55 protein-coding genes and 1 pseudogene (1 of these 56 running past the window's edge) are annotated in these 56638 nt (G+C 61.3%); 33 read left to right on the plus strand and 23 right to left on the minus strand.

Annotated features, from left to right (window positions below; genetic code table 11):
* The 3 genes in view from AYR66_RS30065 to AYR66_RS14240 are tightly spaced (at most 21 nt apart) and all read right to left on the minus strand, a layout consistent with a single transcriptional unit that may run on beyond the window.
* Window positions 1-1784, minus strand: partial view of an AMP-binding protein gene (locus AYR66_RS30065; RefSeq protein ID WP_234814910.1) — the 5' portion only. 565 nt of this gene lie to the left of the window's left edge; only the first 1784 of its 2349 coding nucleotides appear in the window; it begins with the start codon at window positions 1782-1784; its stop codon lies off the left edge, out of view.
* A 21-nt stretch (window positions 1785-1805) separates the two neighbouring features.
* Window positions 1806-3056 (minus strand): alpha/beta hydrolase, encoded by a 1251-nt coding sequence (locus AYR66_RS14235; RefSeq protein WP_088708026.1) that lies wholly within the window; start codon window positions 3054-3056, stop codon window positions 1806-1808.
* A 3-nt stretch (window positions 3057-3059) separates the two neighbouring features.
* Window positions 3060-3845 (minus strand): maleate cis-trans isomerase family protein, encoded by a 786-nt coding sequence (locus AYR66_RS14240; protein WP_088708027.1) that lies wholly within the window; start codon window positions 3843-3845, stop codon window positions 3060-3062.
* A 219-nt stretch (window positions 3846-4064) separates the two neighbouring features.
* Here AYR66_RS14240 and AYR66_RS14245 point away from each other — a divergent pair, with 219 nt between their 5' ends.
* Window positions 4065-4988: a LysR family transcriptional regulator gene (locus tag AYR66_RS14245; RefSeq protein ID WP_088708028.1), complete on the plus strand. Its 924-nt coding sequence runs from the start codon at window positions 4065-4067 to the stop codon at window positions 4986-4988.
* Window positions 4989-4990: 2 nt separating this feature from the next.
* On the opposite strand, the gene AYR66_RS14250 is transcribed toward AYR66_RS14245, so the two are convergent.
* Window positions 4991-6073 (minus strand): porin, encoded by a 1083-nt coding sequence (locus AYR66_RS14250; protein WP_088708029.1) that lies wholly within the window; start codon window positions 6071-6073, stop codon window positions 4991-4993.
* A 265-nt stretch (window positions 6074-6338) separates the two neighbouring features.
* On the opposite strand from AYR66_RS14250, the gene AYR66_RS14255 reads away from it, so the two are divergent.
* From AYR66_RS14255 to AYR66_RS14305, 11 genes are all read left to right on the plus strand, one after another.
* Window positions 6339-7430, plus strand: coding sequence for a LacI family DNA-binding transcriptional regulator (locus tag AYR66_RS14255; protein ID WP_088708030.1), 1092 nt, complete (start codon window positions 6339-6341; stop codon window positions 7428-7430).
* A gap of 339 nt (window positions 7431-7769) precedes the next feature.
* Window positions 7770-8831, plus strand: coding sequence for a maleylacetate reductase (locus AYR66_RS14260; protein ID WP_088708031.1), 1062 nt, complete (start codon window positions 7770-7772; stop codon window positions 8829-8831).
* 15 nt (window positions 8832-8846) lie between these two features.
* Window positions 8847-10088, plus strand: a complete 1242-nt coding sequence (locus AYR66_RS14265) for a cystathionine gamma-synthase family protein (RefSeq protein WP_088708032.1) — start codon at window positions 8847-8849, stop codon at window positions 10086-10088.
* A gap of 209 nt (window positions 10089-10297) precedes the next feature.
* Window positions 10298-11200, plus strand: coding sequence for a dioxygenase family protein (locus AYR66_RS14270; RefSeq protein WP_088708033.1), 903 nt, complete (start codon window positions 10298-10300; stop codon window positions 11198-11200).
* Window positions 11201-11223: 23 nt separating this feature from the next.
* A complete protein-coding gene (locus tag AYR66_RS14275; protein ID WP_088708034.1) occupies window positions 11224-11991 on the plus strand; it encodes an SDR family NAD(P)-dependent oxidoreductase in 768 nt (255 codons plus the stop codon).
* Window positions 11992-12020: 29 nt separating this feature from the next.
* A complete protein-coding gene (locus AYR66_RS14280) occupies window positions 12021-12899 on the plus strand; it encodes a beta-keto acid cleavage family enzyme (RefSeq protein WP_088708035.1) in 879 nt (292 codons plus the stop codon).
* Window positions 12896-13456: a gamma carbonic anhydrase family protein gene (locus AYR66_RS14285; RefSeq protein WP_088708036.1), complete on the plus strand. Its 561-nt coding sequence runs from the start codon at window positions 12896-12898 to the stop codon at window positions 13454-13456. The genes AYR66_RS14280 and AYR66_RS14285 overlap by 4 nt, the downstream gene beginning before the upstream one ends.
* Window positions 13453-14430, plus strand: coding sequence for a quinone oxidoreductase family protein (locus tag AYR66_RS14290; RefSeq protein ID WP_088708037.1), 978 nt, complete (start codon window positions 13453-13455; stop codon window positions 14428-14430). The genes AYR66_RS14285 and AYR66_RS14290 overlap by 4 nt, the downstream gene beginning before the upstream one ends.
* The gene (locus AYR66_RS14295; protein WP_088708038.1) at window positions 14427-14777 is read left to right on the plus strand and encodes a cupin domain-containing protein; all 351 of its coding nucleotides are present in this window, start codon (window positions 14427-14429) and stop codon (window positions 14775-14777) included. Before AYR66_RS14290 ends, AYR66_RS14295 begins: the two co-directional genes overlap by 4 nt.
* A gap of 121 nt (window positions 14778-14898) precedes the next feature.
* Window positions 14899-16164 carry a dicarboxylate/amino acid:cation symporter gene (locus AYR66_RS14300; protein WP_088709817.1) on the plus strand — a complete coding sequence of 422 codons (1266 nt, stop codon included), beginning with the start codon at window positions 14899-14901 and terminating at the stop codon, window positions 16162-16164.
* Between the two features lie 69 nt (window positions 16165-16233).
* The gene (locus tag AYR66_RS14305; RefSeq protein WP_088708039.1) at window positions 16234-17907 is read left to right on the plus strand and encodes a methyl-accepting chemotaxis protein; all 1674 of its coding nucleotides are present in this window, start codon (window positions 16234-16236) and stop codon (window positions 17905-17907) included.
* On the opposite strand, the gene AYR66_RS28905 is transcribed toward AYR66_RS14305, so the two are convergent.
* The 5 genes and pseudogenes from AYR66_RS28905 to AYR66_RS14325 form a co-directional block, all read right to left on the minus strand.
* On the minus strand, window positions 17904-18062 hold the full coding sequence (locus tag AYR66_RS28905; protein WP_170942146.1) for a hypothetical protein: 159 nt from the start codon (window positions 18060-18062) through the stop codon (window positions 17904-17906). The genes AYR66_RS14305 and AYR66_RS28905 overlap by 4 nt on opposite strands.
* Before the next feature lie 29 nt (window positions 18063-18091).
* A pseudogene (locus AYR66_RS14310) lies at window positions 18092-19330 on the minus strand (malic enzyme-like NAD(P)-binding protein); the annotation flags it as partial.
* A gap of 102 nt (window positions 19331-19432) precedes the next feature.
* The gene (locus tag AYR66_RS14315) at window positions 19433-20515 is read right to left on the minus strand and encodes a porin (RefSeq protein WP_088709818.1); all 1083 of its coding nucleotides are present in this window, start codon (window positions 20513-20515) and stop codon (window positions 19433-19435) included.
* A 371-nt stretch (window positions 20516-20886) separates the two neighbouring features.
* On the minus strand, window positions 20887-22323 hold the full coding sequence (locus tag AYR66_RS14320; RefSeq protein WP_088708041.1) for a patatin-like phospholipase family protein: 1437 nt from the start codon (window positions 22321-22323) through the stop codon (window positions 20887-20889).
* A gap of 105 nt (window positions 22324-22428) precedes the next feature.
* Complete coding sequence (locus tag AYR66_RS14325) at window positions 22429-22830, minus strand: PilZ domain-containing protein (RefSeq protein WP_170942147.1); 402 nt, start codon at window positions 22828-22830, stop codon at window positions 22429-22431.
* A gap of 514 nt (window positions 22831-23344) precedes the next feature.
* Between AYR66_RS14325 and AYR66_RS14330 the strand changes: the two genes are divergently transcribed.
* The 7 genes from AYR66_RS14330 (at window position 23345) to AYR66_RS14360 (ending at window position 31035) form a co-directional block, all read left to right on the plus strand.
* Window positions 23345-23998, plus strand: coding sequence for a hydrolase (locus AYR66_RS14330; protein ID WP_088708043.1), 654 nt, complete (start codon window positions 23345-23347; stop codon window positions 23996-23998).
* A gap of 23 nt (window positions 23999-24021) precedes the next feature.
* Window positions 24022-24291 carry a DUF1427 family protein gene (locus tag AYR66_RS14335; RefSeq protein WP_088708044.1) on the plus strand — a complete coding sequence of 90 codons (270 nt, stop codon included), beginning with the start codon at window positions 24022-24024 and terminating at the stop codon, window positions 24289-24291.
* Window positions 24292-24318: 27 nt separating this feature from the next.
* The gene (locus AYR66_RS14340) at window positions 24319-26160 is read left to right on the plus strand and encodes an amidohydrolase (protein ID WP_088708045.1); all 1842 of its coding nucleotides are present in this window, start codon (window positions 24319-24321) and stop codon (window positions 26158-26160) included.
* 63 nt (window positions 26161-26223) lie between these two features.
* Window positions 26224-27873 (plus strand): MFS transporter, encoded by a 1650-nt coding sequence (locus AYR66_RS14345; RefSeq protein WP_088708046.1) that lies wholly within the window; start codon window positions 26224-26226, stop codon window positions 27871-27873.
* Between the two features lie 39 nt (window positions 27874-27912).
* A complete protein-coding gene (locus tag AYR66_RS14350) occupies window positions 27913-28305 on the plus strand; it encodes a DoxX family protein (RefSeq protein WP_088708047.1) in 393 nt (130 codons plus the stop codon).
* Window positions 28306-28549: 244 nt separating this feature from the next.
* Window positions 28550-30136: a methyl-accepting chemotaxis protein gene (locus AYR66_RS30425; RefSeq protein ID WP_088708048.1), complete on the plus strand. Its 1587-nt coding sequence runs from the start codon at window positions 28550-28552 to the stop codon at window positions 30134-30136.
* Window positions 30133-31035: a LysR substrate-binding domain-containing protein gene (locus AYR66_RS14360; protein ID WP_088708049.1), complete on the plus strand. Its 903-nt coding sequence runs from the start codon at window positions 30133-30135 to the stop codon at window positions 31033-31035. The genes AYR66_RS30425 and AYR66_RS14360 overlap by 4 nt, the downstream gene beginning before the upstream one ends.
* Before the next feature lie 26 nt (window positions 31036-31061).
* Here AYR66_RS14360 and AYR66_RS14365 read toward each other — a convergent pair whose 3' ends face one another.
* Window positions 31062-32120: an alkene reductase gene (locus AYR66_RS14365; RefSeq protein ID WP_088708050.1), complete on the minus strand. Its 1059-nt coding sequence runs from the start codon at window positions 32118-32120 to the stop codon at window positions 31062-31064.
* A 109-nt stretch (window positions 32121-32229) separates the two neighbouring features.
* Here AYR66_RS14365 and AYR66_RS14370 point away from each other — a divergent pair, with 109 nt between their 5' ends.
* From AYR66_RS14370 to AYR66_RS14385, 4 genes are all read left to right on the plus strand, one after another.
* Window positions 32230-33186 (plus strand): LysR family transcriptional regulator, encoded by a 957-nt coding sequence (locus tag AYR66_RS14370; protein ID WP_088708051.1) that lies wholly within the window; start codon window positions 32230-32232, stop codon window positions 33184-33186.
* A 35-nt stretch (window positions 33187-33221) separates the two neighbouring features.
* Window positions 33222-34091 carry a pirin family protein gene (locus tag AYR66_RS14375; protein WP_088708052.1) on the plus strand — a complete coding sequence of 290 codons (870 nt, stop codon included), beginning with the start codon at window positions 33222-33224 and terminating at the stop codon, window positions 34089-34091.
* A gap of 44 nt (window positions 34092-34135) precedes the next feature.
* A complete protein-coding gene (locus tag AYR66_RS14380) occupies window positions 34136-34762 on the plus strand; it encodes a response regulator (protein WP_088708053.1) in 627 nt (208 codons plus the stop codon).
* A 147-nt stretch (window positions 34763-34909) separates the two neighbouring features.
* Window positions 34910-35899, plus strand: a complete 990-nt coding sequence (locus tag AYR66_RS14385) for a LysR family transcriptional regulator (RefSeq protein ID WP_088708054.1) — start codon at window positions 34910-34912, stop codon at window positions 35897-35899.
* Here AYR66_RS14385 and AYR66_RS14390 read toward each other — a convergent pair.
* From AYR66_RS14390 to AYR66_RS14425, 8 genes are all read right to left on the minus strand, one after another.
* Window positions 35819-37657, minus strand: a complete 1839-nt coding sequence (locus AYR66_RS14390) for a GAF domain-containing sensor histidine kinase (protein WP_170942148.1) — start codon at window positions 37655-37657, stop codon at window positions 35819-35821. The genes AYR66_RS14385 and AYR66_RS14390 overlap by 81 nt on opposite strands.
* A gap of 401 nt (window positions 37658-38058) precedes the next feature.
* Window positions 38059-38775: a sensor histidine kinase gene (locus AYR66_RS14395; RefSeq protein ID WP_170942149.1), complete on the minus strand. Its 717-nt coding sequence runs from the start codon at window positions 38773-38775 to the stop codon at window positions 38059-38061.
* A gap of 76 nt (window positions 38776-38851) precedes the next feature.
* On the minus strand, window positions 38852-39436 hold the full coding sequence (locus tag AYR66_RS14400) for an antibiotic biosynthesis monooxygenase (RefSeq protein WP_088708057.1): 585 nt from the start codon (window positions 39434-39436) through the stop codon (window positions 38852-38854).
* A gap of 4 nt (window positions 39437-39440) precedes the next feature.
* Complete coding sequence (locus tag AYR66_RS14405) at window positions 39441-40106, minus strand: class II aldolase/adducin family protein (RefSeq protein WP_088708058.1); 666 nt, start codon at window positions 40104-40106, stop codon at window positions 39441-39443.
* Window positions 40107-41165, minus strand: a complete 1059-nt coding sequence (gene dmpG / locus AYR66_RS14410; protein ID WP_088708059.1) for a 4-hydroxy-2-oxovalerate aldolase — start codon at window positions 41163-41165, stop codon at window positions 40107-40109. It lies immediately after the preceding gene.
* Window positions 41166-41180: 15 nt separating this feature from the next.
* Window positions 41181-42140 (minus strand): acetaldehyde dehydrogenase (acetylating), encoded by a 960-nt coding sequence (locus AYR66_RS14415; protein WP_088708060.1) that lies wholly within the window; start codon window positions 42138-42140, stop codon window positions 41181-41183.
* Between the two features lie 16 nt (window positions 42141-42156).
* A complete protein-coding gene (locus AYR66_RS14420; RefSeq protein WP_088708061.1) occupies window positions 42157-43029 on the minus strand; it encodes a VOC family protein in 873 nt (290 codons plus the stop codon).
* A 134-nt stretch (window positions 43030-43163) separates the two neighbouring features.
* Window positions 43164-44078, minus strand: coding sequence for a LysR family transcriptional regulator (locus AYR66_RS14425; RefSeq protein WP_088708062.1), 915 nt, complete (start codon window positions 44076-44078; stop codon window positions 43164-43166).
* Between the two features lie 167 nt (window positions 44079-44245).
* Here AYR66_RS14425 and AYR66_RS14430 point away from each other — a divergent pair, with 167 nt between their 5' ends.
* From AYR66_RS14430 to AYR66_RS14445, 4 genes are read left to right on the plus strand one after another with little or no spacing between them, the layout of a single operon-like run.
* Window positions 44246-45724, plus strand: coding sequence for a 2-hydroxymuconic semialdehyde dehydrogenase (locus AYR66_RS14430; protein ID WP_088708063.1), 1479 nt, complete (start codon window positions 44246-44248; stop codon window positions 45722-45724).
* Window positions 45725-45731: 7 nt separating this feature from the next.
* The gene (locus AYR66_RS14435; protein ID WP_088708064.1) at window positions 45732-46520 is read left to right on the plus strand and encodes a fumarylacetoacetate hydrolase family protein; all 789 of its coding nucleotides are present in this window, start codon (window positions 45732-45734) and stop codon (window positions 46518-46520) included.
* A 9-nt stretch (window positions 46521-46529) separates the two neighbouring features.
* Complete coding sequence (dmpH, locus tag AYR66_RS14440; protein ID WP_088708065.1) at window positions 46530-47318, plus strand: 2-oxo-3-hexenedioate decarboxylase; 789 nt, start codon at window positions 46530-46532, stop codon at window positions 47316-47318.
* An 8-nt stretch (window positions 47319-47326) separates the two neighbouring features.
* Complete coding sequence (locus tag AYR66_RS14445; RefSeq protein ID WP_088708066.1) at window positions 47327-47518, plus strand: 4-oxalocrotonate tautomerase; 192 nt, start codon at window positions 47327-47329, stop codon at window positions 47516-47518.
* Window positions 47519-47528: 10 nt separating this feature from the next.
* Here AYR66_RS14445 and AYR66_RS29595 read toward each other — a convergent pair whose 3' ends face one another.
* The 4 genes from AYR66_RS29595 to AYR66_RS14460 form a co-directional block, all read right to left on the minus strand.
* Complete coding sequence (locus AYR66_RS29595; RefSeq protein WP_206047175.1) at window positions 47529-47693, minus strand: hypothetical protein; 165 nt, start codon at window positions 47691-47693, stop codon at window positions 47529-47531.
* A 4-nt stretch (window positions 47694-47697) separates the two neighbouring features.
* A complete protein-coding gene (locus AYR66_RS14450) occupies window positions 47698-48207 on the minus strand; it encodes an HPP family protein (RefSeq protein ID WP_088709819.1) in 510 nt (169 codons plus the stop codon).
* 101 nt (window positions 48208-48308) lie between these two features.
* The gene (locus AYR66_RS14455) at window positions 48309-48878 is read right to left on the minus strand and encodes a TetR/AcrR family transcriptional regulator (protein ID WP_088708067.1); all 570 of its coding nucleotides are present in this window, start codon (window positions 48876-48878) and stop codon (window positions 48309-48311) included.
* A 356-nt stretch (window positions 48879-49234) separates the two neighbouring features.
* On the minus strand, window positions 49235-50134 hold the full coding sequence (locus AYR66_RS14460; RefSeq protein ID WP_088708068.1) for a LysR family transcriptional regulator: 900 nt from the start codon (window positions 50132-50134) through the stop codon (window positions 49235-49237).
* A gap of 135 nt (window positions 50135-50269) precedes the next feature.
* Here AYR66_RS14460 and AYR66_RS14465 point away from each other — a divergent pair, with 135 nt between their 5' ends.
* Complete coding sequence (locus tag AYR66_RS14465) at window positions 50270-50815, plus strand: carboxymuconolactone decarboxylase family protein (protein WP_088708069.1); 546 nt, start codon at window positions 50270-50272, stop codon at window positions 50813-50815.
* A 107-nt stretch (window positions 50816-50922) separates the two neighbouring features.
* Complete coding sequence (locus AYR66_RS14470) at window positions 50923-52521, plus strand: 2Fe-2S iron-sulfur cluster-binding protein (protein ID WP_088708070.1); 1599 nt, start codon at window positions 50923-50925, stop codon at window positions 52519-52521.
* Between the two features lie 27 nt (window positions 52522-52548).
* On the opposite strand, the gene AYR66_RS14475 is transcribed toward AYR66_RS14470, so the two are convergent.
* Window positions 52549-52986, minus strand: a complete 438-nt coding sequence (locus AYR66_RS14475; RefSeq protein WP_170942150.1) for a MarR family winged helix-turn-helix transcriptional regulator — start codon at window positions 52984-52986, stop codon at window positions 52549-52551.
* 211 nt (window positions 52987-53197) lie between these two features.
* Here AYR66_RS14475 and AYR66_RS14480 point away from each other — a divergent pair, with 211 nt between their 5' ends.
* The 4 genes from AYR66_RS14480 to AYR66_RS14495 all read left to right on the plus strand — a co-directional run.
* Window positions 53198-54046: an alpha/beta fold hydrolase gene (locus AYR66_RS14480; RefSeq protein WP_206047176.1), complete on the plus strand. Its 849-nt coding sequence runs from the start codon at window positions 53198-53200 to the stop codon at window positions 54044-54046.
* A gap of 13 nt (window positions 54047-54059) precedes the next feature.
* Window positions 54060-54974 (plus strand): VOC family protein, encoded by a 915-nt coding sequence (locus AYR66_RS14485; RefSeq protein WP_088708073.1) that lies wholly within the window; start codon window positions 54060-54062, stop codon window positions 54972-54974.
* Between the two features lie 29 nt (window positions 54975-55003).
* Complete coding sequence (locus tag AYR66_RS14490) at window positions 55004-55795, plus strand: fumarylacetoacetate hydrolase family protein (RefSeq protein ID WP_088708074.1); 792 nt, start codon at window positions 55004-55006, stop codon at window positions 55793-55795.
* A gap of 43 nt (window positions 55796-55838) precedes the next feature.
* On the plus strand, window positions 55839-56638 hold an 800-nt coding region (locus AYR66_RS14495), incomplete at its 3' end, for an acetaldehyde dehydrogenase (acetylating) (protein WP_088709820.1).

Below are 56638 nucleotides of genomic sequence, written 5' to 3' on the forward strand. Positions count from 1 at the left end.
TCCAGGAATGGCATTGGAGGAGTGTGTGATGGTGCGATATTCATGGTCATCTCCGATGTAGGGTTTTCCGGGTTCATCCCGCGTGCCAGGAGCAATCGTTCGGCATGGACCAGTTCCTTGATCCTTTCGCGGAGCAAGGGCTTGCTGACCTTTCCCGACTTCGTCGTCGGCAGCGAGGGCAGGAGCTCGATTCGCTCCGGCCATTTGTACTTGGCGAGGCCATGCCTTTCCAGGTGTTTGCCGAAGGACGCAAGCGTCGGCGCGGATTGGCCGCTTTCCATGCACACAAAAGCGCAACCGCGTTCGATGTAGACGTCGTCGGGCATGGCGACGATTGCTACGTCGACCAGGCCTGGATAATCGCGCAGCGCGCGTTCAACTTCGTCACAATTGATTTTTTCTCCACCGCGATTGATGACGTCCTTGATTCGCCCCTCGAACACGAAGTACTGGCGGTCCCCGAAGCTGCGGAGCGATAGCAGGTCTCCCGTCCGGTAGAAGCCGTCTCTGGTGAAGGCTTCGCGGTTGCGCTCCGACGCGTTGTAATAACCGGACAAGGTATATGGTCCCTTGCACACCAGTTCGCCGACTTCGCCGGGAGCAACCTGTTCTTCTGTTCCCGGTCTATATAGCCTGACCTCGTCAAATGGCGAAACCGGCGTTCCCACGCTTTGGAAGATCGCCTCTTCGCCGTCGCTCTTCCGGGTTGACATGATCAATCCCTCGGCCATGCCGAAGAAGTGAAAGCCGGGCATGCCCAGTTCCTGGCTGACGAACTGCGCGTGGGAAGAACTGATTACGGCGCGGACATAGGAAAGATCCATTGGCGCCTGCTTCAACGCCTCCTTCAGTCTTACCAGCACTGGCCGCATCAGGAACAGCCATGTCGGCCGGAACTTCTTGAACGTGTTCCTCAGACCTTCCGGCGAAAGGTCACGGTCTGTTACCAGGGAGCCGCCATGCAGAAGCGCCGGTCCCCAATGACATACCATCCCGGCGTTGTGCACCAGCGGACCCGCGCAGAATACGGTCTCGTCGCGCGAGCGTCCGCTCCACGCGAAGACTGCGCGCATGTTGTACAAGTACTCGTTCTGCATGCGCGGAATGATTTTCGGCACCCCGGTTGTGCCTCCCGAGAGCTGGAAAACGGCGACCTGGAAGGGATCAAGCCGAGCCACGGTATTTGCAACCTGCGCTTTTGCTTCGTCCGGGTCACTCGTGGCGATCAATTCATCAAGATTGGGGACGCCGTCGCGGGCCGGTCCGCGTCCGACGACAATGTGCTTGAGCGAGGGATGCTGTTGGCGGAGTCCCTGCGCAAAAGCGACGAAGTCGAACCTGGGATGATCACCATCGACGAAGATGGCGCGCGCCCTGGCATGCCCGGCCAGGTAACCCATTTCGGCCTCCCGGTGACTGACCAGCGTACATACGGGAATCAGGCCTGCCTTTAGGCATGCAAGCATGCATATGATCAGCTCTGAACTGTTCGCCATCTGGAACAGTACCCGGTCCAATGGTTCCAATCCCAACTTCATCAGCGTTGCCGCGGCACGATCACTCAAACTGTCGAGCTCCCGGTAGCTCAAGTCGCCGGCACTGCTGCGCAGGGCAACGCGGCCGGCATTGTTCTTGAAGGATTGCATCAGCGCGCCGATCAAGGTTTCGCTCGTCAGGATTCCGGCTTCAATGTAGCGCTTCAAATCCTCCTTATCCGGATAGACAACGCCATCGAGCGGTTGCGTGACGCCGATTGCATTAACTGGGACGATGTCGTGATTCACTTTTGCTTGTCTCCTGGTCATTCAAAAATTCTTCTCTGCGAGCCAGTCTCGTATGCACGCGCCGGCTTGCTCCTGGCCATTCGGCCCACCGGGGGAGATCGGTCCGCCCTGGTGATTGCCCGGGATGCGATGGCGCGTCTTGTCCGGCGTACCGATCAAGTCGAACAGTCGTTGTGCCTCGGAAGGGAACACGCTGTTGTCTCCTGTGTATTCGATCATCAACGTAGGGACATTGACGGATGGCGCGCACTTTTCCATGGTCGCGTTTGACGAAAACGCAGACCAGTTCGACAGCCAGCTTTCGGGGGTGCAAAGCCTTGCAAAGCCGACTGCGCCAAAATTGGAAACCATCGGATTGGCGCCCCAGAGGCTGCCGTAGACACGGTCCGAGGGCTCGAGGGACAAGTCGAAGCAGCGGGGATCGGCATCCGTGCGCCATACCTCCAGTACAGGGGTATGTGCCGCTAGCGCAGCGTCCGCGGTACTGAAGTCGCGTGAGAGGCGCTTTTTTGCTGCCGCTTTGCGTGCGATGAATTCCAGGGCCATGCTGTCAATCCGCAATACGCGGGCGCGCTGCGCGCTGCGGTAGCGCTCCAGGAAAGTCGAATCGTATTGCGCGCTGTGCGGCGGCGGCGCAAATCCGTTTCGCGGATTGAAAATCGAAAGGCTTTCATCGGTTTTCAGCGGATCGCATTCATCAATAACGGATGGATCGATGCAGTTCAGCAGCAATGGACCTTGGCCAAGATGCGATGAAACGAGCATCAGTCCATCGGGCAGGGGCAGGTTCGCCTCGTCCAGGCCGGTCCGGCGGCCCGCAGGGCTGGTCGCGATTCGCTTCGATCCCGGCAATTGAGCCTGCTGGATGTAATAGGCCGCCAGCGGCCCGCCACCCGAGGTTCCGAGCAACACACTGCAACGGTATCCCTTTTCCCGCAGAAAGCGCTGGCCCGCCGCCAGGTCGAGGACAGCCTTTTCATGCTCGAGACGCAGGTCGTTGCCGGCCGTGCGCGAACCCATGACCCACATTGCGCGTCCGCCTTGAAGAATTTCAGGCACCAGATATTGCGTCACCAGCATTTCTCGCGGATGCATCGCGCAAACCACGGTCTGCTCTCCGCCGCGATAAAACAGGAAGCCCGTAACCATTGCACCGTCGTCAGTCTTTAGGGATGTGGGCAAGACCTTTACTCCGTCGGGCAGGCGGCCTTCCTTCCAGTGTGCGCCGCGCAGGCCTGCGGTAGTCGTGGCGATTGCTGAAGTTGTGCGCACGGCCTACCTCCCGGCCTGCGGTGCACGGGCACTGGCGAAGCGTTCGCTCAGGAGGGCGCCGGCGCCGGGCACAACCGGTTCCAATCCAAGGTTTTCGAGGAGACGGCGGGTGGTGCAAACGGCCGACGATGTCACCGGTAGTCCCAGTTTGTCCTCGACCGCCTGGATTGCCGGCAGCGACGGCATCTGCACGCAGGCGGAGAGCACGACTGCGTCCGCGTTTTCGATGTTCAGTCGTGCCACATCGTCGACCAGGCGCATCGGATCGCGCCGGCCGACTTCGAGGTTGTCGGGAATTTCGAATGCGATTGCATCAATCACGTCGATACCCTCGCTCTCGATGTACTTGACCACAAGATCTGTTAGTGGCCGCATATACGGTGTGACAATCGATACGCGTTTGGCGCCCAGGATTCGCAGGCCGTCAATCAATGCGCCGGCCGAGGTGACGACAGGGGCGGCACACAGGTTGTCCCGCGCCACCTGGGTCAGGCGGCGCTCGCTTTCCCTGTGGTAGCCTGTTCCCATCGACATGATGGCAACAAGGCAGGCATAGCCCATTACGTCCACGCGCGCGTCTGCAAGTTCAGCAGCGCAACGCAAGCTGTCGGCGTCCATGCGTGCGAGCTCCTCCTTCGTTACCCGATGCATGCGCATTCGGCTGGAGTGGAAGGTGAACTTCTCCGGCCGCACTGCCATGCGCGATTGCAACATTGCAGGGATCTCCGTTTCCATTGTGGTGTTCGAACTGGGTACGATCTGGCCGATTCGAAAAGTGGTTTTAGTCATGCTCTTTCCTCTTGCTGTCATGCTCTTTCCTCTTGCTGTCATGCTGTTGAGACGGTGCCTGCATCCGTTAGTCGACAATGTAGGCCTTGCGGGAAGGGAGGCGTTAATACCGTTTTTTTATCGCGCCAGAGAAAAGTCTGATTCGAGTCCCGGGTTCAGCAGCGCTATACTCGGGCGACCGCCCGTTGGCGGCGAAGATTGGCAGTAGGGAGAGAGGGAATGGACCTGCGACAGATGCGGTATTTCGAGGCAATCGTGCGGCACAAGAGCTTTACCCAGGCCGCATTGAAACTGTATGTCGCCCAGCCGGCGCTGGGCTTCCAAATCCGCAAGCTGGAAGAAGAGCTGGGAATCCAGCTGCTCATCCGGAACACGCGCGGCGTGGAACCGACGGAGGCCGGCCTCCTGTTCCTGGAACGCGCGCGGAAGATCCTGGACGAAGTCGACCAGACCAGGAAGGTCCTGCTCGACCATGCGGGGCCGGTGCGCGGGCACATTTCTATCGGCATTACGCCGACGATTGCGAGTGTTCTGGCGCTGCCGCTGCTCCAGCGTTGCCGCCAAGAATTGCCGGAAGTCTCGATCAACCTTGTGGAAGACCTGGGCAGCGTGCTGACCGAATGGCTGCAGCTGGACCGCCTGGACATGGCACTAGCCTTTTCCGTCCCGCCGACGCTCGGGCTCACGGCAAAGACCCTGGTGGAGGACCGGGCCTTCTTTATCTACAAACCGGAACAGGGGCTGCGCACAAGCCGAAGCATTGCATTCGAGGAGATTGTTTGCCAGCCGCTGATCCTGCCAAGCGCACCCAACCGCCTCAGGCAATTCCTTGAGGAGACGGCCAAGGCAAGGAAGCTCGATCTGAACGTGGCACTGGAAGTGCAATCGCCTTCCACCATTTTGAAGCTGGTCGAAGAGGGATTCGGGGCGACGGTCATGTCAATCGTCGCGGTAAGGCCGCTCATCGAAAAGCGGCGCTTGTCTGCGCGCCCAATCGTGGAACCGGAAGTGTCGTATCCGCTATCCCTCGTCCGATCCGATTCCAATCCGCTATCGAAGGCAGAGGCGGCCCTGCAGCAGATCATTGAGGAATTGGTGCAAAAGACGATTGTGGAGGCAGGGGCGGACGCCCCTGCCGGTTGACGTCAAAACGTGTGACGGATCCCAGTCATCACACCCAATTGGCTCATGCCGGCGCCGACCGGTGCGCCCGCGCTGGCGGCCTGGGTAGCCGCGCCGTCATTGTCGATGTGCCCCAGTGAGGCGTACACGGCTGTGCGCTTCGACAGCGCATAGGTCGTGCGCGCTACCAGGAGTGTGGAATCATTCGGTGAATTGCGGACGTCGCGCCGTGCGGCGAGGATGTCGACGGTCAGCTGGCTGGACCACGGATAACTGGCGTCGATGAAGAAGAGGTTGACCTTGGAATTGGTGGCTGCCTTGGTCTCCCGCCCTAGCCATCCTGCGCCCAGTTTCACCGGACCGATCATCGCGTATCCGTTGAGCTGGGTCCGCGTGTCGGTGTACGAGCTGTTTGACAGGCCGGCAGCAGCACCCGGTCCGCCATGCATGCGATCCATCGTGCCTGCAATTCCAAAACCCGTTGCATCGTACTTTGCCATGGCGGTCCATTGCCGGCACGCGCGAGCATTGCCGGAGAATCCATCCGGGCAGTTTGTTCCCGCAGGTCCGCCGGCTGCGGAGCTGTCACGGCCGAGGCTGTAGGTGGCGCCGAGCGTCAGGCCCGAAAACGATCCCAGGTAGCCGATGGAGTTGTCGCTGCGCGCATTGGGAATGTAAGCGTCGAGCACGCCGAGTCCATGAATGCTCGGGCCGATTACGTCCGCGCCTCCAAGCCCGTGCGCGGTCATGGTCAATTGCCGTCCGAGCATGAGCGTTCCCCAAGGGCCGCCGAGGCCGACGTAGGCGAGTCTGCCGAAGAGCCTGTTGCCGTAGCCAACTGCGCCGGTTGTCATTGCGAACCCGCTTTCCAGTACGAACAGCGTTCGAAAGCCGCCACCAAGATCTTCGACTCCCTTGAATCCCAGCCGGGACGGCAGCGTTCCGGTAAGGCTTGGCATGCGTACCAGCGAATCGCCAGCAGGATTGGCGTTGGTCAGGTACTCGACACCCTGGTCGACAATACCGTACACGGAAAGATTGGATTGGGCGGAAGCCGCATTCGAAAACGCGATTGTCACGGCGGCCGCAAGAAGAGCCTTTTTCATTGAGTCTCCAGGAATGGATATTGTTTTGGGAATGCCTCAGTGCGGATGCACTCGGCTTGCAATGAGGCCTGCCTAGGCTTCATTCGCTCCTGATGCTAGAAGCTGGTGCGGAGCGTGAAAAATACCGATTTCTTGCTGCGCCAAAGCAAATTCTTATGGGTAGCGCGTATGGCATCCGGCGGATGTGGAATAGCGGAGAGGCAAACCTGCACGAACCTCCGGACGACTGGACTTTTATGGCGATACGGTCGTGTAGAATAGTTGCATGGCTACCTCTCCTTCGTCGTCCCGCATCACAATTCGCGATGTTGCCGCGCACGCGGCAGTGAATCCATCGACAGTCTCCCGCGCGCTCAATCCGGCGACCCGGCACTTGATTGGTGACGAGGTGGTCAAGCGGGTGCTGGCGTCGGCAAAAGCGCTCGGATATCGCCCCAATGCACTTGCTTCTGCGTTAAGCGGGGGCTCGTCGAAGGTTGTCGGGGTGCTTCTGCCGGACATTGAAAACCCCGTTTTTCCTCCCATCATCCGGGGCATTGAGGAACAGCTCGCCGCGGAAGGCTTTAGTGTTCTCATCGCCAACCTCGTCGTTGGAAGCTCCGAGCAGGAACAGGAGCAAGCACTCGAGCAGATGCTTTCAAGGCAGGTAGATGGCCTCATTCTTGCCACCGCGGCCCGCGAAGATCCGCTGGTGCGCCGCTGTATCCTGGAAGACATCCCGGTTGTCCTTGTCAATCGCGGCGAACAGGATGGGCGGGTTCCGGAAGTCGTCAACGATGACATTCTTTCCATGAAACTCGCTGTCGATCATTTGATCGATCTTGGTCACGCGAGCATTGCCCATGTGTCGGGACCGCTTACGCTGGCGACCGGCCACTCACGGCATCAAGGCTTCCTGATTGCCGCGCGCCAGCACGGTCTGGCCGATACGCCGATCGTGGAGGCGACCGAGTTCACCCGGGAAGCGGGGCGCATTGCGTGCGGGAAGCTCCTTAAGCGGCACAAGGGTGTGACCGCCATTGTCGCGGCAAACGACCTGATTGCGCTCGGGTGCTACGACGCGCTCCAGGCTGCCAACCTGCGGTGTCCTGAAGACGTTTCGATCATCGGCCACAATGACATGCCCTTGGTTGACATGTTGAATCCGCCGCTATCGACGATTCGCATCCAGCACCGGGAAATGGGCAAGCAAGGTGCCAGGCTGCTGCTGGACCGGATTCAGAAACGTGATGGCGCAATCGTACGTATTACCTTGCCACCGAAGTTGATGGCGCGCGGCTCAACCTGCCAGGTTGCGAAACCGGCTGATCGCGCACCGGCAAGGAAAAAGGCGATGGAACGCGGCCCCGCGACGTAACGCAGAACCCTGGCCCGACATTTCTCGTCGGTGGCCCGCGATGTCGACTTGATTCGTTCCCCGACCATGCACTACCAATGCCCGGCTTCGTTATGCCGGGCACCTGCTTGATCCCGCGTCTTTCAGGAATTCCTCTGTCTTCGTCATCATCCCGCATCTCCATGCGACATTCGGCAATTATAATGCAATCGTTTGCACCATAATTAAAACCGAGGTACAGTGGCGTCTGTTTGTCATTGTCCGCGCCTGGCTCGTTGCTTCAAGTTGCGAGCGGTCTGTCTCGACCGATTTCCGGGTGCAGGATAGTCATTTCTGACCGAGCGACGACAGGAAGAAGCCATGGACTTTACGACCCAGATGCAAGTGCCCCGCATCGTCTTCGCGGAAGGTGCGCTGGCGCGTCTTCCTGATGAGCTGGCCAGGCTCGGCCCCGGGAATGCGCTATTGATCGCGACGCCTCGCCGCAACTTAGTTGTGGAGCAGGTGCGGGATGCCTTGGGTTCGCGCTTTTCCGGGGTATTTCCCCACGCCGCGATGCACGTGCCTGCAGAGACGGTTCGCGCGGCCGTCAATGAAGCGCGCCGCATTCGCGCTGACTGCCTTGTCGCGATAGGTGGCGGCTCGCCCCTAGGTCTGGCCAAAGCCGTCGCGCGAGAGATGGATGTCCCGATTGTGGCAATTCCGACGACGTATGCCGGCTCCGAGATGACGTCAATTTTCGGGATCACAGAGAGCGCTCGCAAGACGACCGGGCGCGATCCCCGCGTGCTTCCGAAAGTCGTGATCTACGACCCGCTGCTGAGCGTCGACCTGCCAGTAACGACTTCTGTGAGCAGCGGCTTCAACGCGATGGCCCATGCCGTCGAAGGAATGTATGCGGCCGATGCAAGTCCGCTTACGTCGCTGCTAGCGGCCGGAGCTGTGCGCGCTCTGAAAAAAGGACTTCTTCAGGTATCTTCCGATCCGCATAACCTGGCGGGCCGCGCAGACTGCCTGTACGGCGCGGCACTGGCCGGGATCGTCCTGGGAAGCGTCAGCATGGGGCTCCACCACCAGTTATGCCACGTCCTCGGCGGCACCTACAACTTGCTCCACGCGGAACTCCACGCCGTGTTGCTGCCGCACGTCCTGTCCTATAACGCGCCTGCTGCGCCCGCCGCTGCAGAGAGCATTGCCGGGGCACTGGACTGCCGGGACGCGGCGCTGGAATTGCATACGCTCGCCGGCCAGCTCGAGATCCCGCGTAACCTGCAGGCATTGGGCGTTCCGCCGGAGGCGCTGCATGATGTCGCAGTGCAGGTAGCCGCGCGACCGTACATGAATCCGCGCTTGCCGACCGAAAATGAGGTGCTCGACTTGCTGCAGCGGGCGTACATCGGGAATGCGCCAGGCGGATGGTGATTAATGGCTGCACCAATGAACGTCAAGCGCACTTACGGCCTGACCACGGCCATCTTGCACAGCGACCGGGAAAAGCCGATCGAGCACGGCGCCCTCCATAAGCCGATCCATGCCGGCGTCGCGTTCGGATATCGGGACGCGCGCGACCTTGCGCAGGTGTTTCAAGGCAAGCAAGCCGGTTTTCGCTATGGACGCCAGGGCAATCCGACGGTGGGTGCGCTGGAGGACAAGATCAATACGCTCGAGCAGGGCGCCGGAACCGTCTGCTTTGCGACCGGCATGGCTGCCATTGCGGCAGTCGCAACCGCCCTGCTGCGCCGGGGCGACCATGTCGTTGCCTCCGCCTACCTCTTCGGTAATACCCATAGCCTCTGGGAGTCCATGGCAGGAAAGGGCATCGACGTGGATTTCGTGGATACGACAAGGGCGAGTGCAGTCGAGCAGGCGCTGCGGCCGGCGACGCGGCTCGTCTTTACCGAAACCATCGCCAACCCGCGCACACAGGTCGCCGACCTGGCCCGCATCGGCGCGCTCTGTAACGAGCGCGGCATCCTGTACGCGGTGGACAACACCATGACGTCCGCATGCCTGTTCCAGCCCCGGAATGCCGGAGCCGGCCTGGTCGTCAATTCGCTGACCAAATACTACGCCGGGCACGGCAATGCGCTTGGCGGAAGCGTTACCGATACGGGGCTTTTCGACTGGCGCGGTTTTCCCAACCTGGGCGAGCCGAGCAAGAACGGACCTGCCAGCGGATGGGGGCTCGCGCAATTGCGTGCGAAAGGCTTGCGCGATTTCGGCGCGGCGCTAGGACCTGAAGCGGCCCATCATATTGCCGTCGGCATGGAGACAATAGCGTTGCGTATCGCGCGGCAATGCGCAAATGCGCGCGCGCTCGCGTCGATGCTGGCGGCCGACCCGCGCGTCAAGGCTGTGTATTACCCCGGCCTGGCGACGCATTCCCAGCATGCGCTCGCGGCGCAGCTTTTCGCCGATTTCGGAGCATTGCTCAGCTTTGAGCTGGACGAAGGAATCGATTGCTTCGATTACATCAACCGGCTACGGCTGGGTGTTGCAGCGAGCAATCTTGGCGACACGCGAACACTCGTGATACCGGTTGCCCATACGATTTTCTACGAGGTGGGAGCGCAGCGCCGCGCTGCAATGGGAATCGCGGAAGGGCTCATTCGTGTCTCGGTCGGGATTGAAGACACCTCGGACCTGGTGAATGATTTCCAGGCAGCGCTAGCGGACTGACGCCGCTCACCCCCGGACAGGACGCAATGCCCTTGTTTGCATCGCCCTGGCGTTCCGGCAGGGCATAAAGTTCCCCTCCATCTCATTTCAATCGCGCTTGACACGCGATTTCATGCAAACTACAATGCAAACGTTTGCATACGGCTTTATTTCGATGCTCCCGCGGACTTGATGCCCGCGTCGAGCTACATACAAATCGGAGTCCGGATATGGGCAATAAAAAGATTATCGATACCGAAGCATCCATCACGCCGATCGTCCTCGATGCGCTTACGCGCACCGAAGATGCGCGATTGAGAGAGCTGCTGGTCGCGTTTGTCAGGCACGCACATGCACTGATCAGGGAGGTGAACCTGACCCAGGAAGAATTCGATGCGGCCCTGCGCTTTATCGGTGCCATAGGGCAGGCCAATACTGAGCTGCACAATGAGGTCGTCCTGGCCGCCGACGTGCTGGGAATATCGACGCTCGTTGCTTTGCGCAACAATCCCACGGACCACGGACAAACGGCTGCGGCGCTGCTGGGACCGTTCTGGCGCCTGAATGCCCCGGACTGCGGATGCGGAGAATCGATTGCCCGTTCAAACACGCCGGGCGCGCCGATGTATGTCGCCGGGCAGGTGCGGTCCGTCAACGGACAGCCTATCGCTGGCGCGGTCGTCGATGTATGGCAGGCATCTCCCGTCGGCCTGTACGAGAACCAGGACCCGGAGCAGGAAGAGATGAACCTGCGAGGCAAGTTTCGCACGAACGAAAACGGCTCCTATCACTTCTACTCGGTCTGCCCGGCGGGATACCCCGTGCCGACCCACGGTCCGGTCGGCGGCCTGCTCGAGGCAATCGGCCGTCACCCCTACCGGCCGGCGCACGTCCACTTCATGGTGTCCGCGCCCGGCTACAAAACGCTGATCACACAGGTATTCGCGGACAACTCCGAGCATCTCGAAAGTGACGTCGTATTTGGGGTGACGAAGCACCTGATCGGCCACTTCAAGCGCAATGACACGCCCAATCCGGAGCTGCCGGCCATGAAGCCGCCGTTTTACACGCTCAACTACGACTTCGTGCTGGAGGAGGGAGAACAGTCCTTCCCCGAGCCGCCCATCAAGTAACGCAGCCAGTCATCGAGGAAGCCATGAACGATAGCGTAAAGCACACTCTTTCCGGCCAGGTCGCCGTCATTGCAGGCGGCACGGGCGGTATCGGGTACGCAGCCGCACGACGCCTTGCCGAATGCGGCGCCAAGGTCGTATTGCTCACCCGCTCCGACACGGAAAAAGCCGCCGCGATGGCGGCGGAACTGCCGGGAAGCGGACACGGCGCACTGTTCGCGGCGATCGACGACAGCGCGACATTGCGCGCCGCGGCGGACGCGGTGCAGGTCCGCTGGGGCAGGGCCGACATCCTGGTCAACAGCGCCGGCATGACCAAGCCGGTGCCGCACAAGGACCTCGACGCGCTGGATGACGCACTGATCGATCAGCTGTTCATTGCGAATTGGCGCGGCCCGTTCGCCACTATCCGCGCCTTCGCGCCACTGCTGCGCGCGTCCGGCAACGGCCTAGTTGTCAATGTGTCGTCCATTGCCGCAACCACCGGCATCGGCAGCAATGTCGCCTACTGCGCAGCCAAGGCAGGGCTTGACGTAATGGCGACGTCCCTGGGGCGGGCGCTTGCACCGGATATCCGGGTCATCAGCGTGTCGCCGGGTGTGGTCGACACAACGTTCGTGCCGGGCCGCGACGCGACGTTCAACGAAAAGCAGGCGGCGACTACGCCGCTCAAGCGCATCGGTTCACCCGACGACATTGCCGCGGCGATCGAGGCGTGCGCCACCACGCTCAAATTCGTCACCGGGACCACCATCCAGGTTGACGGCGGACGCCATCTGGGTGCCGCGTAATCCGATCAACATCGAGACGAAGAGACGCCATGCAAAACAAGGTCATCATTACCTGTGCCGTGACCGGCAACATCACCAAGCCGGACCAGCATCCCAACCTTCCGATTACGCCCCGGCAGATTGCCGATGCCGCACTCGAAGCGGCGGAAGCGGGCGCGGCCGTTGCCCACATCCACGTGCGCGATCCGGAAACCGGAATGCCGTCGATGAAGCTTGAGTACTACAGGGAGGTCATGGAACTGATCCGCGCGAAAAGCCGGGCCATGGTCATCAACCTGACGACCGGACCCGGCGGACGCTTCATTCCCAGCCAGGACGATCCGAAGGTGGCTGCGCCGGGAAGCACGCTGATGGTGCCGGAAAAGCGCGTCGAGCATATCCCGATCCTCAAGCCGGACATCTGCACCCTGGACCTGAACACGATGAACTCGGGCCCCGACGTCGTCATCAACACGCCGGCCAATGTCATTCGCATGGCCAAGGTAATCAACACTGCCGGCGTCAAACCGGAGATCGAAATCTTCGACTCCGGCGATCTGCATCTGGCCCATGACCTGATCCGTACCGGCGTCCTCAAGGGGCCGGGCCTGTTCAGCTTTGTCCTGGGCGTGAACTACGGATTCTCCGCTACCCCGGAAACCATGCTGTACGCCCGCAGCCTGCTGCCGCAGGGAGCCGTCTGGACCGGGTTCGGCATCGGCCGGCATGAATTTCCAATGGTCGCGCAATCCTATTTGTATGGCGGACATGTGCGTGTCGGATTCGAGGATAACCTGTACCTGGAGAAGGGCGTACTCGCCCCGTCGAACGCCGCGCTGGTGCAGCGAGCGCGCGAGATTGTCGAATCGATCGGCGGGCAAATTGCAAGTGCGCAAGAGGCGCGCGCCATCCTGGGCTTGCCAGCATGACCGCGCCGGTCGAACTCGCCCCCGCATTCCTTGGCGCGAAGCCGGCGGTGAATGACAGCGCCTTCGTTGCCAGCAATGCCGTTTTGCTGGGGAACGTGGAGGTAGGCGCCGATTCCTCGATCTGGTTCGGCTGCGTGCTTCGCGGCGATGTGCAGGCTATTCGCATCGGCATGCGCAGCAACATCCAGGACGGCACCATCATTCACTGCAGCACAAACGGCAACCCGACGCAGATCGGGAACGACGTCACCGTCGGCCATGCCGCCGTCCTCCATTCCTGCACGATCGGAGACGGTGCGTTTGTCGGGATCGGCGCACGCATTCTAGACGGCGCAGTGATCGAAAGCGGGGCAATGATCGCCGCCGGAGCGGTCGTGACACCGGGAAAAGTCGTTGGCAGCGGCGAGCTCTGGGCAGGGAATCCGGCCCGCTTGCTGCGCCCGCTGACTGACATCGATCGAAACGCAATGCAACGCAACGCACAGCGCTATGTGCTCCTTGCCAGGCATTACCGGTCCCAACATCCACATACTTACAACTGGAGTACTTCAATATGAGCGCAATTCGCGTTTTTGAAAAAGCAGAAAACATTGACCGCCTCGCATTGCAGGTGGAAGAGCAGTCCCGTCCCGCCGCCGGAAAGGGCGAGTGCGTGATCGAGATTCATGCCGCCGGCGTCAATCCCAGCGACGTCAAGGCGACGCTGGGCCTGATGCCGCACGCGGTATGGCCGCGCACGCCGGGCCGCGACTATGCCGGCGTCGTCGTCGACGGGCCGGGCGAATGGATCGGCAAGGAAGTGTGGGGCAGCGGCGGCGAGCTCGGCATCCGCCGCAACGGCACCCACGCAAAATATCTCGCAGTACGTACCGAAAGCGTCCGCGAAAAACCGAAGACTGTCTCCATGCTGGAAGCCGGCGCTGTCGGTGTTCCCTTCATTACCGCCTATGAAGGTTTGCGCCGGGCCGGGATGCCGAAGAAGGGCGACGTCGTGCTGGTCCTGGGCGGGAATGGCAAGGTCGGACAGGCAGCGATCCAACTCGCCACGCGGGCCGGGGCGCAGGTTTTTGCTGTCGAGCGTACGAGCCAGCTATACCGCGGACATGCGAACGGACTGGTCGAAATGATTGACGCCAGCACGAATGACATCGCTACCTATGTGCATGAGCGCACGGGCGGCCATGGCGCTGATATCGTCTACAACACCGTCGGCAGCCCGTATTTCGAGCAGGCCAACCGTGCGATGGCGACCGGCGCCTTCCAGATCTTCATTTCGACGATCGAAAAGCCGGTGCCGTTCGACATCTTCGCGTTCTACCGCGGCCAGCATACTTATGTAGGGATCGACACCCTCGCCATGGACAGCGCGGCAGGCGCGAAGATTCTTGACGAACTAGCCCCCGGCTTTCTGGACGGCTCGCTCAAGCCGTTCCCGGTGCAAGAGAACACGGTGTACTCGCTTGAAGAGGCAACGCACGCCTATCGCGCTGTGCTGACCGGTTCCAGCGAACGCGTTGTGCTGAAGCCATGAACGTCACCCGTTTCGATACGGCGCCGGCATATTACCCGCCGAACCACGACCGCATGCACTGCCTGCGCTTGCAGGGACACGAGGCAGGTCCGTCCGATACGCTCTGGCTCGGGGTGTCGCACATCCTGCCGGGCGGCGGTACTACCCTGGATGCGTCGACGGTGGAAAAGCATTACGTGGTGCTGGATGGCGAGGTAGTGGTGGTGACAGAAGACGGTGAGGCAGTCTTGCACAAGCATGACTCCTGCCGTCTGGCACCTGGCGAAAAGCGCGCGTTAAAAAACAAGACGAACCGCCCGGCCACCATTCTGCTGGCGATGCCCTATCAGACCAAGCAGCCCGGCTGAGCAAGCCTGGCCATGCGCTGCGGCCGACGGGGCGGCAGCACATGGCCGGCTTCAGCATTATTTGCTCAACCCCTTTCCGAGTAAGAGTTAGATGAGAGACATGACGATGCAAAGTCCGCCCATGGCACAGGCCGACAGTTCCAAGAGCAAACCTTTCTACACCAGGCTTTATGTGCAAGTGCTGATCGCCATTGCACTCGGCATCCTGCTGGGCCACCTCAATTCCAGGCTGGCGATAGACATGAAACCGCTTGGCGACGGCTTCATCAAGCTGATCAAGATGTTGATCGGCCCTGTCGTGTTCTGCACGGTAGTGTCAGGCATTTCGGGAATGCAGGACATGAAGAAGGTCGGGCGCGTCGGCGGCAAGGCCTTGCTTTACTTCGAAGTGGTGTCCACCCTGGCCCTGCTGATCGGCCTCGTCGTCGGAAATGTGTTGCGCCCGGGAGACGGCTTTAATGTGAACGCCGCCTCGCTCGACGTTAAGGAGGTCACCGATTATGCGGGCAAGGCCAAGCAGCTCGGCACGACCGAATTCTTGTTGAATATTATTCCCAATACCGTGGTGGATGCCTTTGCCAAGGGGGACATCCTTCCGGTGATTCTTGTCTCGATCCTGTTCGGACTCGCATTGGCCGCAATGGGACCGAAATGCCGTCCAGTGACCGACCTGGTCGACGCAGCCGGGCACGCCGTCTTCGCGGCCGTCAACTTTGTGATGAAATTTGCACCGGTCGGCGCCTTTGGAGCGATGGCGTTCACTATCGGCAAATACGGTGTCGGCGCGCTGGGTCCGCTTGTGAAACTGATCGGCACGTTCTATCTGACATCGTTCCTGTTTGTCTTCCTTGTCCTTGGCTTGATCGCAAAGGTGACGGGCTTCAGCATCTTCAAATTCCTCGCCTATATCAAGGAGGAGATCTTCCTTGTGCTGGCAACCAGTTCTTCCGATACGGCGTTGCCGACCTTGATGGCCAAGCTGGAAAAGCTCGGTTGCTCCAGGCCACTGGTCGGATTGGTGGTGCCCACCGGCTACACGTTCAATACGGATGGTACGAGCATCTACATGACGATGGCAGCGCTGTTTGTTGCCCAGGCGACGAACACCGACCTTACTCTGACGCAGCAACTGGCCATTTTCGGCGTTGCCATGCTGACTTCCAAGGGAGCCAGTGGGGTCCAGGGTGCGTCGTTTATCGCGCTTGTCGGGACGCTTGCTGTGGTGCCCGCGATTCCGGTGGCGGGTATGGCGCTCATTCTCGGCATCGACCGGTTCATGAGCGAAGCACGTGCACTGGTGAACATGATCGGGAATGGTGTGGCCACCGTGGTGATGTCGCGTTGGGAAAACGAACTCGATCGCGAAAAGCTGAAAGCAATTTCTTAAGGGTATTTCAACTACAGGCGCTGTGCTGCGAAACCCGCGGCACAGCGCCTTTTCTTTTAGGACTTGAAAATGACTCTGCTCACAAAGATCCGGATCGGGCAGCGGCTCGCGATTGCGTTCTTTTTGCTCCTGTTGATTGCCGCCATCATGACCAGCGTCGGAATCCTGCGCCTCGAGCATGCCGGTGCGGCTACAGAACGGATGGCAATTGCCAGCCTGTCCAAGGAACGTCTTGCCGTGGAGTGGCTCAACCGGGTGAGCGCAAACGCGGTACGCGCCACCGCGCTGGCAAAGACGAACGACGAGAACGTGAAACGATTCTTCCAGTCTCAAATAGACGAGCAGGCCAGGATCATCGGCGCGCTTCAGAAGGAAATCGATGCCAAGGCCGACAGCGACGACGAGCGCGGATTCCTCAAGGCCATTGCCGAGCGGCGGACAGAGTACCTGCGGATACGGGAATCGATTGCCAGGGAGAAGGCCGCAGGTCGGGACGCGGAGGCGGCGAAGCTCATCGACACCAGTATGACGCCGGCGCTTGCCCGCTATGTAAGCGCAATTCGCGCGTTCTCTGAGTATGAACAGCAGCTGATCGATGCCAGCGCGCATGGCATCAACGATACGATCACCGCGAGCCGCCGGCTGCTCGTCGCTCTGGGAATGGCCGGGACGTTGCTGGGCGCGTTCCTGGCGCTGGCAATCACGCGCAGCATTACCAGGCCGCTGCGCGAGGCTGCCGAATTCGCCAGCCGCGTCTCCCGTGGCGATCTGACATCGCGACTCACCTACCGCGGGCGAGACGAGGTCGGTGCGCTTATTGATGCCTTGAATTCGATGAACGAGGATCTCCGCCACATGATTGGCGGAGTGAGGTCCGCCGTTGCCGAGATTTCTTGCGCGTCGAGCGACATTGCACGGGGCAATACAGACCTTCTCTCGCGCACGGAATCACAGGCCAGCGCCCTGGAAGAAACGGCCGGTTCGATGGAACAGATCACTGCGATGGTCACGCGAAACGCGGACAGTACGCAGCAAGCGAAAGTTATAGCAGCAACGGCAATGGAAGCCGCTACCAGCGGACAGGTGGTCGTGAATGATGTAGTCCATACAATGGAATCCATCAAGGCCGGGTCGCGGCGTGTTGCGGACATTACAAGCGTGATCGACAGCATTGCGTTCCAGACCAACATCCTCGCCTTGAATGCTGCCGTCGAGGCGGCACGTGCCGGCGAAAACGGGCGCGGCTTTGCTGTCGTGGCGACCGAAGTGCGTCAGCTTGCAAGCCGCTCGTCCGACGCCGCGCGCGAGATCAAGGCACTGATTACGGAATCCGGCAACAAGGTCGATTGCGGCTCGACCCTCGTAGCCAACGCAGGCAGCGCGATGGGCGATATCGTGGATGCGGTGCGGCGCGTTGCGGATCTGATGGACGATATCGCGATTGCGGGAAGCGAACAGAGCAGGGGGCTGCAGGAGATCAATAGCGCGCTGCGCCAACTCGACGGCATCACCCAGGAAAATGCGGCGCTGGCCGAGGAGGCCGCGGCATCGGCCCACAGGGCGTGCCACCAGGCAGGCACTCTGAGCAATGCAGTCGCCGCGTTTCAGGTTGACGCCGCAACAATGCCTGTTGGCGTGGCGAACCGGCCTCTCGACGCGTTGCGGCCGATGATCCGGTTCAGTCCGGCGGCCGATACGGAAAAAGAGGCTGGCCGCAGCCCGGTGGCCCAGGCCGCGGGTTAAATCTCATCCGGCAGCAAGCCTTGCGGCAATAGCTCGAGATAGCACGCCGGTTGCGGATGTTCCTCAAGGGCGTCTCCTGCTGGAACCAGAAGGCGCTCGACAGGGAAGGCTTCCATGAGGCTGCGCGCGGTGGCGAAGTGCAGGATGTCGTTCATGATGCTTCACGTCCAATATGTGCCATTCCCTCGCGATAGCGGTCCAGGTTCGTCAGCGGACGGCGAGCGACACCGCTGGCCATGGCAGCTGCGGCGACGGCCGGCGCAAGCCAGGCGGCAAGGCGCGGGTCGAAGGGAGATGGGATCAGGCGTGCGCGCGTCAGCGCGGATTCGCCTGTCGCCGAGTCCGCCATTGGTTGCCTTGCCAGCTGCGCGATTGCGTTCACGCAGGCGAGCTTCATTGCTTCATTGATTGTCGTAGCACCGACATCCAGGGCGCCACGGAAAATATAGGGAAAGCACAGCACGTTGTTGATCTGGTTCGGGTAGTCGGAGCGCCCGGTTGCGACGATGGCGTCCGGACGAATCGCATGGACGTCTTCCGGCAGGATTTCCGGAAGCGGGTTGGCAAGGGCAAACACGATGGGGTCGCGCGCCATGCGGGCGACCATTTCCCTGGTGACCACACCTCCCTGGGACAGTCCAAGGAAGACATCGGCGCCGGCCATCGCTTCCGCCAGCGTGCGGTCGTTCGTGTCCGCCTGGTAGCGCGCCTTGTTTGGCTCCATATTGGCGTCACGCCCGCGATAGATCACGCCACGGCTGTCGCACACCTTGATGTTTCGTCGGTCGAGGCCGAGCGACACCAGCAGGTCAAGGCAGGCGATCGCTGCAGCACCTGCGCCTGACACTGCAACATTGACTTTGTCGATGTCCTTGCCCGCAAGTGAAAGCGCATTGAGGATGCCGGCGCCGACGATGATGGCAGTGCCGTGCTGATCGTCATGGAAGATCGGAATCCGCATCCGCTCTCGCAACTGGCGTTCGATGTAGAAGCATTCCGGCGCCTTGATGTCCTCGAGATTGATGCCTCCGAATGTCGGTTCGAGCCGGACGATGGTGTCGATGAGCAGATCGGGATCGTTCTCCGCGATTTCCAGATCGAAGACGTCAATATCGGCAAATTTCTTGAACAGGCATGCTTTGCCTTCCATGACCGGCTTGCTGGCAAGCGGGCCGATGTCACCGAGGCCGAGCACGGCTGTGCCGTTGGTGATGACGGCGACGAGATTGGCGCGCGAGGTCAGTCGTTCCGCCGCGACAGGGTCTGCCGCAATAGCCTCGCATGCGTGGGCAACGCCCGGCGAGTAGGCGAGTGTGAGCGATTTGGCGTCGGCGAGTTCTTTGGTGGGGGCCACCGAGATCTTTCCGGGCCGCGGATTCGCATGATACGAAAGTGCCGCTTGTTTGAGTAAGGTTGAGTTCATGCATTGGCTTTCATGAGGTAAGGAAGCGCCGCGGCCGCCAAACGGAGCGGCATGCCGCCGTGCGTCGCTGTGCCAGGCGGCAGCGCCGCCTGGCATCCTTGTTCAGAACGAATGGCGCATGCCGATGGCGACGACGCTTGAATCCGCTCCGGCGCCAGTGTCCAGTTCATTGATTGCAAACTGGTACAGGCCATTGCGCTTGTTGTCGATACGCGTCACATACGAAAACAGGCTGGTGCGTTTGGACAAGGCGTAGTCGTAGCCCAGGGTGTAGTGGGTCGCGCCGGTATCGCTGCCGCTGCGGAGCGGACCGAGGGTCGCGGTGGACGATCCCGATCCATCCTGCGCGCGTGCGACACCGAAGCGGAGGCCGTGCGGCCCTATCTGATGGGTGGCGGACAGGTAGTAGGCATTGCGCTCCAGCGGGCCGCTTGGCGTTTGATAACGCAGCCTCTCCGCCACGCCTGCGACGCGCGTGGCGCCGAAGCGATAGGCGACGCCAAGCTTCGTGCCCTTGTCATCGAGGCCGGCGCCCTGGTAATCCGTGTGCAATTCGTGCGCAAGCGTCAGGTACCAGTCGCCGCTTTCGTATATCGCAGCGAAAGAGGTGAGGGAAGGCTTGCGTACCGCGGTTTTCTCTTCGCTCAAACCGTGCGCCAGGCGAACGGAAAAGCCATTCCAGTTCGGGGACCAGTAATGGAGGCTGTTTTGCTGGCGGCGATCGAAGGAGGTGGTATCGATGACATTGTTGGAGGTCGGCGCCGACCCGTTGCCCATGATGCTCATGTAGCCGGCAGTCGTCGGATAGAAGGGGTCAAGTTGAGCAGTCGAGCTCGTATATGGCGTTGTCCAGTTCCCGCCGAACACCGTGCCGAACGGGGTGGACAGGCCGACCCGCGTATCACGGTTGGCAATGCCGCCCGAACCGGTGTCCACCGACAGCGCGCCTTCAATTTGCCAGAGGGCGCGCAGGCCGCTGCCCAGGTCTTCGTCACCCCGGAAACCGAGGACGGAGCGGTAGTTCGAAAGACGGGTAACGTTGCCGAGTGTGGTGCCGGCAGTGTCGGCCGAGGTATGCACGTACTCGAGCGCCGTGTTAAGCCGGCCGTAGATCTGGACCTGCTGCGCGAACACCGGCATGGCCGTGAAGGCCAGCCAGGCAGCGAGGCATTTTTTTAGTTCCATGAAGTTCTCTCCCGTAAATTGGAATTCATGCAAACCGAACGGTTTTGCACGCCGTGTTTCCAGCATCCTTGGAAATGCCGCAAACGTTAAAATGGTATGCAAACGTTTGCATACGGTCAAGCGCTGTATTCCATGTTGGGTTTTAGTCTTACATACCTTCATCGGCGGATTCTAATGCTGTATAATGCAAGCGATTGCACGTATTATGCAGATCGCGTGCCGATGGCTTCAACCGAATACCGGTTGAACCAAATCGGAAGTCGTTGTTTCTCGAAAATCGCGCGCCGAGTTACGGCGCGAAGCCGCACGGACGTTTCACGAGCCGTGCTGGAGGCGTGCGGCTAGCGTTGAACGCGATTCGAGGAGACGCCTCAGCGCATGTGCTGGGTGGTGGATGGAGAGTGATTCCTTGGCGAATCCTCTTTGACTGGATTGCCGGTCGCCGGCACGGCGGATTCCGCTCCGATTTCCGACAGCAAGCGTTTCCATTCAGGATGCGCATTCAGCTGTGTGCGGGCGAAGGACTTCAGCAGGCTTATCTCTTCGGATGCGAGCCGTAATGTCACGCCAATGTCCTGGAGACGGCTCCATTGGGTTTCCTTTGCGGCGGCCCGAAGATTGATTTCGACTACATAGAAGTCGGCTGCACGGTCATACGTCTCGGCCAGCTGCACGGAGCTGGCATCCCTGATTTCGGCCTTCCATCTTGCAATTGTCGAGTGGAGCGCCTGGATATTGTTGTGGGAGTGAAGATCGATGGGTATATCGATCAGTGCCTTTGCCTGGCGATAGAGACCCGGCGTGTTTGGTGATGCGTCCTCTGGAAGTTCAGGGATCGTTTGCGCATTCACGATGACGAAGACCCGCTTCTTGATGCCGCGCATCCTGGCTGCCTTGGCCATGCCGATGATGCCGCCGCGCGCCTCTGCAATTTCAAGGGCGGTCTTGATCCCGACGTTGTCATGCAGGCCACCGTCAAGCAAATGCACATACCGTTGTTCGCGCACTCCGCTTTGCAAGGGCAAGGGCTCTTCGCGCCAATCGCATGCCTCGCTATGGTTCCATAACGTGATCGGCGAAAAGATCAGCGGCGCAGCCATCGAGGCCGCGACGGCACGGGATAGTGGGAAGGCGCTCAGGTCGGAGCACAGGAGATCGAACTGGTCTTGCGTGAACTCGAAACGTTCGCCCGATTTCATTTCGGTCGCATTGACGAAAAGCATCGGCCGCGTGCGTAGAAGGTCTGCATAGGTCTTTCCATGAAAGACCTTTTCGTCCAGCACCTCCTGGAGAAGGTCGCCCCGGCCGAACCGAGGCGAACTCTGGCGCCACAGGCCGCGAGGCGAGAGGATGCGCGAGATGACGCTCGACTGCATGTCCGCCGCCAGTACATCGGATTCGAAGGTATTGAAGATCTGATCGCGGTACAAACCGTAATATACGGCGGTCAGGCTCCCGCCCGATGCGCTCGAGATCAGGTCAACCTCGTCCAGTAATCGCTTGTTTGCACCCGCCCATACTATCCGCGTGTCGGCAAGTGCCTCCAGGACTCCGTATGCCAATGCCGCGGCACGGTAGCCTCCGCCCGAAAATGAGAGCATGACAAGCAGGCTGTCCGTATTGTCGTTAGCGGCCAGGCGATTGATGGAATATCTGGCGGATGAGGAATCCGGGCCGAAAGTACGATTGATGAAGTAATGTTCGCTACTGCAACCGGTAACGGTGACAAAGAGCAGGACTGCGCTCAAGACAACGGCGCATTTCCTCAATAACCATGCTGATTCAAGGGCGCATTCGGACGTTTCCATATTTAGGCATATGAATGTCGTGCGATGCCATTTTAGAGGGAGTTAAAGTCCTTGGCAGGGGCGCTGGCACAGCCTGGCCAGGAATGCCTGCGCGGGCCCTCCTATTTATGAAATGAGTTCTAGTGCTCGCAACAGGAAACGGCTGTTGCTGTCCATGTCCAGGAACTGAATCCCTGCCTTTGCGGATCCTGCGCAGGCGTTGCTGTACACGATCCGGCCCCAGGCATTAATCCGTCGAACGGCATCCTTGTCGACCAGGTCGAAGGAGACCATGCAGGAGGCACCGGCGGGCAAAGAATCGGCAAGTGTAACGCCCGCTCCACCTTCCGACACATCGACGACCGTGCACGAGTATTCCACAGCCGGCGCCAATAATAATCGCGCCGGTGCCCTGCAGGAGGTGCGCCAGAAATGACGGCTATCCGTCTTCATGACCGATACTCCGCATGCAAAGTCGAGGTCCTTTCGATGGAATGGATGTTCAAGAAAATCGACAGGAAAATTCATTCCTAGTCTCCATTGCCCGAGAGTAACAGGTCTTTGACCTGAATCAAACCCGTTCCAAAGCCGGGCGAGCCCTGGGCCGCGGACGAAGAGGGGAAGGTCACTTTCCTGCAGCAGCCAATGCATGCGGGCCGGTACGAGGCGCCGTTGCCGATCGCGGAATTTGGCCGAGGATTGCAGTCAAGGGATGCGATAAATCGGTCAGACCTTCGCGCGGCACTTCCTTCCGTGCCGATGCCCTGCATGCACCAAAATGTGGCGAGCGCGACAAGGTTTTTGGGGGGGCAGGCGGCAAGCAGGGTGCGCCCAATGCATTTGTCAAAATCTTCGATCAAGTTGCTCAAATTTCTCCAATTGACTTCATGTCCCTCGTGTCCGATTGTTAACCCATCCATCGCCTGCCCTGTGCGGATGCGATGTGCTTCTGAGCGAAACGGCTGGCCAGTCAACGCATGCGAGCGAAGACAAGGGGCCGGGAATCGGCTCGTTAACACGCGTGCTTTCTGAGGAGAACAATATGCCAGTCGCCAGTGCAAAACCAGGCAAGACCCTACTTGACCCGAAGGACCATATCCTGATCATGATCGATCACCAATCGCAGATGTCCTTTGCCACCAAATCGATTGACGCCGTGGCGCTCAGGAATAACGCGGCTCTCATCAGCAAGGCGGCAAAGGAATTCAAGGTGTCGACGATCCTGACGACCGTCGCTGAAAAGACCTTCTCCGGTCCGATCTTCGATGAAATCAAGACCGTCTTCCCGGAGGCCAGCGTCATTGACCGTACAACCATGAATACCTGGGAAGACGCGCGGATTGCGGACAGGGTGAACTCTTTCAACAAAGACAAGATCGTGCTTGCCGGGTTATGGACGTCGGTTTGTATCGTCGGGCCGGCACTGTCGGCGATTGACCAGGGATTCCAGGTCTACGTGATCGCCGATGCCTGCGGTGACGTGTCTGAAGAAGCGCACGAACGGGCAATGGAGCGCATGGTTCAGCAAGGCGCACGCCCGATGACTTCCCTCCAATACCTGCTCGAACTCCAGCGCGACTGGGCACGCGGTGAAACCTACAACCAGACGGTACAGACGTCGGTACAGCATGGTGGCGCCTATGGCCTGGGACTGATTTACGCCAAGACGATGTTCGGCGGGGCCGAGGGACACTAAGTACTTTAAGAAGGGGGAGCGCAATGCGTCTTTATCTGGTTTCCATCCTGTGCGGCGTTCTTGTCGGGGTCATATACGGACTGTTGAACGTACGCTCTCCCGCTCCCCCCATCGTCGCACTGCTCGGTTTGCTCGGCATGCTGGTCGGTGAACAGATCGTGCCGATCACGTCCCGGATCATCCGTGGCGAACCGCTGACCGTGGCCTGGTTCGCGCAGGAATGCGTGCCGAAGATCACGGGCACGGATGCACCGGCCGGTGCCGAATCCGGCGAGACGCGGACCCCGCAGTAAGGGCGAATCCCGGACGGGGAGGTGGAAATGGCAGCAGATATCATCTTTACCAATGGACGCATCACGACGCTTGACCGGCGGAACCCGGAGGCGAAAGCCATGGCGATCGAGGGCGGCAAATTCGTTGCTGTCGGCTCCGAACAGGACGTGCGCGCACGGTCACGTCCGGACGTGACCGAGGTAGACCTGCGTGGCCGAAGGGTGATTCCGGGCCTGATCGACAGCCACATCCACGTCATTCGCGGCGGACTGAACTATAACCTCGAGTTGCGTTGGGATGGCGTCGCATCCCTGGCGGACGCAATGGCAATGCTGAAGAAGCAGGTTGCGGTGACACCGCCGCCGCAGTGGGTGCGTGTGGTCGGCGGCTTTACCGAACACCAGTTCCGCGAGAAGCGGTTGCCGACACTTGACGAGCTTAATGCCGTTGCGCCGGACACCCCGGTATTCATCCTTCACCTGTACGACAGGGCGCTGCTGAACCGCGCTGCGTTGCGCGCCGCGGGCTATACCCGGGAAACCCCGGATCCGCCGGGCAGTGTCATCGAGCGCGATGCCAGCGGCGAACCAACCGGACTTTTTCTCGCCAAGCCGAATGCCCTGCTCCTGTACTCGGCGCTCGCGCGCGGCCCGAAGCTGCCGGCCGAATACCAGCGCAATTCGACACGCCACTTCATGCGGGAATTGAATCGGCTCGGTGTGACAGGTGTGATCGACGCCGGCGGCGGATTCCAGAACTATCCGGAAGACTACCGGATCATCCAGCAGATGGCCGACGCGGGCGAGCTGACGCTGCGCATCGCCTACAACCTCTTCACGCAGAACAAAGGCGGGGAGCTGGCAGACTTCCGGAACTGGGCGGGCATGGTGTCCCCTGGCACCGGAAACGATTATTACCGTCACAACGGCGCCGGTGAAATGCTCGTCTTTTCAGCGGCGGACTTCGAGGATTTCCGTGAACCGCGGCCGGATTTGCCAGGCGAGATGGAAGGCCAGCTTGAAGACGTGATTCGCATCCTGGTCGAACACCGCTGGCCGTGGCGGCTGCATGCGACGTACGATGAATCGATCTCGCGGGCGCTCGATGTGTTCGAGAAGGTCAACCGCGACATGCCGTTCAACGGGTTGCACTGGTTCTTCGACCATGCCGAAACGATTTCGGAGCGCAACATTGAACGTGTTGCGGCGCTGGGCGGCGGCATCGCGGTACAGCATCGGATGATGTACCAGGGCGAATACTTCGTCGAACGCTACGGCGCCAAGGCTGCGGAGAATACACCGCCGGTGGCGAAGATGCTCGCGGCCGGGGTACAGGTGGGGGCCGGCACAGACGCTACCCGCGTCGCCTCCTACAACCCATGGGTGTCGCTGTCATGGCTGGTGACGGGAACGACGCTTGGCGGAACCCGTCTGTATCCGCGCCAGAATCTGCTCGACAGGGAAACCGCGCTGCGCTTGTGGACCGAGCGCAATACCTGGTATTCGTCGGAAGAAGGCAAGAAAGGACAGATTGTCGCCGGCCAGTATGCCGACTTCGCGGTATTGTCGGATGATTACTTCAGCGTTCCTGAAGCCGACATCCGGCATCTTCAATCCGTGCTCACCGTCGTCGGCGGCAAGATCGTCCACGGGTCGGGCGAGTTTGGCCAGTTCGCTCCGCCGATGCCGCCCGCCATGCCGGACTGGTCCCCGGTGCGCACCTTCGGCGGCTACCAGCACCAGCCGATGCAGTCGGCGCCAGTTCATCCGTGCGGCTGCGCCCATGCCTGTTCGGTACACGGCCACCGGCACGAAAAGGCATGGATGGGAGAAACCGATGACCAGCGATCCTTCTGGGGCGCGCTCGGGTGTTCCTGCTGGGCGTTCTAGCATGGCCTTTGCGGATCCATTTCGCCTGCAGTGCGAGTACCGTGCGTGGCGCAAGGAGGGCACATGAAGGTGCCAGACGCGGCTCCGCATGCCGCGACATCCACCGTCGCGCCCGGCCCGTTTTCCCCGCTTGGCCAGAGGCTCTTCGCTGTCCTGTGGGTAGCCACTGTCATCGGCAACATCGGCACCTTCATGCGCGATGTCGCCAGCGGCTGGCTGGCGGCGGAGATTTCGCGTTCACCGGGATCCGTGGCACTGGTGCAGGCCGCGGCTACGCTGCCGGTCTTTCTGCTGGCGTTGCCGGCAGGGGCGTTGTCCGATATTGTCGACCGGCGCAAGTTCCTCATCATCGTGCAGGTCTTCCTTGCGCTTGTCAGCGCCACGCTGGCATTCCTGGCCGCGTTCGATTCGGTCACGACGCTCGGCCTGGTAGCGCTTACCTTCGCCGGCGGCGCGGGCGCTGCGCTGCTGGGGCCGGCCTGGCAATCGATCGTGCCGGAACTGGTTCCGAAATCCGATTTGAAAGCCGCCATTGCGCTGAATTCGCTCGGCCTCAATATCGCCCGCGCGGTCGGCCCCGCTGTAGGCGGATTACTGCTGACGACTTTCGGCGCCGCAGTCACTTACGGCGTGGACGTACTGACCTATGCAGCGGTAGTCGCTGCATTGATCTGGTGGCAGCGCACGCCGCGCACCGCGGACCGGCTCGGTGAGAACCTCGGTGGGGCTATGCGCGCAGGGGTGCGCTATGTGTGGGCAAGCCCGGAATTGCGACGTGTGCTGCTGCGTGCCGTTCTGTTCTTCCTGTTCGCAAGCGTCGCATGGGCACTGCTGCCTATCGTCGCGCGTGAAGTCATGCATGGCGGGGCCGGATACTACGGCGCGATGCTTGGCGCCATCGGCGCCGGCGCTGTCGGCGGCGCAATCCTTCTCCCTTATGCGCGCAAGTCGCTCACGATTGACGGCTTGATGCTCGCGGCATCGCTGTTGATCGCAGCGGTCATTGTCGCGCTTTCCTTTGCCCCTCCGCATTGGGCCGGCATCGTTCTCGCGGTGCTTTTCGGGGCAGGGTGGATCGCGGTGCTGACAACCCTGAACGCCACTGCACAGTCCGTGCTCCCGAACTGGGTGCGCGGACGAGGCCTGGCGGCCTACTTGATGGCCTTCAATGGCGCAATGACTGCAGGCAGCCTGTTGTGGGGCGCCGTCGGCGAGGGGCTCGGCGTACCGCTGACCCTGCTTGTCGGCGGCGGATGCATGGCCGTGGTTGCGCTGGTCGCCTATCGCCTTCCGCTGCCGCCGGGCGATGCCGATCTGTCCCCCGCCAACCATTGGGCGGAGCCGATCGCAGCAGCCAACATGCCGAACGACCGCGGGCCGGTGCTGGTCACCGTCGAATACCGCGTCCCGGCATCCAGTCGCGCGCAGTTCCATGCCGCACTGCAGGCTCTTGCTTCCGAGCGCCGCCGGGACGGCGCATTCGCATGGGGGGTGAGCGAAGACACCGCAGATCCGGAACGTCTCCTCGAATGGTTCTTCGTCGAGTCGTGGGCCGAGCATCTGCGCCAGCATCAGCGTGTCTCGCGCATGGACGCAGACTTGCAGGCGGAGGTCACGCGCTTCCATGCCGGCCCTATGCCGCCGAAAGTGTCCCACTACGTGGCGTTGACCCAAGACGCCGCCGATGCCGGGCAAGACGTGCAGGAACGATGAAAAACAGGAAACAGAAAATGTCCATTATCGGAGGAGAAAATGAACGGAGCCTTGAACATCGCAGCGAGACTGCTCGTCGCACAAATTTTTCTTGTTTCTGGTATTAATAAAATCGTTGGCTATGCGGCAACGCAAGCATTCATGGAATCAAACGGCGTCAGCGGGACATTTCTGCCGCTTGTGATCCTGCTGGAAATTGGCGGGGCGGCCGCGCTGATTCTTGGGTTGAAGGCGCGTGTGGCGGCATTCGCGCTGGCCATATTCACGTTCGCGGCCGGCTGGATATTTCACGGCAACATCGGTGATCCCGGACAGCTTGTGCATTTCATGAAAAACCTGGCGATCGTCGGTGGCCTCCTGCTGTTTGTGGCACGCGGGCCAGGGCGCCCCGCAATTGACGATAGTGGTGACGACAAAGAGGTGAATGCGTAATTCTTTCCCGGCGCGATCATGGAATCGGTCAGCGTCATGCCAGCATCGTTGCACTCACCAGGGTGAGTGACGCGCTCCGATCTGCCGGTATCAAGCCACGCGTACAAGATTCGACATGCTCGCCGCGGTAACCCGCAACACTGCGAACAGAAGACCTTATTCCGCCAGATGCTGATGCCGACGCTGGTCGGCTCACGCTGGCGGTCACGCCATATCCCCTGATTTAAACATCCAGAAAGGAACCATGCATTTCTCGAACCTGAAAATCGGCACCAAGCTCGGCCTGGGCTTTGGATTCGTCATCACCCTGTTGTGCGGCATCGTAGTCCTCGCTGTCTTCAACCTGACCAGGCTGCACGCCGGCGGCGACAAGATCGTGAAGCAGGATTGGATCAAGGCAAAGCTTGCGAGCAGCGCCCTCGATAACGTTCGCGGCAGCATCGCGCGTGTATTCCAGATCGTGACGGAGACCGACGATGCGCAGTTGAGCACGGCGCGTCAGCGCCTGAAGGCAAATATCGATACCTACCAGGAAGCACTGCGCGAATCCGCCCGGCTCGCCTACAGGGCGGAAGGAAAAGCCATCCTCGGGAGGGCCGAGGAGTCCAGCAAGAAGTACCTCGCCTCCATCGACAGGGTCATGCGGTTGAAAGACGAGGGAAAGATAGAAGACGCTCGCAGGATTGCCCTTTCAGAAACCTATGAAGCGCTGCACCTTCTGGCTGCGGACGTGCGCGCATTTTATGAACTGCAGCAGAAACTGGTTGAGGAGTCCGCCACGCAGATGGATGAAACCTTCGATCTGGCGCGCGCGGAAGTTGTCGGGCTGGGGCTCGTGGCCCTTCTGGCCGGAGTGCTGTTTGCCTGGCTGATCACACGCGCCATCGTGGTACCGCTCGGCATCGCGGTCCGTGTCGCCAGGACGGTGGCGTCCGGCGACCTCACCAGCACTATCGTTCCCGGGAGCAAGGACGAAGCCGGTGAGCTGCTGCATGCGCTGCGTGACATGAACGCGAGCCTCGCCAATATCGTGACCGAAGTCCGTGACGGCACTGCGGCGATTTCCGCGGCGTCGGAACAGATTGCCGCAGGCAACATGGACTTGTCTTCACGCACTGAACAACAAGCCAGCTCGCTTGAGGAAACGGCGTCCTCGATGGAAGAGCTGACCGTGACGGTGAAGCAGAATGCGGACAGTGCCCGCCTGGCGAGCGAACTGGCGGCTTCCGCGACGGAGGCTGCCCTGCAGGGCGGTACAGTCGTGTCACAGGTTGTGTCGACAATGGAAGCGATCAACACGTCGGCAAGCAAGATCGCGGATATTACCGCCGTCATTGACGGTATCGCGTTCCAGACCAACATCCTTGCATTGAACGCGGCTGTGGAGGCCGCGCGTGCCGGCGAACAGGGCCGGGGTTTCGCTGTCGTCGCGACCGAGGTGCGCAGCCTCGCGCAGCGCTCCGCATCGGCGGCGAAAGAGATCAAGCAACTTATCGGCGATTCGGTCGACAGGGTCGAGGACGGCAACAGGCTGGTCGGTGCCGCGGGTGAAACGATGCAGGAAATCGTCGCCCGCGTGCAGCGCGTCAACGGCATCGTCGGAGAAATCGCGTCGGCCAGTGACGAGCAGCGTGCCGGCATCGAGCAGGTGAATGATGCGATCGGCCAGATGGACCAGGTAACCCAACAGAATGCGGCGCTGGTGGAGCAGGCGGCAGCCGCGGCCCAGGCGATGAGCGAACGGGCAGGAAGTCTTGCGGCGCTGGTTTCGAAGTTCAGGACGGGTGGAACTGCCGACGTTTCGCCCCGCATGTTGACAGGGGCCGCATGAAGCTCACGCTTGAAGCGCTGGAAGCCATTGACGCCATTGCCCGCAAGGGAAGTTATGCGGCAGCGGCGGAGGAACTGCACAAGGTGCCATCCGCCATCTCGTACACCGTGCAAAAACTCGAGGCCGACCTGGGTGTGACGGTATTCGATCGTTCCGGCCACAGGGCACGCCTCACCCGCACGGGTGAACTGCTGCTGCGCCACGGGCGCGAGCTGCTGCGCTCGGCAGCGGAACTCGAATGTCGCGCCGCCCGCATTGATGCCGGCTGGGAGACGGAGCTGAGAATCGCGGTGGGGGCAATCGTGCCCTTTTCCGCACTGGTGCCATACATGACCGCGTTTTACGGTGAAAGCACCGCAACGAGGCTGCGCATCTTTCGGGAGCCGTTCGGCGGCGAATGGGATGCGCTGGTCGGTGGGCGCGCGGACCTGATCATAGGCGCTACCGGTCAACCGCCGGCCGGCGCCTTTGCCCATCGCATCGTCAGCACTGTGGATTCCGTTTTTTGCGTATCCCCGGCCCATTCGCTGGCTACTGTACAGGAGCCGCTTTCGGCAACGCAGATCGCGCCGTACCGGGTGGTTACGTTAAGCGATACGACGCGCGTCGCCGAATTGCAGTTTGATGCGGTTCCCGAGCGGCAGGAGAGCGTCTCCGTTCCCGACCTCGATGCCAGCTTGCAATTGCAAATTGCCACGCTTGGCTGCGGACTTCTTCCGGCATGCGTCGCACGGAAGCATCTCGAACACGGCACCCTCCTCGAAAAGAAGCTCGCGGCGGCGCCCGCTCCGCAGTCGTTCTACCTTGGATGGCGCCCGGACGATGCGGGAGAAGCATTGAAATGGTGGTTGAACCAGCTTGACCGCCCGGGACTGATCGCCGAGATGTGGTGGCAGTAACAGCGATCACGCCCCGGGCATCGATATTACCGGGCCAGCGAAGGATAGTCGGTGTAGCCCTTCGCGCCGGGAGAGTAGAACGTTGCCTTGTCCGGGACATTCAGGGGCGCGCCGACAAGGAACCGTTTCGGCAGGTCGGGATTGGCCAGGAAGGCGCTGCCGAACACGACGGCATCCGCCTTGCCTTCCTGGAGCAGGGCTTCGGCGCTTTCCTGCGTCAGTCCGCCGCCCGCGAGGTAAGCGCCCTCAAAGCGGGGGCGAAGCATGCCGTGGTAGTCGGTCGGCGTTCCGAACAGTGCGACGTGGAGGTAGGCCAGGTTCAGGCCCTTGAGCTGATCGACCAGATAGGTATAGGTTTCCCTGGGGTTGTCGTCATGGACATCGTTGAAGTTCATCTCGGGCGAGATTTTCATGCCCACCCGTCCGCTGCCGGCGACCTCGATCATCGCCTTGAGGGCATCGAGAACGAAGCGCGCGCGGTTCTGCACGGAGCCACCGTAGACATCGGTGCGCTGATTGCTGCCGCTTGACAGGAATTGTTCCGGCAAATAGCCCGACGCGGCATGCAGTTCGACGCCGTCGAAACCTGCCTGGAGGGCGAGCCGCGTGGCGTTGCGGTACTCGTCGATGACGCCCGGGATTTCCTCAAGCGCGAGTGCGCGCGGGGCGGCAAAGTCTTTCATGCCGTCGGCGGTGAAGATCTGGCCGTTGGCGCGGATCGCCGAAGGCGCGACAGGCTGCTGCCCGGCCGGAATCAGGGACTCATGCGCGATGCGTCCGGTGTGCATCGCCTGCAGGAAGATCAGGCCTCCCTGTTCGTGGACGGCGTCGGTCACCTTCTTCCACGCGCGCACCTGCTCGTCGGAATAGATGCCGGGGGTGTTCAGGTAGCCCTTGCCGATCGCCGACGGCGCGGTGCCTTCGGAAATGATCAGGCCGGCGCCGGCGCGCTGTGCGTAGTAGGTGGCGACGATGTCTTCGGGGACGCCGGCTCCGTCGGCGCGCGAGCGCGTCATCGGCGCCATGACCATCCGGTTTTTCAGGGCGAGGTCGCCGACGCGGATGGAAGTAAAGAGCTTTTTCATGTTTTTTCCTCGATGAATTTTGACCACTTCATGTTGGTCCCGATGGCGAGGAAGATAAAGTGGGTGGAATGGAAATGACTGTTCCATCCTTGGCGCAATGGGAGGGGTAATGGAACTGTTGAACGACATGGCCTTGTTCGTCGACGTGGTGAAGGCGAAGGGGTTCCGGCACGCCGCAGACATTACCGGCATTCCCAGTTCCACCATCTCGCGACGCATCTCGGAACTCGAGAAGGCCGTGGGTTTGCGGCTTCTGCAGCGCTCGACGCGACGCATCGAACTGACGGAGGCCGGCCGGCTCTATTTCGAACGCTGCAAGCGGATCGTGGACGATGCGCGCATCGCGCACGAACAACTTACCGGCTTCGCCGAAAAAGCCAGCGGCCTGCTGCGGGCGTCACTGCCGGTCGATTTCGGCGCCTTCTACCTGGCTCCGCTTGTCGCCCGTTTTGCCGAGCTGTATCCGGGGATCAGTTTCGAGTTCGACCTGACGCCGCGCCGCGTTGACCTCGTATCCGAACCGATCGACGTCGCAATTCGCATCGGCGAACTGCCGGACTCGGGACTCATCGCGCGCCAGGTCGCCAGCCTGCCTCGCCATCTGTACGCCACGCCCGCCTACCTCGAACGAGCGGGCACGCCGATTCGCCCCGAGGACCTGTCGTTGCACGATTGCCTGCGCATGACCACCTCGGCACGGAGCAGCATCTGGACACTGGAAAAAGGCGGAAGCAAGGTCTCGGTCGAGGTAAGTGGGCGATTCTCGCTCAACAGTGTGGGAATGATGCGGCGGCTGACATTGCTGGACCTGGGGATTGCCGCCATCGCCGAGGAAATCGCGAGGGAGGACGCCGTCGCAGGGCGGTTGCGGCGGGTGCTGCCGGACTGGTCGATCGAAAGCGTGCCGGTTTATGCGCTGACGGAGACCCGGCTCCTGCCCGCGAAGACGCAGCTTTTCATTGAGTACCTGAGGGAAAACCTCGGTTCGCCGCAATTGCGCGGCGCGCTGGCAAAGCCTGTGTCCGGCAGTTATGCTGAATCGGAAGGCGGCGCTTCCGTTCCGTGACGCCGGAGTGCATGTAATCGATCAGGAGGACTACGATGGCTGAGGTGACCTTTAGTGCGCCGAAAGCGCCTGACATGCCTGCAACGCCTGGCGAACGTGCCCCACGTATCCGACGCTTCAGCGATCGGATGTTTGACGGCCTGGCTGATCCGATCCTGATGGTGGATCATTTCGAGATGCGGTATCCCACCTTTCCGCCCCACCCGCACGCGGGATTCTCGGCTGTCACTTACCTGTTTGAGGATTCCGAAGGCAGCTTTCAAAACCGGGATTCGCTCGGTGGCAAGCAGATCATCGGCCCCGGCGCGCTGCACTGGACGATGGCCGGCAAGGGGGTGATGCATGAGGAAGTCCCGGTGATCGACGGACAGCGCTGTCATGGTTTGCAGATTTTCATCAATCTTGCGCTGGCGATGAAGTCGGCCTTGCCGCATGCAATGCACCTGCGCGCGGACAGGATTCCGGCTTACCGTTCAACCGGATTGAGGGCGAGAATCGTTTGCGGATCATATGGCGGCCTGCGCTCCCCCCTGGCACCTCCCGCGCCCCTCGATTTCTTCGATGTTGCGTTGAACGAAGGCTCGCCATTTCTCTACATGCTTCAACCCGGCTGGGGCACCTGGATTTACACCATGGATTCGGCACTCGCGCTTGATGGCGCGGGAAGCGCGGTATTGCTGCCAGCCGGCCAGGCGATTGCGCTTTCCGCAACCGGCGATGCAATTCCCTTCAGCGTGCAAGGCGAAGGGCAATTTGTGCTGCTCTCGTCTCCTGCCTTGCACGAACCCGTCGTCTTCAAGGGGCCGTTTGCGATGGAGTCCAACCCGGCGCTGGCGCGCGCGTTCATCGCTTTCCAGAACGGAGAGATGGGCCGCTTGCTGCCCTCGCGCGAATTCCCCCGGTAACCTGGCTGGTAAGATGCGCATATGTTTGTGCCGGAAATACCAATATGGTTGATACCCTCCATGTAATGATCGCGGACGACCATCCGGTTGTGCGCATGGGGCTGGCCAGCATGATCGAACTGGAGCCTGGTTTTAGCCTGGTCGGTACGGCCGCCAACGGCGCCGAAGCTGTCGCGCTGTATCGACAGTTGAGACCGGATGTCGCGCTGATGGACTTGCGAATGCCGCAGCTCGACGGTGTGGCCGCAATCGAACATATCCGCACTTTCGATCCGGCTGCCCGCATCGTCATCCTCACGACTTTCGACGGAGAAGAAGAAATTTTCCGGGGTTTGCGCGCGGGTGCGCGGGGATATTTGCTCAAGGATGCACCGAGCGAGCAGGTGCTCGATTGCATCCGCGCCGTGGCCGGCGGAAGGCGGTACCTGCCGCTGGACGTTGCATCCAAGCTGGCCCAGCGGATGGACACCGCCGAGTTGTCCGCGCGGGAGCTGCAGGTTCTTGAGCTGATCGCGGGCGGAATGAGCAACAAGCAGGTGGCGCAAGCCGTTTCGATCACGGAGGGAACGGTGAAGTTCCATGTCAACAACATCCTGTCGAAGCTGGGTGTCGACAGCCGCACCGAGGCGGTCACGCTCGCCCTGAAACGCGGGATTATCCGCATTGCCTGAGCACACCTGATCGAAAGTTGGGTATCTCTCCCTGCCAATGGATAGTGCCGAAGCACCTCTTCGGACCGGTTCCAGTTTGAAGCGCCAGGCGCATACTCTCAGCGCTGATGACTTTTTCCTTTCCGGACGTCCTGGCGGTACCCGCAAATGAAGCTGACCCTTGAAGCGCTGGAAACCCTCGATGCGATCGATCGGCGCGGCAGTTACGCCGCCGCCGCCGAAGAATTGCACAAAGTGCCTTCCGCAATGAGCTACATCGTGCAAAAGCTGGAACGCGACCTGGGCGTGCAACTATTCGATCGCAGCGGCCATCGTGCGCGTCTCACCGACGCCGGCAGGGCACTCCTCGATCATGGCCGCAAGCTCCTTCAGGAGGCGTGCGCCGCCGAAGAGCGCGCCGTGCGTATCGGCAGGGGATGGGAATCGGAACTGCGGATTGCCACCGATACCCTGGTTCCGCTCCGCGCCCTGATGCCATTCATGGCTGCGTTTTACGGAGAAACAACCGTGACGCGTGTAAGTATCGCGCATGAGTCGAGCACCGGGGCCTGGGAAGCACTGCGCGCGCGCCGCAGCGACCTGGTGATCGGCGCCACCGGACACCCTCCGTTCACGGGATACGCCAGCAAGTTCATCGGCAAGATCGAGCTGGTATTTTGCGTCGCATCGACGCATGCGCTCGCCGATGCGCCGGAACCACTCACGACGGCCCAGGTCGCCCAGTACCGGGGCGTCTCGGTCGGCGATACCGCGCGCGGCGCCGGCCTGTCATCCCCGGGCAGTTTGGCCGAGGGACAGGAAGCGGTGACCGTTCCGACCGTTCTTGCGATGCTGGACGTTTTGCTGGCCGGCCTGGCTGTCGGCTGCCTGCCGCGCTGTATTGCGGCGCCTTGCCTGGCCGACGGCAGCCTTGTCGAAAAACAACTGGAGACGTCATTGCGGCCCCAGGAATACTTCCTGGCCTGGCGGAACGATTCCATCGGAATGGCTTTGCAGTGGTGGACGGACAGGCTCGACCATCCTGACCTGATGATGCGCATGCTGTGCGACCAGACTTCAGGCCGCACGCGGAGCAAACCGGCCTTGGCGTCGATCGGCGGCAACGAATACCTGCGTGCCGCGGCCGGGCTGGCTTAGCACGGACAGTGTTGCAGCGGCCAGTGCGGCGCGCTGATGCATGCTTTCCATGCCAAAACCGCGGTCCCCCGGCGCGGAAGCGGGGAAGCCCACGCCGTTGTCGACGATAAGGATGCTTACTTCGTCCGGATTGCTCGAGATCTCGACGCGAAGTTCCGTCGCATGGGCGTGGCTTGCCACATTATTCACGGCTTCCTGCACGATCCGGTAGAGATGGAGTTCGCGGTCAGCCTCGAGCGGCATCCACTGGCCGGATACCTCGAGTACCGGCGTGAATCCCAGCCGTGAAACTTCTTGCTGCAGCAACTGCGCTACGGCACGAGGCAGGTCGTGGGAGGACAGCGATTGCGGGCGAAGCGCTTCCACTGCCCGCCGTGCGTCCGCCAGGCCGTGGCGGGCAAGATCGAGCAGGCGCGCATCCCGAGCGGCGATATCGTCCGATTGCCGCCCGCGTTCAATTTGCAGGATGATGCCGAGGAACGCCTGGGCAATGCCGTCATGGATTTCGCGCGCCATGCGGCGCCGCTCTTCGAGCACGGCACTGACCCGGGCGCTGCGCGACAGGCGGGTCAGCTCGAGCGCGAGGACAGACTGGTTGACGAGGGAGTGGACCAGGTCTTCCTCCTCGGGAGTCAGCGTACGGTCATTACAGAAACGCAGCGTCATCAAACCCAGCAGTGTCTCGCCCAGGAACAGAGGTACCGACATCACGGTCTGGATATCGCGGGATGCAATGTAGTCCGCGTAGCTGGCGGACGCGGGTAATGAGAAGAGCTGCGAGGCGTGATGGGTAGTGATTTTCCCCTTCTCGTACGGCTCCAGGACGGGGACCATGGGTTCGGCGCCGTCGAGCCCGGGATGGGCGGACGCGCTTGCACGGGCGGCGTCGCACTCGACATTGACAGCCATTTCATACACCCGGGTGACGGGATTACGTCGCCACACACTTACGCCCGCAGCGCCAAGCTGGTCCGCGCACAATGCGAGGCTTTGCGCAAGAAAGTCATCGCGTACCGGGTCTTCCGTCAGCTGCGCCAGTGCATTCTGCATGATCCTGTTCAAGCGCTCGAGGGTCTCGGCTCGTCGCTCCGCGGCAGCCGCGCGCTCGGACGCAATTGCCGCGTCGCTTGCCTTGGCGGCGATTTGTGTCAGGTCAACGGCCAGTGCCGCCTGCTGCGCGAGGGCGGTCAGGGTCACGGTGTTCATTTCGGTGAGCGGGCGATGGTCACGAAATGCAAGGCACAGATACCCCATCAACTGCCCCCGGGAAACGAACGGCACGTTCCAGGTCTGCACGTGACCCCGCTTCTCATGATATGCGTGCGCGGCGGGCCACCATGAAGCGAGCGGATCGATACCGTTCACGGAAATGACCGTCTGCATCAGGCGAGCCGAGACACTTGCCGGGTCACGGTTCCAGACGGTGGGAGACTCGATATAGATCGGCTCGTCCTTCCACTCCGCAAAAGGGACGATGCGTCCGTCTTGTCCCACGCATACGGTCCTGTCGAAGAAACCGTCCCGAACCGTGAAGATCTCGCCGCCTGCCGCACCGGTAAAGGACATGGCCTCCAGCAGGAACGCGTCAAGAATGGCGCCAATGCCTTGATCGGCAGAAACGCGTTCGACACTGTTGCGCAGGACGTCATAGGCACGCGCCAGTTCTGTTGCGCGTTCCTCAAGCATCTTCTGTCGATCATCCTCCGGGCCGAAGGCGCTGCTTTCCGCGAGGTAAGCAGGATTGTCTTTCCGTTGCATACGTTCCGATGTCGATGGCATATCACCTCCGGCATTCTTGCGTCAGGAATGACGCCTTGATATGTTTGCTGGTGCGTCTGCCTGCTGTGCCGCAAGCCTGCCGCACGGACAGGTAAGCGGACGTGCAGTCCGGACAGGAAACCGGAACCGAGGCAGGACAACGGGAAGGGAAGCCTGTTGAAATTGTCCGGCGCGGATATCCTTTCGCGGGATTGACATGCGGAAAATCCGACTGCTGCAGGTAATGCGCATGATGACGCTCTTTCGGCAAGCCGGCAACTGTGCCAGCCACGCGGTTTTGAGGGGCGTCTTCGCTTTCTTGTATCCGGCGGTGCAGTCAGATGTGCGCCTTGCCACAGGGGACAGTGGTACAAGAATTTCCTTCTACAAATCGTGGTGCTTCAATCAAGTGAGGCGGCGCAGGCTCCCGACAGGGGAGAAGGGCGGCAGTAAGGACAGGCGCACCGCGGGGCAGGGCGCTCGAGCGGGAGCCGGACCGTCACGCATGTGCCGCGCCCCGGGGCGCTGTTCACGTAGAAATCGCCGCCGAGTTCGACAGCGCGTTCGCGCATGGCCCTCAAACCGGATGAACAGGAACGATCAAGGCATTCCGGGTCGAATCCACGCCCGTTGTCGGATACGGACAGGACGACACAGCCGCCATCGATGATCACGCGCACTCGCGCCTGGTCTGCCCCCGCGTGGCGCCGCATATTGATGAACGATTCCTGCAAGATGCGGTACAGGGCAATGGCATGCCAGTCCGGCAGGGGACGGTCACCGATTCCCCATTCAAGCGTGCCGGCGATTCCGCTCCGCTGTTCCAGTTCCCTGCATTGCCATTCGAATGCAGCGCGTAGTCCGAGTTCGACTGCTGCGGGACGCAGTCCGCGAACCAGGGCGCGCATGCTGGCTGACGCGGTGTCGAGCTGATGCAGCACCGGTTCGACCAGTGCGTCATGCCTTACCCGCCGCAGCCGCTGCTTCAGCGCCAGCAGATCCATGCGCAGTGCGAGAAGCTGCTGGCCAAATTCGTCGTGGATTTCGCGCGCAATGCGCCGGCGCTCCTCTTCACGGATCATGCTGCCGGCCAGGCATGCCGGAAACAGCATATTCATGGCACGTTCCATCGCCCAGAGGCGCCTCCGCCCGCGGACCCGCCTGTATCCTTGCTGGCTCATCTACGGAAAACATTCAGGTCACGAGCCAGCGCCCGAGGCGTTTCATCGCACGCGGCAGGATGACATATACCATCAGGAAGACACTGATTGCGACTGCGCCGAAATGACGAACGAAACGCGAGTTCATCCACGGTACCCGGTCGAAAAGCAATTCCCAGGCTTCGGGAACAACCAGTGTCAGCGGAAAAATGATGAGCAGCACCATGACGTACTGTTTCCAGCGAATCGGGTGTTTCGCTCCCGGCTCCGGCGGTGTGTACCAGAAATCCGTTCCCGGCTGGATCTCCGTTCGCGTGTTGCTGAGCATGCTTTCCACATCGGCCAGGAGCTCTGTCCGCTCCCTGGACTCTACCCAGCCGCGCAGATGATCAGCACTCGCAAAGCGCAGGACGAGCGTGTACAGATCGGAACCGGTGGCCGGGCGGAGCACGCCGACACCGAGATAGCCGGGGAAACCCTGGGCCACGGGAATGATCCGGCTGAGCCATTGCTCGTAATCGTTGCTGCGATCGGCCGCAACGTGGTGGTAGACCACAAAGGTGACCGAGTCATTTTCCGGAGATGTTGCCGCTGTGCCTGCACTGGCGAGATCAGTCATGGCCTTACTCCGGATCACCTGCGGTCAGGTATTCCCAGATCCGCTCGGCGATACGGCCTTCCCAGGTGGCGCGTTGCCGCGCCTGGTCGGCATGTTTGAACGTCACATGCGCAGACCCGCCTGCGGACCGGACCGCGAGTTCGACCCGGGCGGCGTCTTCCAGGAACCAGGCGAGACTGACCGCCTTTTCGATCGAATCGGCAGCCGTGACGGCGCCATTGCCGCTGACCACCACCGCGGGAGCCGCCCCCATCGTTTCGGCCACGCCGCGCGCCGCGTCATCGTTGCGCACGAGTGCCGGATCGGTCCAGAGTGGAACCTTGGGATAAAAGTACGAGGAAAACCCGTGGCGCGCGGACGGGCTTTCACCCATCGCCGCCAGTGCCATCACATGCGGCGACATGAAGCGGCATACGGCCTGCACTTCAGGACGCCGGCTGTAAATCTGTTGATGCATGCGCACTTCGCCAAGCACGCCTGGCGGCAACGGACCGTCGACCGGAACCACGGTGCCGGGTTCGCCGGCATCAATCAGCCCCATCGGCCGGGCCGCGCAAACCAGGAAGTGCCCGTCGTCGACGCGCATGCTGCAATGCCCGAACGCCGTCACCAGCCCGCCGCGGGCGAGCGCCCGCGCGGCCTTGCGCACCTTGACCTGCAGCGCATCCATTCAAGCACCCGCAGCGGCTGTGCGCGACGCCTGGCTGGCTTCTTCGCGCGCTTTCAGGATGTCGAGGGCGACGTCGACGATCATGTCTTCCTGGCCGCCCACCATGCGCCGGCGGCCAAGTTCAACCAGGATGTCGACCGTCTTCAAACCGTACTTCTTCGCGGCCGCTTCGGAGTGGCGCAGGAAGCTGGAGTAGACACCGGCGAAGCCGAGCGCCAGGGTCTCGCGGTCCACGCGCACAGGACGGTCCTGCAACGGGCGCACGATGTCGTCCGCGGCGTCCATCAACTGATAGACATCGCAGCCATGGTTCCAGCCGAGCCGGTCGGCGGCCGCAATGAACACTTCCAGCGGCGCGTTGCCTGCGCCTGCGCCCATTCCTGCCAGGCTGGCATCGATGCGGTCGCAGCCTTCCTCGACGGCGACGATGCTGTTGGCAACGCCGAGGCTGAGGTTGTGGTGAGCGTGGATGCCGGTCTCGGTTTCAGGATTCAGCACGTCCTTGAGCGCGCGAAACCGGTCGCGCACGTCGTTCATGTTCAGTGCGCCGCCGGAATCCACGACGTAACAGCAGGTGGCGCCGTAGCTTTCCATCAGCTTTGCCTGCTCCGCGAGTTTTTGCGGCGTGACCATATGGCTCATCATCAGGAAGCCGACCGTATCCATGCCGAGGCTGCGCGCGTATTCGATGTGCTGCCTGGAGACATCCGCTTCCGTGCAGTGGGTCGCCACGCGCACCACGCGCGCTCCTGCGTCGTACGCCGCGCGCAGGTCATGCACTGTGCCGATCCCGGGCAGCAGCAGGGTAGCGACCTTTGCGTGCTCCACCACGCTGGCGACCGCCTCGATCCATTCGAGGTCGGTGTGGGCGCCGAAGCCGTAGTTGAAGCTCGATCCGCTCAGTCCGTCGCCATGCGCGACTTCGATGGAATCGACCTTCGCTGCGTCAAGGGCACGCGCAATTTTCTTCGCGTCGTTGACGCTGTACTGATGGCGGACGGCGTGTGAACCGTCACGCAGCGTCACATCCGAAATGTAGAGTTTCTTGTTGATTTGCATGATGTGTCCTTTGCGTCACGCTGCGGGGGCGGTTTGCCGCGCCACCGTATTGGCGGCCACCTTTTCGGCCGTGGCAAGGGCAGCGGAAGTCATGATGTCCAGGTTGCCGGCATATGCGGGCAGATAGTGCGCTGCACCTTCCACTTCGAGGAAGACCGATGTTTTCAAGCCGGAATAGAAGCGGCCGAGTCCGGGAATGAACACGTTATTCCCCTTCTCGATGCGTTCGAACTGCACAGCCTGCTTGAGGCGATATCCCGGCACATACTCCTGGATGCGCGCGACCATCGTCTCGATCGACTTTGCCACCGCTTCTTCGTCCGCCACGTCGGAAAGGCAGTAGACGGTGTCGCGCATGATCAATGGCGGTTCGGCGGGATTCAGGATGATGACGGCCTTGCCCTTGGTGGCGCCGCCGACCTGCTCGATCGCCTTGCTCGTCGTTTCGGTGAACTCGTCAATGTTGGCGCGCGTGCCCGGGCCGGCCGATTTGCTGGAGATCGAAGCGATGATTTCGGCGTAGTGGACACGGGCGACGCGCGACACCGCGGCCACCATCGGAATGGTCGCCTGTCCGCCGCATGTCACCATGTTGACGTTGGCGGCGTTGATGTGGCGGTCGAGGTTGACGACCGGCACGCAGTACGGGCCGATGGCCGCCGGCGTGAGGTCGATCACGCGAATGCCGGGCTTGATCGAACGCAGGAAGGCGTCGCTCTTCACATGCGCGCCGGCACTGGTGGCATCGAACACGATGTCGATGTCCTTGAAGACATCCATCCGGGTCAATCCCTCCACGCCTTCGTGCGTCACGGCGACGCCCATGCGGGCAGCGCGCGCCAGTCCGTCGGAAGCCGGGTCGATGCCGACCATCGCGCCCATCTCCACATGGCGGCCATTGCGGAGGATCTTGATCATCAAATCTGTTCCGATATTTCCGGAACCGATGATCGCTGCTTTGAGTTTTCCTGACATGGGAATGGCTCCTGGCTTACTTGCCGTTGAATTCGGGGATGTCCGGCCGGGCGCCCCACATGCAGAACGATTCGGCGCCGAACGGGAACTGGCGCGGCTGGTATTCGGGATCGGTGATGTCGCGTACGCCGCAGGAATACTCGTAGACCATGCCTTCCGGGCCTTCGAAGTAGAGGAACCGCGCGCCGGAAGTCGGATGGCGGCCGGGGCCGAACACGATCTTGACGCCTTCCTTCTGCAGGAAATACCAGGAGCGCATGATGTCGTCGACCGATTCCACCTGGTGGTTGACGTGCTGCACGCCGGCGCGGTTGGACGGGAACAGTGCGATCTTGTGGTGCACCTCGTCGATGCGCAGCAGCGGGGCGGCGCCGATCCAGTCGCTGACCTTGGCGCTCAGCACCTGGGTCCAGAATTTTTCGTCGCGCTTGGGATCGGTGGTGCGCAGGCCGACATGCGAGAAGCCGGTGTTGCCGGCGGCGCGCGTCGGGAAGAAATGCACGCCGCAGTGGTGCGGATTGACCACGAGGTCGATCGAATTTCCGGTCGGGTCCTTGAAATTGATGAAGGCTTCGACGCGTCGCGCATCGCATTCTTCAGCCGTGCCCCAGTGCACACGGTGGTTCATGTTTTCCAGCTCGTTGGCGGCGGCCGTCAGCTCGTCCATGTTGCGCACCTCGAAGCCGGTGGTGTGGTCCGACGGGTCGCCATCGAAATAGGCCAGCGTATGGTCCCGGCTGTCGCTCCGGAAGTAGATGGTCTGGCCGTTCTTGCTGTTGCCGGTGCGATGGCTCTGGCGCAAGCCCAGGATCTTGTCCGCGTAGTGCGCGGCGCCCTGCAAGTCGCGCGTCCCGAGACGCACGTAACGTATGTCATGAAGATGAATCACAGTCTGCCTCCGCAAAATGAACGGCCGCTGCCGTATTGCTGCGAAGTCTAGACGCGGGAGCAGGGCCCGGCCAGAAGGCCGGGTCAATTGACGATATTTACCCGGTAAATAGTAGGCCGGGTGCGCGGGATGGCTTACTTCTGGAACAACTTCAGGAATTGCGCCCGCAGCCAGCGGTTGGCCGGGTCGTGGTGGTAGCGGGAATGCCAGTGCTGCTTGATGTCGATCGGCGGGATCTCGACCGGCAAGGGCATGACCTGCAGGTCGAAGGTATCCGAGAATGCCTGCGCGAGGCGCGACGGAACGGTCAGCATCAGGTCGGTCTGGGCGACGATGGTCGACAGGCCGAGCGAATGCGCGACGCACAGCCCGACCTGTCGCCGTACGCCGCGCAACGCGAATTCCTTGTCGAGCAACTGGTCCAGCGTGGAATGGCTGGCCGCGGCCGGCAGGTAGGAAATGTGCACCGCGTCGAGGTAGGCATCGAGGGTCAGGGTTTCGCCGATCAGCGGATGCTTCTTGCGCGCCAGCACGACGTAGTGCTCCTGGAACAGGCGTTGTCCGAAGAAGTTCGGGCCGAGGTCGGCAAAGTAGCCGATCGCCAGGTCCACCTCCCCGGTAGGCAGCGCCTCCTGCGCGTGCTCGGGAGACATGTCGACGGTGGTCAGCGTGACGCCCGGCGCGCAGGTGGCGAGGTGCGTCAGCAGCGGCGGCAGGAAGATGCGCTGGGCGATCTCGCTCATGCAGATGCGGAAATTCCGCTCCGACACTTTCTCGTCGAAATGCCGCTTGTCCTCCAGCGCGTCCCGCAACTGCCGCAGCGAGTCCTGCACCGGGCCCGCCAGGCTTTGCGCCAGCGGCGTCGGTTCCATCCGTCCCTGCGTGCGCACGAACAGCGGGTCATTGAAGTACTCGCGCAGGCGCGACAGCGCATTGCTCATTGATGACTGGGTGATGCCGACGTCGTCGGCCGCGCGTGTCACGGTGCCGGTGCGCAGGATCGCATCGAAGACGAGCAGGAGGTTCAGGTCGAGCGAGTTGAGTTTCATGGGATCGCCTCTTTCAAGAGGGAGGGGATGGCTACTATTTACATCGCAAATAGTATGCATTGTTTCCGCCCGATGGACAACGGAGCATGCGCTGCGCAGACTTCAGCCTATCGCAATGCCCTCAGTCATGACGGCAACGCCCAACCCCAACCGAATGGATAAGGACGATGAACGCACACCACGAGGCGAAGGAGACCCTCCTCTTCATCAACGGCAAGCATGTGCCCGCGACTTCCGGAAAGTCTTTCGATAACGTCAACCCCGCCACCGGCCGCCTGGTCAGCAAGGTGCATGAAGCTTCGCGCCAGGATGTCGACGCCGCCGTGCGCGCCGCGCGCGAGGCGCTGGACGGCCCGTGGGGCAGGATGAGCGTCGAGCAGCGTACCACCATGCTGCATGCGGTGGCGAACGAGATCAGCCGCCGCTTCGACGACTTCCTGCAGGCCGAGATCGCCGACACCGGCAAGCCGCGCAGCATCGCGTCACACATCGATATCCCGCGCGGCGCCGCCAACTTCAAGGTGTTCGCCGACGTCGTCAAGAACGTGCCGACGGAAACCTTCATGCTCGACACGCCGGACGGCAAGGGCGCGCTGAACTACGGCGTCCGCGTGCCGAAAGGCGTGGTGGGCGTGATCAGTCCGTGGAACCTGCCCTTGCTGTTGATGACCTGGAAGGTCGGTCCGGCACTTGCCTGCGGCAATACCGTGGTCGTCAAGCCGTCGGAGGAAACGCCGTCCACCGCCACGCTGCTGGGTGAAGTGATGAACGCCGTCGGCGTTCCGCCCGGCGTCTACAACGTGATCCATGGATTCGGCCCGGATTCGGTCGGCCAGTGGCTTACCGAACATCCCGGCGTCAATGCCATCACCTTCACCGGGGAGACGCGTACCGGCGAAGCCATCATGCGCGCCGCCGCGCACGGTGTGCGCCCGGTGTCCTTCGAACTGGGCGGCAAGAACGCCGGCATCGTGTTCGCGGATGCGGATTTCGAAGCGGCGGTGGAAGGCATTGCCCGCGCAGCATTCGCCAATACCGGCCAGGTATGCCTGGGCACCGAGCGCGTGTATGTCGAGCGCCCCATCTTCGACCGCTTCGTCGCCGCGCTGAAAGACAAGGCCGAAAGCTACAAGTTCGGCAATCCGCTCGACGGCGAGACGACCATGGGGCCGCTGGTCAGCCGCACGCATATGGAGAAGGTGCGCAGCTACTTCGCGCAGGCGAAGGAGCAGGGCGCCACCATCGTCACCGGAGGCGGCACGCCGGAAGTCCCGCGCGAATATGCGGAAGGCTTCTGGGTGCAGCCGACGATCTGGACCGGCCTGCCGGAAAGCTCGAGCGTGATCCGCGAGGAGATCTTCGGCCCCTGCGTGCACCTGTGTCCCTTCGACCGCGAGGAGGAAGCGGTCGCGCTGGCCAACGACACCGAGTACGGCCTGGCCACCACGATCTGGACCACCGACCTGGCACGCGCGCACCGCGTCGCCGCCCGGATCAACGTCGGCATTGCCTGGGTGAATTCCTGGTTCCTGCGCGACCTGCGCACCTCGTTCGGCGGGCAGGGCAAATCCGGCATCGGCCGCGAAGGCGGCGTGCATTCGCTGGAGTTCTATACCGAACTGCGCAACGTCTGCGTCAAACTGTGAGGACAACATGGCACTGAATCAAGAACAGATCGAACAAATCGGCGACGAGCTCTACGAAGCCTGGAAGGCGCGCAGGCAGGTAGCGCCGCTCACCGACCGCGTCCCCGGCATCACCATCGACGATGCCTACCAGATCCAGCTGCGCACCATCGCCAACCGCGCCAAGGCGGGAGAACACCACGTCGGCAAGAAGGTCGGCCTGACCGCGCGCGTGGTGCAGAAGGCGCTCGGCGTGGACCAGCCGGACTTCGGCCACCTGCTCTCCGGCATGAGCTATGCGGACGGCGACAGCATCGACGCCTCCGCCTTCATCCAGCCCAAGGGCGAAGGCGAGATCGGCTTCATCCTCAAGCGCGACCTGTCCGGCCCGGGCCTGACCAATGCCGATGTGCTGGCGGCTGTCGAATGCGTGATGCCTTGCTTCGAGATCGTCGATTCGCGCATCACCGACTGGCGCATCAAGGTGCAGGACACCGTAGCCGACAACGGCTCGTCGGCAGCCTTCGTCGTCGGCGACAAGGCGGTCGATCCGCGTCGTGTGGACCTGGCCACGCTGGGCATGGTGCTGGAAAAGAACGGCGAGATCATCGGCACCGGTGCCGGCGCGGCCACGCTCGGCAATCCGGTCAATGCGGTGACCTGGCTGGCCAATGCGCTTGGCGCCTACGGCATTACCCTGAAAGCCGGTGAGCTGATCCTGTCCGGTTCGCTCTCGGTCCTGTTCCCGATACAGAAAGGCGATGTGCTGCGCATGTCGCTCGGCGGCGTCGGTTCCGCCTCCTGCCGTTTCTCCTGAGGATTCAACATGCAACTCGACCAAACGACGATTGAAAAACTGGCTGTCCACCTCGAAACGGCGGAGCTCGAAGCACGCGATGTGCTCAAGATCACCGATGAGTATCCGCAGATGGACTGGGAAGATGCTTATGCCATCCAATACGCCATCCGCGAGCGCAAGCTTGCGCGCGGACAGAAGCTGGCCGGCCTGAAGATGGGCCTGACCTCGCGCGCCAAGATGAAGCAGATGGGTGTCGAGGCGCCGATCTTCGGTTTCCTGATGGACTATTTCTCGCGCCCGGACGGAGCGGAGATCGCGGTGAAGGAACTGATCCATCCCAAGATCGAGGCCGAGATCGCCTTCGTCACCAAGGCGCCGTTGAAGGGGCCGGGCTGCAATATCGGCCATGTGCTGGCGGCGACCGACTTCATCATCCCGGCGGTGGAGATCATCGATTCGCGCTATCGCGATTTCAAGTTCGACCTCAAGAGCGTGATCGCCGACAACTGCTCCTCCAGCCGTTTCGTCACCGGCGGGCGTCCGCGCAAGGTCGACGAGGTCGATCTCAAGACGCTGGGGATCGTGATCGAAAAGAATGGCGAGGTCATCGCCACCGGCGCCGGCGCGGCAGTGCTGGGGCATCCGGCGGCCAGCATCGCGATGCTGGCCAACATGCTCGGCGAGCGCGGCGAGGAAATCCCGGCCGGCACCTTCATCATGACCGGCGGCGCCACCGAAGCCTATGCGGTCGAAGCGGGCGACAGCGTGACGGTGCGCTACCAGGACATCGGGTCGGTGTCGATGCGTTTCGTGTGAGGTAGGAAATGCCCATCATTCTTGCAAAGATCATGGAAGGCCGTTCCCAGGAAAAGATCGACGCCTTCATCGAAGCGGTGACGGATGCCGCGCACAAGACGCTGGACGCGCCGCGCGAGTCGGTTCGCGTGCTGGTCGAGGAAGTGCCCAAGTCGCACTGGGGAATCGGCGGCAAGTCGGCGCGATCGTTAGGCAGGTAACGCAATCGCATCAGCCCTGAACCGGGCGCGACCTGCTTGGTCGGACGACCGCGCCGCCGTGGATCATTTGGCGCTCGATTTCCAGTCGCTGGATCCCCACCACGAGAAGTTTCATCAGCCGGCCCACTGCCACCAGTCGTCCGTAGTGCTGCTGCAAGGCTTCCTGCGGCAGCACCTCTTCACCAGTACTTCGGATACCGCGCTTCGCGCGTGGCGTTGTTATAAACAAGTGCCACGAGCACAAGCACCAGCACACCGGCCAGCGTCGGGAACAGCAAAAAGCTCCAGCCAGGCTGGGACAGGAATACGATGACCGGATTCGAGCCGGCAGGGGGATGCACCGTGCGCGTGTACATCATGAGTGCGATTGCGGTGCCTGTCGCCAGTGCCACCGCCCACCATTCCGGCCCGAACACGCTCAGGAAAGCGAGCCCGGTCGCGGAGCTGATGACATGTCCGAATACCACATTGCGGGGCTGGGAAAACGGGACGTCCGGATAGCCGAATACCAGCACGCACGAGGCGCCGAACGAGCCCAGGACTAACGCAGCCGACATGTAGTCGGTTAGCGCGGCAACCGTCGCAATGGCAAGCACACCACCGAGCCAGGCGATCGCAACGGCCTTGTTGTTCGGCTTCGGCGGCAAGGGGACACCGTCCCCAGAAAATTTGCTCAAGAATTCGTTCATGACAATCTCCATGGCAAGGAATTAAAGTTTTCCAGACAATACCAACCGTTTGGTATGGTTAGGGACAAAAAAAATGCTGCGCCTGCGTCTCGCCGGCATGTTTAGTGCGCTTCCATTGCTTCGCAATACTGAAGTAATTGCGCGTGCTGCCGCTGCAGCGATTCAAGGTTCCCGCGAATCCTGCTCATCAGGATGCATCCCTGGACAATCGCGACAGCGTCTTCCGCCAGGGCGCGCGCCTTTTTCGGCGCATGAAAGGTGGAAAAAACCCGGACATAGCAGGATGTCCAGTCATCGAAGTAATGCCGGATCTTTTCCTTGAACGGCTCATAGGTCGCGCCGACCTCCAGGCTCAGGTTGGCCAGCAGGCATCCGTGGCGATGCTGAAGGAAAAACCTCTCCACTGCCTGGTTGAATGCCTTCAGATCGGCGGAGGTTGGCGACGTACGCGAGTTGATGATCGAGAAAATATGCTCGCGATAGTAGTCGTGCACTAGCTCCAGGGCCGCGAGCGCGACGTCTTCCTTACTCGAGAAATGATGATAAATGCTGCCTTTGGTGATGCCGCATGCCTTCGCGATGTCATCGATGCTGGTCGCCGTGTATCCCTTCATGCGAAATAGATTGGCCGCCTGATCCGCCAGCTGTTGCTTGTCGATTATCTTCGTCATAAAAATCCCTGACCATACCAACCGTTTGGTTAATTTTCACGTTTTCCTGGATGCATGTCAAGGCAGCAGGTTAAGCTGAATTTGTGCGCCGGAAGTGCCCTTGCCCCGGCGGAATCAAAAGGGGTGCACGTGGTGCTTCGTGGCCGTCGATCCTTCACGAACTTCGTTTATCCCGCTTGCGCTACGAGGTACCTGTATTGTTATCGATGAAGCTAATGGAGCATCCAGTTAATTTTGATGGGTAAAGAACCGTAGGGTGGGTAGAGCGAAAGCGAAACCCACCACGCGCTCGAGAGATGGCATTTGGTGGGTTTCGCTTCGCTCTACCCACCCTACAAATTCATCTGGACGGCCCACTAGTTCAATGCCTTGTCGTTCTTCAGCCGTTCGACAACATAGTCAACGAAGGAGCGAACTTTTGCCGCGGCGCGCACGCCCTCGCGGTGTATGACATGCACCGGAATGGTTGGAGGTTCGTATTGACTGAGCAGGATCGTCAATTCTCCGGAAGCGAGATACGGGGCTATCTGGTACGACAGTAGCCGCGTAATCCCTAATCCCCTGGCTGCGGCTTCAATGGCGGAATCATTCGATGTAACAACAAGCCGAGGCGAAATGCGCACTTGCGCCGCATTCGAGCCTTCATGAAACTTCCATTCAGAGGTTTGAGTAATCCCAGTTGAAGCAATCAACGTATGGTGAGCCAAATCTGCGGGAGTCCTGGGGAGGCCGTGCTGCTTCAGATACGTCGGCGACGCGCAGAGTACCCGGCGCACGGTGCCGACCTTTATCGCCTTGATGCTTGAATCAGGCAGGTCGCCGATTCGTATTCCGACGTCAATTCCTTCGTCGACCAAGCTGACAACATGGTCGAAAAAATGGGCGGAAACGTCGACTTTCGGGTACGCGGCCAGGAAGTCGACAATTGCGGGAGTGATGAACATCTTTCCAAACAGAACCGGCGCGGTCACTGTCAGACGTCCGCGAGGTTCTGCATTAATTCCTGCGGCAGCTGCTTCGGCTTCCTCAACCGCGGTAACGATTCGCCGGACATCGTCAAGGTAACGCATGCCGGCATCAGTCAGGCGTACGGCGCGCGTCGTGCGATTGAAGAGCCGAGCGCCAAGATGTTCCTCCAGGGCCGAGATCGCGCGCGTGACGGCCGGTGGAGACATGCCCATTTTGCGAGCGGCGCCAGCGAAACTTTCTTCATCTGCGACCGCCAGGAAGATCGTCATAAAGTGCAAACGGTCCATCAATTATTCCAGTTCCGGGAATTATGAAATGCATGGGACGGATATTCACGGCTTGACTGCGCGCCATCATAGTTAGCACCGTTCGCTGTCACACAGAAAACGAACGGATCGCCATCTATTTTCAAGGAGCCAGAAATGAGCCGTATTAATGTCGTTACCATCGAAACCGCAACCGCTGAACAAAAAGCCCTGTTCGACGCCATCCACGCACAACTGGGTACCGTACCGAACTTCCTAAAAGTCTTCGCCAATTCTCCGGTTGCGCTGAAGGCGTTTCTAGGTCTCTTCGGCATCGCCGGCACCGGGAGCCTGGACCCGTTGACACGGGAACGTATTGCCCTGGCGCTGGCACAACAAAACTCCTGCGAATACTGCCTGTCTGCACACACCGCGCTCGGCCGCACCGCCGGATTGACCGGGGCGGAGATGGATTCCAACCGGGCCGGCACCAGCCAGGACGCAAAAGCAGCGGCCGCGGTGAAGTTCGCCCGTTCGCTGGTCGAGCACAACGGCGAGGTTACAACTGCTGAAATCGCCGAGGTACGGAATGTCGGCTACAGCGACTCTGACATCGTTGAAATCATAACGCACGTCGGCATGAACCTCCTGACGAACATTCTTGGCAAGGCCAGCCGCGTTGAAATCGACTTCCCCAAGGTCGATCTCAAGCTGGCAGCCTGATCGAACAGGCCCCGCTTGTGCAGGCCGGAAAAGCTGGTCGCTTTCCGGGCACGCACAAGCGGCCATCAAGCTCAATTGACATTCTCGATGTTGCGATCGGAAATCCTATGCCACGCGCTTTCTCACAAATTGCCTTCACCCCATCGGTAAGAGTCGCCCAGGAACGATACCGATCAAGAGAGGCGAACGCCGCTTTCGACCTCGACCCGAACGCGAGGAATGTCGTAACAGGCGCGGAGCGGCAGTTTTTTCTCGAGGTCGACACATTTTTCATGGCATCGACCGGCGAAAACGGGTGGCCCTATGTCCAGCATCGCGGCGGACCGAAGGGATTTCTCAAGGTGCTTGACGACCGCACTATCGGCTTCGCCGATTTTGCCGGCAACCGCCAATACATATCCGCGGGCAATCTGTCGAACGACGACAGGGTCATGCTCATTCTCATGGATTTCGCGAACCGAAGGCGCCTGAAGGTGTGGGGGCGGGCAAGAATCGTCCATGAATCGAGCGAGCCGGAGCTCATCGCACTGTTGGAAGTCGATTCCTACCGCGCGCGAATTGAACGGGGCGTCGTGATCCAGGTTGAGGCGTTTGACTTCAATTGTCCTCAACATATCACCCCGCGCTTCACCGAGGCGGAGTTCATGGCACGGATCAGGCCGCAACTTGACGAATTGGAGCAGCTTCGCGAGCGGGCAAAGCACCAATCCATGCCGAAAGCAGCGGCAAGTCCACTAGTATTGGGAACGGGCGAGCTGGAGCTGGCAATTTCAGCAGTACGTCAACTGACCCCACGCATTCGCGCGTATGAGTTGAGGCGGCCTGACGGAGGGGACTTGCCTGCGGTCCGCGCGGGGGCGCACCTGAGTCTCCCGATGCGGCTCGAGGATGGCAGTGTCGGCATTCGGAGTTACTCGATTTCCTCCAATCCGATGCGTAGAGACGCCTATGAAATCGCCGTATTGAAAGAGGACACGGGCCGTGGGGGATCGATCGCTGTTCACAAGGATTTCAACATTGGCACTATCCTGCGGTGCGGGATGCCGAAAAACGCATTCCCGCTTCATGGGGATGACCGTCCTGCCGTGCTGATTGCCGGCGGAATCGGAATCACACCCATCAAAGCCATGGCACAGGAGCTGAAGCAGCGCGGCGCCGAATTCCAGCTCCATTACTCGGCGCGATCAAGGCGTGAAATGGCGTACTGGTCAAAGCTGAAGCTTGCCATGGGCGAGCGCGCGCGATTCTACTTCAGTGATGAATCTGCATCCGCGCGCCTCGACGTGGGCAAGGTGCTGGCGGCCGCGCCTGATGACGCCGTGTTCTATGTATGCGGTCCTGCCAGGCTGATTGAAGCAGTTGTCGAATCTGCGAAGGCGCATGGCATTCCCGAAAGCCGCGTCAAGTTCGAACGCTTCATGGCGAAGCCTGTAGACGGCAAGCCAATCAGCGTAAGACTGGCACGTTCGAAGCTGGACATCACGGTAGCCGCCGACCAATCGATACTGGACGCAGTGTTGAACGCGGGCGTTGATGCGCCGTTTTCCTGCAGGGAGGGGGTATGCGGCATGTGCGCGACGAAAGTGCTCGACGGGGAGGTGGAGCATAACGATACAGCCCTTACGGATGCCGAACGAGATAAAGCGGCATTAATGTGTACCTGCGTTTCCCGCGCCAGGACAGCCAGCCTTGTGCTTGATCTCTGACTTTGCAGCTTGGGCTCCGAGAGGGCGCTAGCGCTTCGCCTCCTCCAACCCCAGCAGTATCCGCAGGCACTGCACGAACACCGGCCGCAATTCCGCCGGCAGGGGCTCAAGGATTTTTTCCTGGGCGCGCTTCGCCAGGGGGATGGTTTCCTGCACGATACGTTTTCCTTCCCGAGTGAGGGAAACATCCAGCGCGCGGGCGTCACTGGCGCTGCGCGCGCGGACAACCAGTTCTCGCTTTTCCAGCCGGTTGAGGATTTCGCTGATCGTGTTGCGGTCCACCCCGGTCACCGCGGACAACTGGTTGAGCGTCGCCGCTTCCGACTGCGCGATCGCGATCATGATTGCGAGTTGCTGGCGCGTCGGCGCATCCGTGCCGACCATGTCGTTGTAGATGTCGAGCGAGCGCTGGTGCGCGCGCCGGATCAGCGGACCCGGCAGATGGTCGGCGTCGAACAGCGCCATGCTTTCCTTGCCTGTGCCTGTAACGCATTTGGGCGATCGTCCCGTCATTTCATCCTCTTCATTCCCCGTCCGGCACTAGTTATAGCCGCCTCTCGCGGCTTCAAGCACCGCAAAAATCATCAATAAACAGTATTCACGAGATATATGACGTACACGTCATAACCGCCACTATACTCCATTCAACACTGAACCACCACCGATGGAGGACGATATGACGTACTGGACTGACCTGGTCGATGTGGAACACCGCATCGCCTATGTGGACGCGGGCGGCATCCACACGCGCTACCTGGATGCCGGCCCGCGGGACGCAGAGGTCGTGCTGTTCCTGCATGGCAGCGGCGGCTACCTGGAAGCCTACTCGCAGAATGTGCGCGCGCACGCGCGGCATTTCCGCGTGATCGCGCTGGACATGCTGGGCCACGGCTATACCGACAAGCCGGACCATCCTTACGAACCGAAGCACTACGTCAAGCACATCGTCGACTTTCTCGATGCGCTCGGCATCGCCCGTGCGCACGTGTCCGGGGAATCGCTCGGCGGATGGGTGGCGGCGCGACTCGCGTCCACGCATCCGGAGCGGGTCGGCAAGATCGTGCTCAATACCGCGGCAGGCGTGCACTACGACCCGGAGGTCAGCGCGCGCATCCATACCCTCAGCCTGAATGCAGTGAACAACCTGAATCCGGAAAACGTGCGCAAGCGCCTCGAATGGCTGATGCTCGATCCCGCTCGCGTGACCGACGAAATGGTCGAGATGCGCTACCGCGTCTACGCGCAGCCCGGCTTCCCGAAAACCATGGCGCACATCATGTGCCTGCACACCGCCGAATTCCGCGTGCCGAACCTGATGACTCCGGAGGAAATGGCAAAGGTGAAGGCGCCGGCCCTGGTGCTGTGGACCTCGCACGATCCCGGCAGCTCGGTGGAAATCGGCCGCCGGCTCGCCTCGATGATCCCCGATTCCAAATTCGTCGTGATGGATAACTGCGGCCACTGGCCCCAGTTCGAAGACGCCGAGAACTTCAACAAGCTCCACATCGATTTCCTCTTGAACTGAACAGGAGACGACCATGAACACCACATCCCCGCTTTGGCCGGCCGTGCTCGACCACATCCGCTTCGATTCGCCCGATCCGGACGCGCTGGCCGACTTCTACCGCGACGGACTCGGCATGGCAAAGATCCGGATTGCCCCCGACCTTTACCTGATGAACGGGCCGCAGCGCCGCCTGCTGATCGGCAAGGGCGAGAAGAACGGCCAGCCGTTTGCGGCGTTCTCCCTGCAGAGCGACACCCAGTTGCGGGCAGTGCGCGAGATGCTGCTGGCCAACGACGTCGAGTTGCAGCCGTCCCCGACGCCGCTGTTCAGGGACGATGCCCTGGCGGTGAAGGATCCGGATGGGCGCATCGCCGTCTTCTGCCTGCCCGCCGATAACGTTGCGTCCGGTTCCCATGAAGGCTTGCGCGCCGCGAAATTCTCGGGGCGTCTGCAACATGTGGTGGTCGCGACCACCGACCTGGACCGCCTGGGCGCGTTCTACGAGAAGAAGCTCGGGTTCACGCTGTCGGATACCGTGTGCGCCGGCGAGGAAACCGGCCCAGACGCGCCGGCGGCAGTCAACTTCTACCGCGCCGACGTCGAGCACCACAGCTTTGCCGCCTTCCTCGCGAAGACCGTGCGCTCCGACCATCACTGCTATGAGACCACCTGCTGGAACGACATCCGCGACTGGGCTGACCACCTGGCGGAAATGGGCTGCACGCCGTGGTGGGGGCCCGGCCGGCACGGTGTCGGGCGCAACCTGTTCTTCATGGCCAAGGACCCGGACGGCAACAATTTCGAGCTGTCCGCGGAACTCGAGCACATGCCGCGCATCATGCCGCCGCGCCGCTGGCCGAACACGCAGGCGACAGGCAACGCCTGGGGCAAGGCCTGGGACCGCATGAAAAGCACCGGTGCGGATCGCACCGTCGAAGCCGAATAACGCAGGCGAAGGGGACATCCATGTCATCAATGACAGAATCAAAGGTCCACTCCCTCGGAGACCTGCTCTACGCAGCTCTGCGCGGCCAACGCACGATATCCCCACTGACGGACACCGATGCGGAACTCACTGTGGAGGACGCCTACCGCATATCGCTGCGCCTGCTTGAACGCCGCCTCCAGGATGGCGAAAAGGTGATCGGCAAGAAGATCGGCGTGACCAGCCGCGCCGTGCAGGAAATGCTGAATGTGCGCCAGCCGGATTTCGGCTTCCTCACGGATGCGATGCAGTACCCGGACGGCGCCGAAGTGAGCATCACGAAGGCGGGCCTGATCCAGCCGCGCGCCGAGGGCGAGATCGCATTCCTGCTCGGGCGCGACCTCGGCAGTGAAGGCGTGACGGCGGAGGAAGTGCTGGACGCGACGGAAGCCGTCATGCCGTGCTTCGAAATCGTGGACTCGCGCATCGACAACTGGCGCATCCGCATCCAGGACACAGTCGCGGACAACGCCTCCTGCGGCATCTTCGTCGTCGGCAATGCACTTGTAGATCCGCGCAGCATCGACCTCGCCAACGCCGAGCTGAAGATGTTCCGCAACGGCAAGCTGGAAGCAAGCGGCTTCGGCTCGGCGGTGCAGGGCCATCCGGCGGAAGCGGTCGCCTGGCTGGCCAATACGCTGGGCAAGTTCGGTATTCCCTTCCGCAAAGGCGAAATCATCCTGTCCGGTTCGCTGGTGCCCCTGGTACCGGCCGCCGCGGGAGACCGCTTCGAACTGACGATCGACGGCATCGGTTCGTCATCCATCTCGTTCGTCGCATGACATGCAGGGTGATGCAGCAACCATTTACCAGGAAAGGATGATCATGAAGAAAATCAAGTGTGCATTGATCGGGCCGGGCAACATCGGCACCGACCTGCTTTACAAGCTCAAGCGCAGCCCCGTGCTGGAGCCCGCATGGATGGTCGGCATCGACCCCAACTCGGACGGCCTCAAGCGGGCAGCCGAAATGGGGCTGAAGGTGACCGACAAGGGCGTCGACGGGCTCCTGCCCTTCGTTGAACAGGACGAGATCCGCATCGCCTTCGATGCCACATCGGCCTATGTGCATCGCGAGAATTCCGACAAGCTGACCGCGCGCGGGGTGATGATGATCGACCTGACGCCCGCGGCCGTCGGCCCTTACTGCGTCCCGCCGGTCAACCTGCAGGAGCATCTCGGCAAGGGCGAGATGAACGTCAACATGGTGACATGCGGCGGCCAGGCGACGATCCCGATGGTGGCCGCGGTCTCGCGCGTGCAGCCGGTGAAGTACGGCGAAATCGTCGCTACCGTGTCCTCGCGTTCGGTCGGTCCCGGCACGCGCAAGAACATCGATGAATTCACCCGCACCACCTCCGGCGCCATCGAGCGCGTGGGCGGCGCGCGCGAAGGCAAGGCGATCATCATCATCAACCCGGCGGAGCCGCCGCTGATCATGCGCGACACCATCCACTGCCTGACCGAGACGGAACCGGACCGCGAAAAGATCACCGCGTCGATCCACGCGATGATCAAGGAAGTCCAGAAGTACGTGCCCGGCTACAAGCTGGTGAACGGGCCGGTGTTCGACGGCAATCGCGTGTCGGTGTTCATGGAAGTCGAAGGCCTCGGCGACTACCTGCC

The sequence above is a fragment of the Noviherbaspirillum denitrificans genome (genome assembly GCF_002211445.1).
Lineage (GTDB): Bacteria > Pseudomonadota > Gammaproteobacteria > Burkholderiales > Burkholderiaceae_D > Noviherbaspirillum > Noviherbaspirillum denitrificans.

Bases quoted from the DNA above. Each gene is read 5' to 3' on its own strand.
- AYR66_RS14240 (WP_088708027.1), bottom strand. From the start codon at position 3,845: ATGACTAAAACCACTTTTCGAATCGGCCAGATCGTACCCAGTTCGAAC.
- AYR66_RS14245 (WP_088708028.1), top strand. From the start codon at position 4,065: ATGGACCTGCGACAGATGCGGTATTTCGAGGCAATCGTGCGGCACAAG.
- AYR66_RS14250 (WP_088708029.1), bottom strand. From the start codon at position 6,073: ATGAAAAAGGCTCTTCTTGCGGCCGCCGTGACAATCGCGTTTTCGAAT.
- AYR66_RS14255 (WP_088708030.1), top strand. From the start codon at position 6,339: ATGGCTACCTCTCCTTCGTCGTCCCGCATCACAATTCGCGATGTTGCC.
- AYR66_RS14260 (WP_088708031.1), top strand. From the start codon at position 7,770: ATGGACTTTACGACCCAGATGCAAGTGCCCCGCATCGTCTTCGCGGAA.
- AYR66_RS14265 (WP_088708032.1), top strand. From the start codon at position 8,847: ATGAACGTCAAGCGCACTTACGGCCTGACCACGGCCATCTTGCACAGC.
- AYR66_RS14270 (WP_088708033.1), top strand. From the start codon at position 10,298: ATGGGCAATAAAAAGATTATCGATACCGAAGCATCCATCACGCCGATC.
- AYR66_RS14275 (WP_088708034.1), top strand. From the start codon at position 11,224: ATGAACGATAGCGTAAAGCACACTCTTTCCGGCCAGGTCGCCGTCATT.
- AYR66_RS14280 (WP_088708035.1), top strand. From the start codon at position 12,021: ATGCAAAACAAGGTCATCATTACCTGTGCCGTGACCGGCAACATCACC.
- AYR66_RS14285 (WP_088708036.1), top strand. From the start codon at position 12,896: ATGACCGCGCCGGTCGAACTCGCCCCCGCATTCCTTGGCGCGAAGCCG.
- AYR66_RS14290 (WP_088708037.1), top strand. From the start codon at position 13,453: ATGAGCGCAATTCGCGTTTTTGAAAAAGCAGAAAACATTGACCGCCTC.
- AYR66_RS14295 (WP_088708038.1), top strand. From the start codon at position 14,427: ATGAACGTCACCCGTTTCGATACGGCGCCGGCATATTACCCGCCGAAC.
- AYR66_RS14300 (WP_088709817.1), top strand. From the start codon at position 14,899: ATGGCACAGGCCGACAGTTCCAAGAGCAAACCTTTCTACACCAGGCTT.
- AYR66_RS14305 (WP_088708039.1), top strand. From the start codon at position 16,234: ATGACTCTGCTCACAAAGATCCGGATCGGGCAGCGGCTCGCGATTGCG.
- AYR66_RS28905 (WP_170942146.1), bottom strand. From the start codon at position 18,062: ATGAACGACATCCTGCACTTCGCCACCGCGCGCAGCCTCATGGAAGCC.
- AYR66_RS14315 (WP_088709818.1), bottom strand. From the start codon at position 20,515: ATGGAACTAAAAAAATGCCTCGCTGCCTGGCTGGCCTTCACGGCCATG.
- AYR66_RS14320 (WP_088708041.1), bottom strand. From the start codon at position 22,323: ATGGAAACGTCCGAATGCGCCCTTGAATCAGCATGGTTATTGAGGAAA.
- AYR66_RS14325 (WP_170942147.1), bottom strand. From the start codon at position 22,830: ATGAATTTTCCTGTCGATTTTCTTGAACATCCATTCCATCGAAAGGAC.
- AYR66_RS14330 (WP_088708043.1), top strand. From the start codon at position 23,345: ATGCCAGTCGCCAGTGCAAAACCAGGCAAGACCCTACTTGACCCGAAG.
- AYR66_RS14335 (WP_088708044.1), top strand. From the start codon at position 24,022: ATGCGTCTTTATCTGGTTTCCATCCTGTGCGGCGTTCTTGTCGGGGTC.
- AYR66_RS14340 (WP_088708045.1), top strand. From the start codon at position 24,319: ATGGCAGCAGATATCATCTTTACCAATGGACGCATCACGACGCTTGAC.
- AYR66_RS14345 (WP_088708046.1), top strand. From the start codon at position 26,224: ATGAAGGTGCCAGACGCGGCTCCGCATGCCGCGACATCCACCGTCGCG.
- AYR66_RS14350 (WP_088708047.1), top strand. From the start codon at position 27,913: ATGAACGGAGCCTTGAACATCGCAGCGAGACTGCTCGTCGCACAAATT.
- AYR66_RS30425 (WP_088708048.1), top strand. From the start codon at position 28,550: ATGCATTTCTCGAACCTGAAAATCGGCACCAAGCTCGGCCTGGGCTTT.
- AYR66_RS14360 (WP_088708049.1), top strand. From the start codon at position 30,133: ATGAAGCTCACGCTTGAAGCGCTGGAAGCCATTGACGCCATTGCCCGC.
- AYR66_RS14365 (WP_088708050.1), bottom strand. From the start codon at position 32,120: ATGAAAAAGCTCTTTACTTCCATCCGCGTCGGCGACCTCGCCCTGAAA.
- AYR66_RS14370 (WP_088708051.1), top strand. From the start codon at position 32,230: ATGGAACTGTTGAACGACATGGCCTTGTTCGTCGACGTGGTGAAGGCG.
- AYR66_RS14375 (WP_088708052.1), top strand. From the start codon at position 33,222: ATGGCTGAGGTGACCTTTAGTGCGCCGAAAGCGCCTGACATGCCTGCA.
- AYR66_RS14380 (WP_088708053.1), top strand. From the start codon at position 34,136: ATGGTTGATACCCTCCATGTAATGATCGCGGACGACCATCCGGTTGTG.
- AYR66_RS14385 (WP_088708054.1), top strand. From the start codon at position 34,910: ATGAAGCTGACCCTTGAAGCGCTGGAAACCCTCGATGCGATCGATCGG.
- AYR66_RS14390 (WP_170942148.1), bottom strand. From the start codon at position 37,657: ATGCAACGGAAAGACAATCCTGCTTACCTCGCGGAAAGCAGCGCCTTC.
- AYR66_RS14395 (WP_170942149.1), bottom strand. From the start codon at position 38,775: ATGAATATGCTGTTTCCGGCATGCCTGGCCGGCAGCATGATCCGTGAA.
- AYR66_RS14400 (WP_088708057.1), bottom strand. From the start codon at position 39,436: ATGACTGATCTCGCCAGTGCAGGCACAGCGGCAACATCTCCGGAAAAT.
- AYR66_RS14405 (WP_088708058.1), bottom strand. From the start codon at position 40,106: ATGGATGCGCTGCAGGTCAAGGTGCGCAAGGCCGCGCGGGCGCTCGCC.
- dmpG (WP_088708059.1), bottom strand. From the start codon at position 41,165: ATGCAAATCAACAAGAAACTCTACATTTCGGATGTGACGCTGCGTGAC.
- AYR66_RS14415 (WP_088708060.1), bottom strand. From the start codon at position 42,140: ATGTCAGGAAAACTCAAAGCAGCGATCATCGGTTCCGGAAATATCGGA.
- AYR66_RS14425 (WP_088708062.1), bottom strand. From the start codon at position 44,078: ATGAAACTCAACTCGCTCGACCTGAACCTCCTGCTCGTCTTCGATGCG.
- AYR66_RS14430 (WP_088708063.1), top strand. From the start codon at position 44,246: ATGAACGCACACCACGAGGCGAAGGAGACCCTCCTCTTCATCAACGGC.
- AYR66_RS14435 (WP_088708064.1), top strand. From the start codon at position 45,732: ATGGCACTGAATCAAGAACAGATCGAACAAATCGGCGACGAGCTCTAC.
- dmpH (WP_088708065.1), top strand. From the start codon at position 46,530: ATGCAACTCGACCAAACGACGATTGAAAAACTGGCTGTCCACCTCGAA.
- AYR66_RS14445 (WP_088708066.1), top strand. From the start codon at position 47,327: ATGCCCATCATTCTTGCAAAGATCATGGAAGGCCGTTCCCAGGAAAAG.
- AYR66_RS14450 (WP_088709819.1), bottom strand. From the start codon at position 48,207: ATGAACGAATTCTTGAGCAAATTTTCTGGGGACGGTGTCCCCTTGCCG.
- AYR66_RS14455 (WP_088708067.1), bottom strand. From the start codon at position 48,878: ATGACGAAGATAATCGACAAGCAACAGCTGGCGGATCAGGCGGCCAAT.
- AYR66_RS14460 (WP_088708068.1), bottom strand. From the start codon at position 50,134: ATGGACCGTTTGCACTTTATGACGATCTTCCTGGCGGTCGCAGATGAA.
- AYR66_RS14465 (WP_088708069.1), top strand. From the start codon at position 50,270: ATGAGCCGTATTAATGTCGTTACCATCGAAACCGCAACCGCTGAACAA.
- AYR66_RS14470 (WP_088708070.1), top strand. From the start codon at position 50,923: ATGCCACGCGCTTTCTCACAAATTGCCTTCACCCCATCGGTAAGAGTC.
- AYR66_RS14475 (WP_170942150.1), bottom strand. From the start codon at position 52,986: ATGGCGCTGTTCGACGCCGACCATCTGCCGGGTCCGCTGATCCGGCGC.
- AYR66_RS14480 (WP_206047176.1), top strand. From the start codon at position 53,198: ATGACGTACTGGACTGACCTGGTCGATGTGGAACACCGCATCGCCTAT.
- AYR66_RS14485 (WP_088708073.1), top strand. From the start codon at position 54,060: ATGAACACCACATCCCCGCTTTGGCCGGCCGTGCTCGACCACATCCGC.
- AYR66_RS14490 (WP_088708074.1), top strand. From the start codon at position 55,004: ATGACAGAATCAAAGGTCCACTCCCTCGGAGACCTGCTCTACGCAGCT.